Consider the following 44,642-nt stretch of genomic DNA (forward strand, 5'->3'; position numbering starts at 1 on the left):
GCGCGCACGTCGAGGCGCGACGCGCTCGCGGTCGCGACCGGGGAGGCGACGACGAGGGCGACGAGCGCGGCCAGGGCGGCGATCCCGCGGCGGCGGTCGCGGCGGCGCGTGGAGCCGGCACGGCGGTCGCGGTGCCGGGTGCGGGCGGTGGAGGTGGCGCTCATGACAGAGTCACCACGAGGGAGCGGACCGCCGTCGCGGTCACGGGGGCGAACCCGCCGAGGCGCACCGTGGTCGCGCCGGCAGGGAGCGGACCGCTCGCGGACAGCAGCAGGGAGCCGGCGGCGTCGTGCCCGGTGACGGCGACGGTGCGGCCGGCGCAGGCGGTCGCGTCCACGTCGAGGACGTCGACGGCGGCGACGCGGTCGGTGTCGACACCGCCGACCTGCTCGAACGCCAGACGGGTCGTGACGTCGACGTCGCACGGGGCGCTCGCGACCGCGGCGCCCGAGGCGACCCGGTCGTGCGCGGCGACGTCGAGGCGCGCCGCCGACGCGGACGTCAGGCCGCCCACGAGGGCGAGCCCGAGGACGACGACACCCGTGCGGGTGGCGCGGGTGCGCAGGTCAGCGGTCCGAGGCAACGGGCACCTCCTGGGCGGGCTGGTCGGCGCCCTCCGGGACGGTGCGGTCACGCGCGGGCCACAGCAGCCAGCCCGCGACGACCAGCGCGAGCGCGATCCACGTCGTGGGTGCTGCGAGCACCGGCGTCACGGCGCCGAGTCCCGCCACGTGCCAGCGGACGACGCCCGCGACGTCGTCGGCCGTCGGGTGCCAGACGTCGTCCCAGCCGTTGTTGTCGCCGCGCGTCGTCCAGCCGGTCGCGGCGTCGCCCCCGACGACCCGGTGGACGACGTAGCCGTCGACGCCGTCGGGGCGGTAGACGATCACGTCGCCCACCTCCACGGCGCCGGCGCGCGCGACGACCAGGTCACCCGAGGCGAACGTGGGGTCCATCGACTCGCCGGCGACGACGACGAGCGTGGTCCCGCCGCCCCATGCCGTGGGCCACAGGAGGACGGCGACGGCGAGGACGAGGGCGGCGGGCACCCACGCCACGACCCGCCGCCAGGGCGCGCGGGTCCGCGTGGTCGCGGTCCTGGCGGCCGCGGGCGGCGTGGTCGGGGTCATGGGCTTCCTCCTCGGCGACGGGTGGTCAGGCGTTCTTCACCAGGACGACGGACACGGTGTCGAGCTCGTCGTGGCTGGTGAGCCCGCCCGCGATGGGCTGCGGGGCGGCGGGGTCGAACGCGATGCCGACGGTGTCGGACGCGCCGACGTAGACGGTGCCGCTCCAGTCGCCGAGGTCGACGCCGGGGGGCACGTCGGACAGGGCGATCGTGAGGACGACCGGCACGGCACCGGAGGCGTCCGGCGGCGTGGTGCCGTCACGCTCGGTGCTCAGGGTCGCGACGGCACCCGTCAGCCCGTCGACGTCGGTTGCGACGCCGGACGCGACGCGGTCCTCGGCACCGACGACGAGCTGCGAGGCGGACGCCGTGGCCAGGCCGGCGATGCCGATCCCGACGAGGGCGACCGCGGCGATCCGCTTGCGGTTGTCCTTCTTCTGGTTCGTCTGCGTGGTCATGGTGCACCTCCTGGTCCGCGTTTCGTCCCGGTCGGTCCGAGCCGTTGTTGCGAACCGTTCTTGTTGACGCATCCAGGGTGCGGGTCCATGCGAACGCATCGATAGGACGCTGGTCCCAGCGAATTGGACAAGCGTCCAGACAAACCCACGGCGACCAGCGATGACGCCGCACGGTGTGGATCGCGCCACAATGTCCCGCGTGAGCACCCCCGCCGACACCCCCCGCTGGAACCGCTACGTCGCGATCGGCGACTCGTTCACCGAAGGGCTCTGGGACTCCCCCGACGGCCCCGACTCGCCGACGCGCGGCTGGGCGGACGTCCTGGCCGCCCGCCTCTCGCAGCGTCGCACCGCCGCAGGCGAGACCCCGCTCGAGTACGCCAACCTGGCGATCCGCGGCCGGCTGCTGCGGCCGATCCTCGTCGAGCAGGTGCCCGCGGCCCTCGCGATGAAGCCCGACCTGGTCAGCCTGGTGGGTGGCGGGAACGACATCCTGCGCCCCGCCGCGGACGTCGACCGGCTGGCCCGGCTGCTCGAGCAGGCCGTCGTGCGGCTGCGCGAGGCCGGCGTCGACGTGCTGCTCGGCACGGGTGTCGACGCCTCCGACAGCCCACTCGTGCGGGCGACCCGCACGCGCGTCGGCATCTACAACGCGCACATCTGGTCGATCGCCCGCCGGCACGACGCGCACGTCGTCGACCTGTGGGGCATGCGCAGCCTGCGCGACTGGCGGATGTGGGCCGACGACCGGATCCACCTGACGTCCGACGGGCACGCGCGCGTCGCGCAGGCCGCGCTCGTCGGCCTCGGGCTCGAGCCCGACGAGCCGCGCTGGGACGACCCGCTCGCGCCGCTGCCCCCCACGCCCCGGCTCGAGCAGCTCCGCGGCGACGCGCAGTGGCTCCGCGAGCACGTCTACCCGTGGGCGACGCGTCGCCTGCGCGGGCGCTCCTCGGGCGACACGCGCGTGCCGAAGCGCCCGGTCCTCACGCCGCTCGACTAGCGGGTCACCGGCGCGTCCCCGTCAGCGGTCGACGACGCAGGTGGAGAACGAGAAGCTCTGCGTCCCGACGATGTTCGACGCCGTCCGCGAGGTGGTCTGGAAGACGTAGGGACCGCTGAGCGACGGCACGACCGTCCGGTCCAGGCGCCACTCGTCGCCGCCGTACCGCCAGGCGTCGGGCGACCCGCCCGCCGACCGGAGCCGCGCCACGGCCGCGGTCATGTCGACCGGCGTCTGCCACGCCACGTAGAACGGCGACGTGCCGTTGCCGGTGACGGTCGTGACCACGCACGCCTCACGGTCGGTCCACGTGCCCTGCGCGGACGACACCGTGTAGGCGGACGGGGTCACGACGGCGCCGGGCAGCGAGTAGTTGCACACGGTGACCGTGCGCACCTGGCCGGCGACGACCGTGTCGTACGGCTGCCAGACGTCGGTGCGCCCGGAGATCTTGATCAGCCCCGCCGCGCTGGGGGCGCCGAGCTGGTACTTCCACGACTCGTCGCCCTGCAGCGAGTACCCCGTGCGCGCGCCGTTGAACGGCGCCTGCGCGGTGTCGATCCAGGCGGACCAGACGATCGGCGTCGTGGACCGCGTCGTGACGCGGATCGTGAAGCACGCCTGCTGCCCGCTCGTCGCGTTGGTGAGGTCCCACGTCACGGTGGTGTCGAACGCCGAGCCGTCGGGTCCCGGGTACACGGGACCGGCGGCGGCGGGCGGGACCCAGGTGGCGGCCACGGGCCAGCCGTCGCCCGCGACGAGGACGCGCGCGGTCGTCGTGGTCGGGGCGGTGAACGGGGTGCTCGTCGTGGCGGTGAACGCACCGCCCGCGAGGTGGCCCGTGGAGTCGAGCAGCACGGTCCCGGCGCTCGTGGCGAGCAGGACGCGCCCGGTGGCGCACGTCCCGCCGAGCCCGGTGACGGTGACCTGCGTGTACTGCCCGCCGACCGCGGAGCCGCTCGGGGTCACGGTCGCGGGGCCGGTGGCGCAGCGCTGCACGGCCGCGGCGTAGGGCTGCGCGGGCTTCGCGAGGGTCAGGCGGGCCGCGCTCGCCTCACCGAGCCCGAGGACGGCGACGACGAGCACGAGCACCGTGACGACCAGCCCGGCGGTGCGCGGGCGCAGCAGGGTCCGGTGCACGGCGTCAGCCGCCGGCGGGGGTGAGCGCGGGGCGCCGGGTGCCGTCGTCGTCGACGGCCGGCGTCCCGGTGGGGAGGTCGTCGGCGGCCGGGTCCGGACCGCTGGCAGGTGCGGGGGTCGGGTCGGCGTCGTCGGTGTCGTCCTCGTCGCGCGACGACGGCCAGACGAGCAGGGCGCCCGCGATGAGCAGGCACGACCCGAACACCCACGGCGACGCGACGAGCCGGCCGACGAGCCCGACCTTCGCGACGTGGAGCTGCGCGACGCCGAGGACCTGGTCGTTCGTGGGGGCGAACGGGTCGGTCCAGTCGTTGTTGTCGCCCTGGACGACCCAGCCGTTCGTGCCGTCGCCCCCGATGAGGCGGTGGATGATCCGCCCGCCGTCGAGCTCGTCGGGGCGGTAGACCACGACGTCGCCGACCTGCGGCTCGCCGCAGCGCGAGACCACGAGGTCGCCCGTCTCGTACGTCGGCTCCATCGAGTGCCCGGAGACGATCGTCAGCGTCGTGCAGCCGCCCAGGTTCGTCGGCCACAGCAGCCACGCGGCGACCGCGGCCGCGGAGTAGAGCAGGACCGACGCGACGGCACGCAGCACCCGGTGCGCGAGGTGCGCACCGGGTGCCGTCGTGACGTCGCTGGTCATCGGTCTCAGCCGTCGATGCTGACCGCGAACGAGGAGATCGTGTTGTAGTCGACGCCGGCCGGGAGTGCGAAGGCGACGAGCGTGGCCGTGGTGTGCGGCGCGGTGAGCGTCTTGGGGGTGAGCTCCGTGTACGAGCCCGACGCGGTCTTCCACGCGACGCGGATCGTCTTGCCCTGGCAGTCGGCGTCGATGTTGCTGAACTGCACCTCGGACGGCGCGTAGCCGGTGGTGCCGAGTGTCGGCGTCTTGTACTTGGCGGTGACGGCGCCCGTCGCGGCCTTCTGGCAGGTCGCGTCGACGCTCACGGTGCCCGTCGCGGCGGTGCCGTTCGAGGTGAGGTTGAGCTGCGACGCGGACGCGAGGGACAGGCCGGCGACGCCGAGGACGGCCAGGCCGACGGCCAGGCCCTTGCGGGTCGAGAACTTCGCCATGGTGACTCCTGGATCGTGACGACGCGGGTCGGCGTGTCGTCGATCCGCACGGCCTCCGGTTGCGGAGCGCCGTCGCAGACGCTACGAACCTCCGATCGACCGCGGTCGGGCCGGCCTGGGTGCCAGCACCTGGGCCGCCGGGAACGTCGTTTTCTTTCACCCGGAGCGGATCCGGCCGATCCTGGACGACCGTCCATGAAGCGGACAGGGCCGGTGTGACCTGCGCCTACGGCCGAACGGGTGACGCCTTGTGGCCGCCGGTGCCGAGCGGGATGCGCGCGACGAGCCGTGCGCCGCGACCGGCCCCCGGCTCGAGCGCGACGGAGCCGCCGACGAACGTCAGGCGCTGGCGCATCCGGGCAGTCCCCGACGCGACGCCCGCGGTCCCCTCGTCGTAGAGCGCGCCGTCGTTCTCGACCGCGACGACGAGCACGCCGTCCTGCACGTCGACCGACGCCGTGATCGACGTCGCCGGCCCGTGCTTGAGCGAGTTCGTCACGCCCTCCTCGACGACCCGCACCGCGAGGAGCCGCTCGGGCACCGTGAGCCGCGGGTGCGCCGGGTCGTCGTAGGCGCGCACGGCGTCGGTCACGTCGAGGCGGGTCGCGATGCTGGCGGGGAGCCGCCCGAGCAGCGCGCGCACCGCGGGCACGAGGCCGAGCTCGAGCCGGTCCGGGTACAGCAGCCGGCTCATCTCGCGCACGTCGGCCGCGCGGGCCTGCTCGAGCTCGCCCCGGATCCAGTGCAGGTCGTCGAGGTCGCCCGGGTCGAGCGGGCCCTGCTCAGCGTGCGCCGCGATCTGGTCGAGCCGCGCCTCGACGAGCACGAGCTTGTTCTGCAGCGTGCCGTGCAGCCCTTCCGCGACCTCCCGCCGGACGCGGATCTCCTCCTGCTCGAGCGCCCGGACGGCGTTCTCGACGAGGACCGCCTCACGCTCGGCACCGCGGATCTGCGCACGCAGGCGGCGCCTCGCGACGAGCCCCCACATGCCGATCGCGCCCGAGATCACCCCGATGACCAGCCCCGAGAACAGCTCGGCCTCGACCACCTCGCGCGTCGGGTCCTCGTAGACGCCCAGCAGCTGCTGCGCGCCGATGCGCAGGACCGCGCACGCGGTCGCGGCGAACAGCAGCGAGACGGCCATGTGCCAGATGCGCGTCGCCCGGTGCGCGTTGACGACGGCGAGGACCGCGACGAGGCCGACGACGGCGGCGAAGTTGGCGCCGAGCCGGCTCCAGACGCTGACCGACTGCCAGTCCTCGACGACGCGGCTGTAGATGTACGTCGTCTGGAGGGCCGCGCCGACCGCGTAGCCGGTCGCGACGATGCCGCTCGCCCGCAGCAGCCCGACGCGGTCGCTGCGCAGGTCGCGGGCGCGGCGGGCGACGAGGGCGGCCGACTCGTCGTCGGCGGACGTGCTGCGGGTGGTGGGCATCGTTCGTCCCTGCGGGCCGTGCGGGTGCACCGGACGGGTGCTCGTGCGCGTGGCGTCGGTCACGTCAGACGCTCCGGGTGACTGACGCGTGGCGCGGCGACGACGATACTTGCCCCGATGAACGCTGCCGCGAACGGCCCGGTGCGCGTCGCCGTGGTCGAGGACCAACCACTCTTCCGCTCCATGCTCGAGCGGATGCTCGACGACACCGACGGCCTGCAGGTCGTGGTGGCCACGGGCACGGTGACCGAGGCGACACGCCTGCTCCCGCCCGGCGCGGTGGACGTCGTCGTGCTCGACGTGGACCTGCCGGACGGCAACGGGATCGCCCTGGGTGTCACCCTGCGGCGCCGTCAGCCCGCGCTCGGGGTGCTCCTGCTGTCGGCGCACGACGCGATGGACCTGCTGCTCGACCTGCCGCCCGACGTCGCCGCCGGCTGGGGCTACCTGTCGAAGACGTCGTCGACGAGCGAGGAGGTGCTCGTCTCGGCGGTGCGCGCGGCGGCGGTCGGCGAGACGGTGCTCGACCCGGCGCTGCTCGCCCGGATGGCGCCGCGCGCGGGGTCGGCGGTGTCGCGCCTGACGGACCGCCAGTACGAGGTGCTGCGGCTGCTCGCCGAGGGCCTGTCGAACGCGGGCATCGGCGCGCGACTGGGGATCACGGAGAAGTCGGTGCAGAACCACGTCAACGCGCTGTACGCGACGCTCGGCATCGACACCGACCCGAGTCGGAACCCGCGGGTGAGCGCGGCGCTGCGCCTGCTCGCGGAGACGGGTCCCGTCTAGCCCGTCCGGTCCGTCTGCCCTGGTCTGTGGCATTCTTCCGCGATCGCTTGACCGGTACAGTCCCATGGATCTACTGTACCGGTATACCGATCTGTAGCGGTACAGATCGGAAGGGAGAAGGACCCGTGCTCGACCAGTCGATCGGCCTGCTGCTCGCCCGTGACGCGTCCGTCCTCGAGTCGCACAGCGCCCGCCCCTGGGCCCCCGTGGCCGAGGAGCGTCCCGCCCGCGAGCCGCAGCCGCACCGTCCGCGCGTCCCGCGCACCCGTCGCGCCCTCGCCCGGGGCCTGCACCGCGTCGCCGACGCCGTGCAGCCGGCCTGCACCTTCGAAGCCGGCCACCCCGCGCGATGACCGCGACACCCGCCCCGCTCGCGGCCCCCGGGACCAGCCCGGACGCGACATCCCTCGGGCGGCGCTCCCCGGTGCCCGGCGGCACGACCTACCCTGTCCCGCATGCCGCGGAACAGGGTGGCGTCGTGCCCCGGGTGACCCTCCAGACCATCGCCGACAAGGTCGGCGTCAGCCGCATGACCGTGTCCAACGCGTTCTCGCGCCCCGACCAGCTCTCCGCCGACCTCCGGCGGACCATCCTCGACGCCGCCGCCGAGCTCGGGTACGTCGGCCCCGACCCGTCCGCGCGCGCGCTCGCGCGCGGCACCACCGGCGCGATCGGCCTGCTGCTCACCGCCTGGGTCGGCGAGGCGCTCCGCGACCCCATCGCCGCGTCGTTCTTCGGCGCGATCGCCGAGGAGCTCCAGCCCACCGGCTACGCCGTCGCGCTCCTCCCCGGCGAGAAGGCCGCGCGCGACATCCCCCTCGACGGCGCGCTCGTCTACGCGTGCGGCGGCGACTCCGCCGCGCTCGACTGGCTCGTGCGGCGCAAGCTCCCGCTCGTCTTCGTCGACCTCGACCCCATCCCGGGCCACCCGTCGATCGTGCTCGACGACCACGCCGGCAGCCGGCAGGCCGCCGAGCACGTCCTCGCGCTCGGGCACCGGCGCATCGCGTTCTTCACCATGGGCGGCCGCGAGCGCCACGGCCACCTCGCCGACGGCCGCACCGCGGGCCACGACTACGTCTCCCGCGCCCGCGTCGCCGGAGCGGTCGAGGCGCTCGACGCCGCCGGCGTCGTGCCCACCGCGTTCGAGATCGTCGACAACGTCGACCCCTACGCGCACGAGGGCGCCCGCGCGCTCCTCACCGGCCCCGACCGCCCGACCGCGGTCCTCTGCTTCTCCGACCTCATGGCCACCGCCGTCCTTGACGTCGCCGCCGAGCTCGGCCTGCGCGTCCCCGAGGACCTGTCCGTCGTCGGCTGGGACGACAGCCCGCTCGCGGCCCGCGTCCGGCCCGCGCTCACCACGCTCCGGCAGGACCTCGACGCCAAGGGCCGCGCCGCCGCGCGCACCCTGCTCGCCGCGATCGAGCGGTCCCGTGCGGGCGCACCCGTCGACGCCGTCCGCACCGAGCTGCCCGTCGAGCTCGTGGTGCGCGAGAGCACCGGCCCGGCCCCGACGGACTGACGCCGCCGGCGCCCCCCGGCCGCCGCCGGCCGCGCGGTCAGCGGCGGCCCGTCACTGCTCCCGGTCGCCGATGTGCCCCGGCGCCGTCACCGAGAGCACGCGCTGCACGAACGAGCAGTACTCCTCCATGTAGTGCCCCAGGAACTGCTCGAGCGACGAGTCCGCGACCGACCCGTCGTCGCCGAACGTCTGGTCCGTGACCTGGATGTACACCTCGGGCGAGTTCAGCTGCGGCGCGTTGAGGAAGCTCAGGACGCTGCGCATCGACGACTGCATGACGGCCGTCCCGACCGCACCGATCGACGCCCCGACGATGCCCGTCGGCTTGCGCGCGAACGAGTTGGTCCCCCACGGCCGCGACCCCCAGTCGATCGCGTTCTTCAGCGCACCGGGGATGCTGCGGTTGTACTCGGGCGACACGAACAGGATCCCGTCCGACGCCTCGATCGCCTCCTTGAGCGCGCGCGCCGGCGCCGGGTAGTCCGCGTCGTGGTCGGGGCTGTAGAGCGGGAGGTCGCCGATCGGGATCTCGGTGAACGCGAGCTCGTCGGGCGCGAGCGCGATCAGCGCCTGCGCGAGCCGGCGGTTGATCGAGCTGCTCGACAGGCTGCCGACGAAGTAGCCGATGCGGTAGGTCACGAGGGTCTCCTCTCCGCCGACCGGAACCGCGGGTGCAGGCCGGCGCTCGGTGCGGACCCATTCGATTCTCATGCGGTCCGCCCCAACCCGCGCGGCAGCGGAGTGGTGGCACCGGGGCACGCCCGTCACAGGCGGTCGCCCGGACAAGACGCGAGCGTTGTCGGCACGGGCAATCGCGGGCGTCGCGGTCATGCTGCTCCTCGCGGGCATCGCCACGGCCTCGTTTCCCCGCCGTGCCATCCCAGCTCCTGATGCGCTCGCCGGACGCGCTCGTCGGGCCGAGCCGCCGTCGCCTCCCGACGACTCGTGCACTTGCTGAGCGCGCCGAATCAGAACCCTCGTAACCGCACAGCCGCAGACGCGCATGCACCGTCGAGCGGCCGGTGGATCGGTCGCCATGCGCTGGAGGCACGGTCGGACGGGATGTCTCATCGCCATCGAGCAGCACCGGACTCCGCCGCGCACGCAGGCCATTGTCTCGACGGCGCGTGGAGAGACCCGCGCGCAGTCGCGCTGTACAACGTGAACCGGCCCGGCACGTCGCGCCGAAGCCGAACAGCACTGCCGCCGTGCATTCCACGTCGAAGGACATGTCGCGCAGCATCTGCCGATTCCGACAACATCAACGCGCCAGGCGGCGAGTATTCCCCGGTGAGCCGACAACGTCGGCCCACCGGAGAATCATGCTGGCCTAGATCGCGCTCGAAAGAAATGACAAGACCTGCACGCCTGAGCCGTCGATCGTCGATATCGGCCCAGTCATTCTCTCAGGCCGTGATGGTCTTCGTGCTCCCGCAGCTCCGGTAGCCGGTCTGCGTGTTGACGTTGCAGACGTACCAGGAGATGACCTTCCCGGGAGAAACCACGATGCTAGGCGTGTAAACCACCTGACCACCTGCGCCCTTACCGTTGGAGAAGGATCCCCACGGGGTAGAGCCGATCTTGTAGTACAGGATGGGCCCCCGGCCGTCTGCGTGGCTGTCCTGCAGTGTGAAGGTGGCCGCCGACGTGACCTCGACGCTGCCCCAGGCCGAGCCGTCGCCGCTATACGCGGTTCCACCGTAGTAGGCGGACGCCGCGCTCGGGTAGAGAATGGCACCCACCACTGCGGCAGCAGCGATTGCAACACTGATGCGCTTGCGCATAAATTCCCCCATCATTGCTGAGCGATCCGGGCGAACGAGAGCGTAGCAGTCAGCACTGTGGTCATGTGCGTGTTTGACATCGCAATCTTCTGGCGGCGCCGACAGAGCCGCACGACCTTTGGCGCCCCACCTGCAGCCCATGCCGGTGGGGTGGGAGGAGAAGTCGTTCCGTCCGACTCGCGCGCAGTGCACCGGCGATCTACGAGCGCCTGCTGCTGTCGCCTGCTGCCCCCGGCAAGGGCGCAGCCCTCCGCTCGCGTCCTACCTAGGCTTGGACGTCGGAGCGGGTCATGAAACACATTGAGCCCCCTGTCGGATTCGAACCGACGACCCCCTGTTTACAAGACAGGTGCTCTGGCCAGCTGAGCTAAGGAGGCGGGCGGGGACCAGGGTACCGGTGCCCCCGCGTGTCCCGGCGCCGGTCCGCGGCGCACGCTGCCACACGAGCCGACGGGCGGACCGGGACCCGCGCGAGGTCCGGCACGCCCGTCGGCGGTGCAGCGGTGTAGTGCGGGCGTCAGCCCTTGGCGGCGGCGGCCTGCTCCACGGCGGCGCGCAGGGCGCCCGGCTGCTGCCAGTTGCCCTCCCACTTCACGCCGTCGATGAGGATGTACGGCGTGCCGAGGTCGGGGAACTGCTGCTGGGCGGACGCGTAGGCGGCCTTGATCCAGGGCGCGAACGTGCGCCACTCGCCGTCCTTCGTCGTGGTCTCGCCGTCGGCCTCGACCTCGTAGGTGCCGGTCACCGTCGACGTGAACTTCCCGGTCACGTCCTCCGGCACGCCGACGCCCTGCGCGATCTCGGCGAGCTCGGCGTCCGACAGGCCCGAGCTGCCCTCGGCGGGCTGGGTGTCCTCGGCGTACAGCGCGGACATGAAGTCGACCAGGTGCTCGGGCGACTCGTCGGCGACGACGGCGTACGCGTTCGCGGCGCGCGTCGAGTAGAAGGTGCCCTGCGAGAAGTGGTCGAGGAACGCGAGCGGGTGGAACGCGACGGTCACGCCGTCCGTCTCGGTGAGGGCCTTCACGTCCTCGCCGTTGGTCTGCTCGAACTGGCCGCAGACGGGGCACATGAAGTCGAAGTAGATCGACAGCACGGTGTCGTCGTCGCCCTGCTCGCCGACACCGGCGGGGCTCACGGGGATGCCGCCCTCGTCGTTCGCGGGTGCGGGCGCCTCGACGTCCGCGAGCGCGGGCGCGACGACGTCGTCCCCGCCGCCGCCGAACGCGACGCTGCCGTAGGCCTCGGCGCGCTCCTTCGACTGGTTGACGATGAAGAACACGACGGCACCGAGCGCGAGCACGGCGAGCACGAGGCCGCCGATCGCGAGCATGCGGTTCCGCTTGGCCTTGCGCTCCTGCTCGGCGCGCATCTGGGCGGCCTTGGCGCGCGCCTCGTCGCGTCGGACCGCCTTGGTGGGGCGGGGTTCGTTCGTGGGCATGGGTACTCCTGGTCCGGGAAGAAGAGGGTCGTGCGGGTCGGTCAGACGGCGACGGAGACCGGTGGTCCGCGGACCGGGAGGACGGCGACGAGCAGGCGGTCCCGCAGGACCGGCGCGGCGCGGTCGACGGGTGCCGCGACGCCGACGGGCAGCTGGACGGCCGCGTCGTCGAGACGGACGACCCAGCGCCGCAGGAGGCGGGTGACCCCACGGGCGGCACGGGTGACCACGACGGACGCGCCGAGGCCGCCCGCCGCGAGCGCGAGGTGCGCGAGGACGACGGGCACGGCGACGCTGAGCAGCAGCACGGCGCCGCCGGCGGCGGGACCGAACGCGTAGGTGCCGTCGGGGCAGTCGGACGCGTCGCTCAGGAGCAGGAGCCGCACGCCCCACGGGCCGACGCCGACGGCCGACACGCACTGGTGCAGCAGCACCCGGCCGGACAGGGCGATCGCGAGCCCGAGCAGGGCGGCGAGCCCGGCGACGGCGACGAGCGCGCGCGAGTCCGCGAGCGGGGCTCGTCGTGCGCGCATGCGGGACAGCGTAGGGCCACGACCTGTGCGGCAGGGCCGGGCTGGAACGGTTCGCACGTGCCGCGCGGCGCTCGCCGCGGCGTCAAGACGTCCGGGGGCGTCGCGCGCCGGTCACGGCATCGTCGGCGTGGGGAGCGGCCACCAGGTGATCGGGCGGCCGTCGAGCAGGAGGGCGACCAGCACGGCCGCCGCGGCGAGCAGCACGACGACGGCCACGAGCCCCCCGAGCCGGCCGGGGGCGACGACCGCGAGCGTCCGGCGCGCGCCCACGCGCGTCATGCTCGACAGCGGCCCCCACCACACGACGAGGACGGCCAGCAGGACCAGCGCGCCGACGACGAGCGAGGCCGTGAGCCCCTGCACGGGCAGCCCGGACGGGGAGCCGTCGATCGTCCAGCGTCCCGAGTCGAGCAACCACCAGAGCACCCCCACGACGACGACCGCGACGCTCGCGCCGACGACGAGCGACGGCACGAGCCCGGCGGTCGCGCGCAGCAGGTGCCACGGTCCGGCGGCGACGGTCACGGGGACGTCGGAGCGGCGGACGCCGGACCGCTCGCGGCGGGCGTGCATCGACTCGACGGCGGTGCCGAAGGTGCGGACGACGAGCACGAGGACACCGACGACGACGAGGGTGACGACGGGGAACAGGGTGCCGGCGGCGGCCACGAGCAGCCCGGCGGCGAGCAGCGTGCCCCAGCGCCGTTCGGTGGGCGGGCGCACGTACCCCGACCCCTCGGGACCGGGCTCCTCGGACGCGTCGAGGTCGTCCTGGATCCACTCGACGCCCTCGGGGTCCTCCTCGTCGGACCAGCCGTCCTCGTCCTCCGACCAGCCGTCCCACCCGTCGTCGTCCCCGGCCACGTCGTCGGTGCCGGGCTCGAACGTCCGCGTCTTCCCGTCGTTGGCGACGAGCGTCGCCGTGCCCGCGGCAGCGGCACCGCCGGGCCGGGCGGCCGCGCCCGCGAGCAGCGCGGTGCCGGTCGCGTCGGCCGGGTCCAGCCGCGCCGTGTCCGTGGCGTCGCCCGGGCCGACGTGCGTCGTGTCGGTGAGGTCCTGCGCGTGCACGAGGGTCGTCGCGGTCGCGTCCTCGGTGACGACGTCCCCGTCGGTCGCGGCGACGGTCAGCGCGGCGACGACGTCCTCGGGGTCGGTGCGGGCGTCGGGGTCGGCGACGAGCGCCCCGCGCAGCGCGGTCGCGGTGAGCGTGCCGAGGCCGTCGAGGTCGGCGGTGCCGGACCGGGCGCGCGACAGCACGGCCTCGAGCGGGCGGGTCCCGAACGGTGCGCGCCCGGTCGCGGCGAACGCGAGGACGGCAGCCCAGCCCCAGTAGTCGCTCGCCGCGGTGGGCTCGTCGCCGTCGAGCAGCTCGGGCGCGAGGTAGCCGGGCGTGCCGATGACGAGGCCGTCCGACGTCAGCGGCGCGTCGTCGGCCGCCTGCGCGATGCCGAAGTCGATGAGCACCGGACCGTCGTCGGTCACGAGCACGTTCGCGGGCTTGAGGTCGCGGTGGACGACGCCGGCGCCGTGCACGGCCGCGAGCGCGGACCGCAGCCCCTCGGCGAGGTCGAGCAGGTCCTGCGCGTCGAGCGGGCCGCGCTCGCGCACGTGCTCCTCGAGGGTGTCGCCGTCGACGAGCTCGGTCACGAGGAACGCCTCGGTCGAGTCGGCCTCGGCGTCGAGGATCGCGGCGACGCCCGGGTGCCGGAGCTTCTGGAGCGCGCGGACCTCACGGCGCAGCCGGTCGCGGGCGACGGCGTCGGAGCCGAGCTGCGGGTGCAGCAGCTTGAGCGCGACGGCCGTGCCGCCGCCGTCGACCGCCCGGTACACGGTTCCCATGCCGCCCGAACCGAGCGGCGCGACGATGCGGTACCCCCCGATGTCCGACCCCGGCGTCAGACCGATCCGCTCCATGCCCCGCAACCTAGCCCGCGGTGCGGACGGGCGTCCCCCAACGCGCGGGTGACGTGTGACGCGCGTCGCGTCCTGCCGTGACCAGGGGCGCTCACCTGGCCCGACGGCTAGGGTCGACGCAGACCCGAGGAGTTGATCTCGTTGCCTTCCGACGTGCCTGACGCCGGCTACGACCTGCTCGTCGTCGCGAACCGTCTCCCCGTGGACGTCGCGCTGGGGGACGATGGCGAGCCCACCTGGACCCGCTCCCCCGGCGGTCTCGTGACCGCCCTGGCTCCCGTGATGGCGGGGGCCGACGGCGCGTGGATCGGGTGGGGCGGCTCACCCGACCTCGACCTCGAGCCCTTCGAGGTCGACGGCACGCAGCTCGTCCCCGTGACCCTCAGCCAGACCGACGTCGAGCGGTACTACGAGGGGTTCGCCAACGACACCCTGTGGCCGCTCTACCACGACGTCATCGCCCCGCCCGCGTTCCACCGGCAGTGGTGGGACGCCTACCAGCGCGTGAACAAGCGGTTCGCCGAGGCCGCCGCGAAGGCCGCGTCGAAGGGCGCGACGGTGTGGGTGCACGACTACCAGCTGCAGCTCGTGCCGCAGATGCTGCGCGTGCTGCGCCCCGACCTGCGCATCGGCTACTTCCACCACATCCCGTTCCCGCCGCTCGAGATCTTCGCGCAGCTCCCGTGGCGGCGGCAGGTCGTCGAGGGCCTGCTCGGCGCGGACCTGGTCGGCTTCCAGCGCGCGGGCGACGCCGCGAACTTCGTGCGGATCGTGCGGCGCCTCACGGACCTCACGACGCGAGGCCAGGTCGTCACGCTCATGAAGCACGGCCGCGTGGACCGGCACGTGCGCGCCGCCGCGTTCCCGATCTCGATCGACTCGCACGCGTTCGACGACCTGGCCCGCAGCCACGACGTGCAGATGCGCGCCAAGCAGATCCGGCACGAGCTCGGCGACCCCGAGGTGCTGCTGCTGGGCGTCGACCGGCTCGACTACACCAAGGGCATCCGGCACCGCATCAAGGCGTACGGCGAGCTCCTCGAGGACGGCCGCCTGTCACCGAGCACGACGACGCTCGTGCAGGTCGCGAGCCCGAGCCGCGAGAACGTGGGCGCCTACCAGCAGCTCCGCGACGAGGTCGAGCTGCTGGTCGGGCGTATCAACGGCGACTTCGGCCAGGTCGGGCACGCGCCCGTGCAGTACCTGCACCAGTCGTTCCCGATGGAGGAGATGGCGGCGCTCTACCTCGCGGCCGACGTCATGCTCGTCACCGCGCTGCGCGACGGCATGAACCTCGTCGCCAAGGAGTACGTCGCGGCCCGCTCCGACGACCGGGGCGCGCTCGTCCTCTCGGAGTTCACGGGAGCCGCCGACGAGCTGCAGGGCGCGGTCCTGGTGAACCCGCACGACATCGACGGCATGAAGGACGCGATCACGTACGCCGTGCACATGGACCAGCGGGAGGCGCGCAAGCGCATGCGCCGCCTGCGTCGCCGCGTGCTCGGCCACGACGTGACCGCCTGGTCGAAGGAGTTCCTCGCGGTGCTGACGGCGATCCCCGCCCGGACGGACCATGTCTGACGGCCCCGCGGACGCCGCGGCCCTGCGCGACCTGCTCGCGGGTCTCGCCGCCGATCCCGCGTCGCGCCCGCTGCTCGTCGCGCTCGACTTCGACGGCACCCTCGCACCCCTGCAGGACGACCCCCAGACGTCGCGGATCCTGCCCGACGGCGTCGAGGCGCTCACGCGGCTGGCCGCCGCCGAGGGCGTCGCGCTCGCGCTCGTGTCCGGCCGCGCGATGAACGACCTGCACGCGCTCGCCGAGGTCCCACCCGGCACCTACCTGGTCGGCAGCCACGGCGCCGAACGGGCCAGGGTCACGCGGTACGGGCTCGACCGCGACGTCGTGCAGCTCACCGACGAGCAGGCGGACCGGCTCGCGGCGCTCGGCGCCGAGGCCGCGCAGGTCGCACGGGGACGCGACGGCGTCTGGGTCGAGACGAAGCCGACCGCGGTCGTCGTGCACACCCGGCTGGCCGAGCCCGACGTGGCCGAGCCCGCCGAGGCCGAGGCGATCGCGCTCGGCGAGCGGCTCGGGTCCGGGGTCCTGCACGGCAAGGACGTCGTCGAGATCTCCGTGCTGCGGGCCAGCAAGGGCGAGGCGCTGACCGCGCTGCGCGACGAGCTCGGTGCGCCGGTCGTGCTCTACGCGGGCGACGACGTGACCGACGAGCACGCGTTCGCGGCGCTCGGTGAGCGCGACGTCACGGTGAAGGTCGGGCCGGGCGACACGTCCGCGCGGTTCCGCGTGGACGACCCGCACGCCGCGGTCGACGCGCTCGCCGACCTCGCGGCGCGGCTGCACGTCTGACCCGACCGCACCCCGCTGCCCCGCGGAACGACTGACCCGACCGCACCTCGCTGCCTCGCCGAACGTCGGAGCCGACCGCACCTCGCGGCCCGGCCGCGCGCCGCCGGCGACCTCACCCGCTCCCCGCCCGCGCCCGCGCGGACCCCGGGTTACCGTGACGAGATGTCCGGCCGGATGCAGGACGTGCACCTCGTCGAGGCCGACGAGCACGACGACCGCACGGTCGCCCCCTCGGGCCGTGCGCGACCCGGCCGCGACCGGCGAGGCCCGGGCGCAGGAGGCCCGACGGGTGCACCGGACGGCGCCGACGCGCCCTCCGCGGCGGCGGACGACCGCCACGACACCGACGGTTCCGACGCCTCCCCGGTGCACAGGTGGGTGCGCACGCACCTGCGCCTGCTCGTCCCCGCGGTGCTCGCGGTCGCCGCGCTGCTCGTGGGAGCCCAGCTGCTCCTCGACGCGCGCGAGCGGGCCCGGGTCGCGGCCCTCGCCGACGTCCGCGGCGTGCTGCGCCCGGTCGACCCGGGGCTCGGGGTCCGCTGGGCGTCGGGCGCCGAGGACGCGCGCGTGGTCGAGTCGGGCGTCCTCGTCGACGGGCTCGTCGTCGGCGCCGCACCGCTGCCGGCCGCGCAGGTCCAGGTGCGCGCGCTCGACGAGCTCACGGGCGCGCTGCGGTGGACGCGCGAGCTCGACCTGCCGACGCCCGTCATGACGCCCGACGCCGCCTCGCCCGCGACGTGGACGGTCTGCACGACGGCGGGCGCGCCGAGCACGTCGACGAACAGCCCGGACGACGCCCGGCCCGTCGTCGCCTGCCTCGCGCAGCAGCCCGGTTCGGACATCGGCCCGCCGCCGGAGGTGTCGCTGTGGTTCCTCGACGCGCGCGACGGCACGCTGCTGTCGACGCAGCGGCTCCCGGGCGACGCGGCGTTCACCGTCCTCGACGGCCGGCTCCTCACGGCCGTCCGCGAGGAGGACGAGGACGGCGGCGGCGACCGCTCGACCCGCTGGCGCGTCACGGCGACCGACCCGGCCACGCAGGAGGCGCTGTGGACGTGGACGACGCCGCCGATCGACGCGCCACGGGTCACGCAGCAGCCGACCGACGTGTGGTCGTCGTCGTTCGCGTCGCTCGACGCGCGCGCCGACCACGTGCTGCTCGCGGTGGGCTCGTCGTCGTGGCTGCTCGACACGGACGGGTCGATGCTGCGCCGCGACGGCCTGGAGCCCGGCTGGTGGCCGGAGCTCGCCCGCGGCGGCGCGGTCGTGCACTCGACGTGGTCGCGGGACGGCCGCCCGCAGTCGCGTCTGCTGCGGCCCGACGGGTCGCGCACGACGGTCGACGCGACACCGCTGTGGCTCACGGTCGACGACGGCTCGGTCCCGGGCTCGGTGCTGTTCGCGACGCGTGACGTCGGGCCGTCGGGCGTGGTCGCGTCGGTGTCGGCGCGCGACGCGTCGACGGGTGACCTGCGGTGGCGCGTGACGGGCGTCGAGGCGACGTCGGCGGTCCTGCTCGACGACCGGCTCTACGTCGTCGGGGCCGACGGGCTCGCAGCGATCGACGCGACGACGGGGGCGGTCCGGTGGACGACGCCGCTCGGCCGCACGGTCGACGAGCTCTCGACGGACGGCCGCTGGCTGCTGCTGCGCGGGCCCGGTCCCGTGGTCGAGGCGTACGCGACCGCGGACGGCGGGCGCGCGTGGCGGGCGGACCTCACGGGTGAGGCCCTCGAGCCGGGGACGAACCTGCGGGTCGGGTGGCAGGTGCCGCGGATGTACGCGCTGCGCACCGACGGGTCGGTCGCGGTGCTCGGCTGACCGGTGGTGCGTGGGGTCCTCGCGCCCGTCGCGCGCAGCGTCGCAGGCCCGCGAGGTGGTTGCCCGGGCCGACGAGACGTGCGTCACGCGTGTGGCATGATGACCTCGGACCGAGGACGGGCCTTTCGCCCCCCTCGGTCCGTGTCAGCGAAGACACTCTGACACCCTCCACAACGGATCGTCCGGCACGTACCTGCCGGTGAAGGGAACGGATCAGACATGGCTACGGTCACGTTCGACAAGGCCACCCGGGTCTACCCGGGCACGGAGCGCCCCGCGGTCGACTCGCTCGACCTGCACATCGAGGACGGCGAGTTCCTCGTCCTCGTCGGCCCCTCCGGCTGCGGCAAGTCCACCTCGCTCCGCATGCTCGCGGGTCTCGAGGACGTCAACGCGGGTCGCATCCTCATCGGCGACCGCGACGTCACGGACGTCCAGCCGAAGGACCGGGACATCGCGATGGTGTTCCAGAACTACGCGCTGTACCCGCACATGACGGTCGCCGACAACATGGGCTTCGCGCTCAAGATCGCCGGCACGCCGAAGGCGGAGATCCGCCAGCGCGTCGAGGAGGCCGCCAAGATCCTCGACCTCTCCCAGTACCTCGACCGCAAGCCGAAGGCCCTCTCGGGTGGCCAGCGTCAGCGTGTCGCCATGGGCCGCGCCATCGTGCGTCAGCCCCAGGTGTTCCTCATGGACGAGCCGCTGTCGAACCTCGACGCCAAGCTCCGCGTCCAGACCCGTACGCAGATCGCGTCGCTGCAGCGTCGTCTCGGTGTCACCACCGTGTACGTCACGCACGACCAGACCGAGGCCCTGACGATGGGTGACCGCATCGCGGTCCTCAAGGACGGCCTCCTGCAGCAGGTCGGCACGCCGCGCGACATGTACGACACCCCGGCCAACGTCTTCGTCGCCGGCTTCATCGGCTCGCCGGCCATGAACATCGCCACGGTCCCGGTGCTCGAGGGCGCCGCCCAGCTCGGCCGTGCGCGCGTCTCGCTGCCGCGCGACGTCCTCGCCAAGTTCACCGAGGCCGACCGCAACCACATCACGCTCGGCTTCCGTCCCGAGGCGCTCGAGGTCGTCCCGCAGGGCACCCCCGACGCGATCCCGGTCATCGTGAACATCGTCGAGGAGCTCGGCTCGGACGCGTTCCTCTACGCGTCGCTGACGAACGAGTTCGGTGGCGCCGAGGCCGTGCACTCCGGTGCCGGCGACGCGCAGATCATCGTCCGCATCGACCCGCGCGGCGTCCCCGCCAAGGGCGAGACGGTCTGGGTCCGCATCCGCGAGGGCCAGCAGCACCTGTTCCACGCGGGCACCGGCGAGCGCATCACGGTCTGATCGCTCCCTGCAGCACCGCCGACGGGCGGGTCCGGCTCCGGCCGGGCCCGCCCGTCGGGCGTTCCCCGGGTGCTCCCGCTCGTCGCCGGCATGCGCGGCTCGCGCCCACTCGTCACGTTGTGCGGGACGCCCACACGTCCTCCCCGACTTCCGTGCCCGCCCGCAGGGTCGGTCGTCGGACCACTCTGAGAGGATCGGGTCATGAGCCCGACGCCGCAGCGCCTGCAGATCACCGCGGCCAACCCGGACCCCGCGCTCCTCGACCTGCCGTGGCAGGTGCCGCTGGAGGACTGGCCGGCCGAGACCCTGGCTGCGCTCCCCCGCGGCATCTCCCGCCACATCGTGCGGTTCGTGCGGCTGTCGGGCCGGGTCATCGCGGTCAAGGAGATCGGCGAGACCGTCGCGTACCGCGAGTACGAGCTGCTGCGCCAGCTCGACCGCATCGATGTCCCGAGCGTCGTGCCCGTGGGCGTCATCACCGGCCGGCGCGACCCCGACGGCGAGCCGCTCGAGGCCGTGCTCATCACCGAGCACCTGCAGTTCTCGCTGCCGTACCGCGCGCTGTTCAGCCAGTCGCTGCGCCCCGACACGGCCACCCGCCTCATCGACGCGCTCGCGGTGCTGCTCGTCCGCCTGCACCTCGCGGGCTTCTACTGGGGCGACGTGTCGCTGTCGAACACCCTGTTCCGCCGCGACGCCGAGACGTTCGCCGCGTACCTCGTCGACGCCGAGACGGGCGACCTGCACGACACGCTGACGACCGGCCAGCGCGAGTACGACCTCGAGGTCGCGCGCGTGAACATCATCGGCGAGCTCATGGACCTCCAGGCGGGCGAGTTCCTCGAGGAGGACGTCGACGCCGTCGCGATCGGCAACGCGCTCGCCGAGCGGTACCGCGAGCTGTGGCGCGCCCTCACCGAGACCGAGTCGTTCGGCTACGGCGAGCGGTGGCGCGTGCAGGCGCGCATCGACCGCCTCAACGACCTCGGGTTCGACGTCGGCGAGCTCGACATCACGACCGACGTCGGCGGCACGACCGTGCAGATCCAGCCGAAGGTCGTCGACGCGGGCCACCACTCGCGCCGGCTCATGCGCCTGACCGGCCTCGACGTGCAGGAGAACCAGGCCCGCCGCCTGCTCAACGACCTCGACGAGTACCGGGCCGCGACCGACCGGCAGCGCGAGGACGAGGCGTTCGTCGCGCACGACTGGCTCACCGAGGTGTTCGAGCCCGCGGTGCGCGCGGTCCCGCGGGACCTCCGCCACAAGCTCGAGCCCGCGCAGGTGTTCCACGAGCTGCTCGACCACCGGTGGTACCTCTCGCAGCAGCAGGGCCGCGACGTGCCGATGCCGGAGGTCGTGAAGAGCTACGTGAAGAACATCCTGCCGACGCGCCCGGACGAGGACGCGATCCTGGGCGTGCAGTCGGGCGACATCCGCGACACCGACATGTTCCCGCAGGTCGAGGACGACCAGCTCCTCGGCTGACCGATGTTGTCACTACTGCAACGCCTACTGCAAAGAGCATGTGGCAGTAGCCGTTGCAGCTGCCGTTCGCGAGTATCAGGTCAGACGCCACGCCGCCCGTGGGTCCTTGGGTGACTGCCCCTCCCACTTGATCAGGCCAGCGTCCTGCAGTCGCTGAAGGTGGCGGGACGCCGTAGGGCGCGTGACACCTGCCGCGTCGGCCACCTGCCCTGTGCCGATTGGCCGCCCGACACGGCGCAGCACATCAAGCACCTTCAGAGCGCCCGCAGGGAGCGACTCACGCACCTCACGCGGGAGCGCATCCGAGAAGAACAACGTCAGTTGCACGGCTCCGGCCGTCTGCGTGTACACCGGATCGGTGAGACCCCGAGCGCGCATCTCATCGAAGATGCGTCGTATGCCCTCGCCCAGTTCCTGTGCGATGCCGAGGTCCGAGCACACGCGCGCAATTCGTGGATTGCGTGCGTAGCGGCTGATGTCGAGCGGTCGACTCGGGTCGACTAGTCCAGGGAATCGTCCAGGGCTAGCGATCTCCAACCGATCCGGGAAGATCTCCACCCGCACGTGATCGCCCGCCATGCTGTAGGAGCGATGAAGCACGGCATTGACGAGGCCTTCGAGCCACGCATCTCGAGGGATCACCGGAATGCGTTCGAACCGTCCGCTTGCCCCTAACGCACGACGATCGGGCAGGAACCACTCGATGACGTTTGCGGCCTCGGTGATCTGCTGCGGGATCGAACCTTCGCAACGAACGTCCGCGGCATCCTCGAGTGTGAGCCCAGCGCCCGTCCCGCGCTCCACGTCGCGGTACCGCAGGATGCGGACATGAGCATTCGGAAATGCGTCCTGCGGTCGCTCTCCGAACAACAGGTAAGCAGCAACCGTCAAACGCCCCTGACGTGTGAGGAGTCCGCGTGCGCGAAGCATCGACTCTGGTGACGACGAACCAATCGCCAGCTGATAGGCCGAGACCTGACTCGCGTCGAGGTCCTCGACCCCGAGGTCGACCGTTGTCCCGTCGAAGGGCGCTCCGCCGCGGTCGTACTCCAGTTCCTGACGCTGAGCGAAGCCAAGCTTCCGAGACTCGTCGCCTACGCGGAGATAACAGTCACCGCTCGTCGTTTCGTGCACTCTCTCACCGGGATCGACGCGCAAGAGGAGCACATGTGCCCCGTCGGAGGTCGTCAACACCTCAGCCCGTGTCCGTACGACGGGTTGTGTGAAGTCCTGGGCGACCTCGCGCAGGTCGTTGAGGCGACCTTCGCCCACACCGTCGACCGCGCCGGAGTGGATCCCCACGACGATGCACCCACCCTCGGCGTTGGCGAACGCCACCAAAGGGACCGCGAGGTCCCGAGGCGCGATCCGACCAGACTTCCGCTCGAACCACTGCCCTTCGGGCAGGTCTGCGAGCGCCTGCCGTCAAGCCCGTGGGTACGGGTTACGACGCGCGGCGGCGGGCGACCTCGTAGAGCGCGATCCCCGCGGCGACTCCCGCGTTGAGCGACTCGACGGCCGACGCGATCGGGATGGACGCGATCGCGTCGCACTGCTCGCGCACGAGCCGGGACAGGCCCTTGCCCTCGGAGCCGACGACGAGCACGAGCGGGTCCTCGGCGAACGCGACGTCGCCGATCGCGACGTCGCCGCCGCCGTCGAGCCCGACGACGAACACGCCCGCCTCGCGGTACGCCTGCAGGGTCCGGACCAGGTTCTTCACGCGCGCGACGGGCACGCGCGCCGCGGCACCGGCGGACACCTTCCACGCCGAGGCCGTGACACCCGCGGCGCGACGCTCGGGCACGAGCACGCCGTGCGCACCGAACGCGCCCGCGGACCGGAGCACGGCGCCGAGGTTGCGCGGGTCGGTCACGCCGTCGAGCGCGACGACGAGCGCAGGCTGCTCGGACGCCTCGGCGGCGTCGAGCAGGTCCTCGTCGTCGGCGTACGCGTACGGCGGCACCTGGATCGCGACGCCCTGGTGCACGGACCCGTCGGTGAGCCGGTCGAGCTCGGTGCGGCTGACCTCGAGCAGCGGGTAGCCGGACTCGGCGGCGGTCGAGACGATCTCGCGCGTGCGGTCGTCGGCCTCGAGCCGTGCCGCGAGGTACACGGTCGACACCGGGATGCCGGCCCGCAGCGCCTCGACGACGGAGTTCCGCCCGGAGACGATCTCGTGCGTCGACGACGTCCGGCCGCCGCGGCCCCCGCCCGCGCTGCGCGACGCGGACGCCGAGCGCTGACCCGAGCGGCCCTGGCCCGCGACCGTGCGCTTCTCCGCGGCGACCTTCTTCTTGTACGCCGCGTGGTACGGGCGGTCCTCCGCCTTGGGCGTCGGCCCCTTGCCCTCGAGCGACTTGCGGCCGTGCCCGCCGGTGCCGACGGACGCGCCCTTCTTGGACCCCGGCTTGCGGGTGGCGCCTCGGCGCTGGGAGTTGCCGGCCATGGGTGCTGTCTCCTACGTCTGGTGGTGCGAACGTCTGGTGCGGGTCGGGCCCGCGCGGTTCCGGTCGGGCGGCGGCGGCCGCAGCGGGGTGGCGGTCAGCCCTCGGGTCGCAGGGACCAGCGGGCCCCCGTCGGCGAGTCCTCGACGACGACCCCGGCGGCCGCGAGGCGGTCGCGGATCGCGTCGGCGGTCGCGAAGTCGCGGTCGGCGCGCGCCTGGGCGCGGGCCTCGAGCTGCCCGGCGACGACCGCGTCGAGGGCGCGTGCGTACCGCTCGTCGCCGCCCCGCCCAGCCCACTGCGGGCTGCCCGGGTCGAGGCCCAGGACGTCGAGCATCGCGCGCAGCGCGACCATCTCGGTCCGGGCCACGACCAGGTCGCCCGACGCGAGCGCGCCGTTGCCGAGCCGCAGGTGCTCGTGCACGACCGCGAGCGCGGCGGGCACGTTGAGGTCGTCGTCCATCGCGGCGACGAACGCGTCGGGCAGGTCGGCCTTGGCGACCTCGTCGAGGTCGGCGGCGCCGACCTTCTCGGCCGCGCGCTCGACGAACCCGGCGAGCCGGTCCCACGTCGCCTCGGCCTCGCGCAGCGAGTCGTCGGTCCACTCGAGCATCGACCGGTACTGCACGGCCGTGAGCGCGTACCGGAGCACCGCGGCACGCACGCCCTGGAGCACGACGTCGACGAGCAGCCCGTTGCCGAGCGACTTGCTCATCTTCGCGCCGCCCTGCGTGACCCAGCCGTTGTGCAGCCAGTACTGCGCGAACCCGTACCCGGCGGCGCGCGACTGCGCCTGCTCGTTCTCGTGGTGCGGGAACCGCAGGTCGAGCCCGCCGCCGTGGATGTCGAACGCGTCGCCGAGGTACCGCCGCGCCATCGCGGAGCACTCGAGGTGCCAGCCCGGTCGCGCACGGCCCCACGGGGTGTCCCACGACGCGCTCGTGGGCTCGCCCGGCTTCGGCGACTTCCAGAGCGCGAAGTCCCGCGCGTCGCGCTTGCTGATGCCCGACGCGTCGTCGGGGGCGGGGACCATGTCGTCGACCCGCTGGTTGGTGAGAGCGCCGTACTCCGGGTACGAGCGGACGTCGAACCACACGTCGCCCGGGCCGGTCGTGTACGCGTGGCCTGCGTCGACGAGCCGGTCGACGAGCTCGACCATGGCAGGGACGTGCCCGGTGGCGCGCGGCTCGTACGTCGGCGGCAGGACACCGAGCGCGTCGTACGCGGCCGTGAACGCGCGCTCGTTCGTCGCCGCCCACGCCCACCACGGCTCGCCCGCGTCGGCGGCCTTGGCGAGGATCTTGTCGTCGATGTCGGTGACGTTGCGGACCAGCGTGACGCGGTGGCCCGTGCGGCGCAGCCAGCGCACCAGCACGTCGAACGCGACGCCGGACCGGACGTGGCCGATGTGCGGGGGCGCCTGGACGGTCGCGCCGCACAGGTAGATGCCGACCTCGCCCGCGGTGAGCGGGACGAAGTCGCGCACCGTGCGGGTCGCGGTGTCGAACAGGCGCAGGGTCACGCCCGTCATCGTACGGGGACGGAGGGGAGGCGCGGAGTGACGTGGAAGGTGACGACCGCAGGTCGTCGCCTGGAACAGCACGCAGCGACTCCCCGACCGACGAGCACCGGCTGCTCACGCGGGGTCGGTCCCCGCAGGCCCGCTCGGCCGGGGCGCCCGACGTGGCCGCTCGACGGGACGCCGCACCACCGTCCGGGCGGACCGGACGTCGCGGCCGCGCTCAGCCGAAGGTGCGCCCCTCGCCCCGGTACGTCGGCACGGTCGCCTCGACGGACGTGCCGCGCACGAGGTGCACGTCGGAGAACCGCTCCATGACCTCGCCGGCCTTGGCGTGCCGGAACCACACGCGGTCCCCGACGCGCAGGTCGGCGCCCGACGACAGCCGCAGCGGCGTCTGCACCTCGCCCGCACCCTCACGGCTGGTGAGCGCGAGCCCGCCCGGCCACACGGGACGCGGCAGACGCGTCTTCACGGCCGGGCCGGACGCGACGTACCCGCCACCGAACACGGTCGCCCAGCCGGGCCCGGGGACGCGGACGACGTCGAGGCCGAAGAACGCGGCGGGACGCGGCTCGAACGCGCGGTACCGGTCGAAGAGCGTCGGCACGAACAGGCCCGAGCCGGCGGTGACCTCGGTGACGGTGGCGTCGGAGACGCTCGTCTCGACCGACCCGGACCCGCCCGAGTTCACGAGGTCGAGCGAGTGCCCCACGGCGTCCTGCACGGCCTCGACGACGGCGGCACGGCGGACCGCGAGGTCGGCGACGGACAGCCGCTTCACGGCCCGGACGGCGGGGCTGGTGTCGGGCAGGCCTGCGACCTGCGCCTCGTAGAACATGACGCCGCGCACGACGAGCGGCCCGCGGGCCTCGACGGCGGCGGCGAGCACGGCGGCGTCGGCGGCGGAGTGCACCGGGGAGCGGCGGACGCCGAGGTGCGCGCGCAGCGGGCCGAGCCGCACGCGGAGCGACGCGTCGACGTCGAGGCACACGCGCAGCGTCGTCCCGTGCGCGCGGGCCGCGGCCGCGGCGAGGTCCGCCTGCGCGACGTCGTCGACCATGAGCGTGACGGCCGCCGCGGCGCGCGGGTCGGCGGCGAGCTCGTCCAGCGCACCCGTGTCGACGCTCGGGTAGCCGAGCAGCACGTCGTCGACGCCCTCGCGCGCCAGCCACACCGCCTCACGCACCGAGTACGCCATGACACCCGCGAACCCGGGCCGGGCAAGGACGTCGTGCAGGACGTGGCGCACGCGGACGGACTTCGACGCGACGCGGACCGGCGTCCCGCCCGCCCGGTGGACCAGGTCGGTCGCGTTGGCGTCGAGCGCGTCGAGGTCGACCACCGCGAGCGGTGCCGGGAGGCCGCGCGTCGCCTCGTCGAGCCGCACCCCGAGCGTGCCCGTCGCCGGCGCCGACGCGTCGGCGGTGCGGACGGTCGCGGTGGTGGAGGGGGACGTGGGCGGGACGGTGCCGCGGGCGGTGCCGGTCACCGGGACGCCTCGTCCGTGGGCACGACGCCGCCCGAGGCCGTGACCGGGCCGACCGACGTGGCCGAGTCGCCTGCGTGGGCTCCCGTGTCGACGCCGCTCGCGCCGACGCCGCCCGCGCTGTCGCCGCCGTCGTCCGCGCTGCGCCGTCCGAACCGCGGCGCGACCACCGCGACGGCGACGACGAGCAGCACGGGCACGACGAACCCGGCGCGCAGCGTCGACCCGGAGCCGATCGCGCCGACGAGCACCCCGCCGAGGACCGCGCCGACGTAGTTGAAGATGTTGAGCCGCGCGACGACGGCGTCGGCGTGCCCGGGCGCGAGCGCGCCGGCGGCCGAGAAGCACAGCGGCGCGACGACGCCGAGGCCGGCGCCGGTGACGGCGAACCCGAGCAGCGCGACGGGGGTGCCCGGCGCGACGACGACGAGCACGAGCCCGGTCGCACCGACGACGGCCGCGACGCGGACGACCGCGGCGCGCCCGTGCCGGCGGACCAGCGGGTCGCCCGCGACGCGCGAGACGAGCGTCGTCGCGAGGTACGCGGCGTACCCGAGCGGGGCGATCCGTGCCGTCGCGTCGAGGACGTCGCCCAGGTAGATGGTCGACCAGGTCGAGACGGCGGTGTCGGCGACGTAGTACGCGACGACGCCGAGCCCGAGGAGCAGGACGGGACCCCACGGGACGCGTCCGGCGACGTCCGTCGACGCGTCGGACGCAGGCTCGCCCGACCGGTCACGACGCCACCCGGCGGCGGCGACGAGGACGGCCGCGAGCGAGGCGACGAGGATGCCCGACCACAGCACGTACGCGACGGGCTCGAGGGGCGTCCGCCCGGCGGTCACGGACACGAGCACGGCGCCGGCGATCCCGCCGACGGACCACGCGGCGTAGAAGCCCGTGAGCAGCGACCGCCCGTAGACGCGCTGGACGGAGACGGCCTGCATGTTGGTGCCGGCGTCGACGAGCCCGAGCCCGAGCCCGTAGACGGCGAACCCGAGGGCCAGCACCGCGAACGTCGGCGCGGCCGACACGACGGCGACGGCGGCGACGAGCACGCACAGGCCGGACGCGAGCGCCCCGCGGCTGCCCGCACGCCCGCGTGCGACCCGGTCGGCGACGAGCGTGCCCACGGCGGCGAGCGCGCACACGCCGAGCACGACGAGGGTGATCTGCCCGTCGTCGACGCCGTACCGGTCCTTGAACTGCTCGAGGCTGGTGAGCAGGAGCGCGTAGACGAACCCCTGGGTGGCGAACCCGCCGGACGTCGCGACCCGGGCGCGCCGGGCCGCCGTCGTGACCGTGCTGCTGCTCCCCCTGGCCTCGGCGCTCACGCGGTCGTCTGCTGGTCCGCGCGCGCGGACGCGCCGGGCGGCAGGCCGTGGTCGAGCGCCTCCGGGGCGAGCTCGACGGGCACGGCCATGGTCGCGAGGTACTGCCCGAAGCCCTGCAGACCGCGCCGCGCGGCCTCCGAGTCCCCGTCGACGAGCCACGCGAGCGAGAACCCGTCGACGACGGCGACGACGGCCCGCGCGACGTGCGCACGCGGCACGGTCCAGCCGACGTGCGCGGCCTTCTCGACGAGCTCGAGCACCTGCTCGGCCGCCGACCACTGGCCGCGGTACTGCTCGATCGCGACCTGGTTGAGCTCGGCGTGGCGCAGCGACGACGTCGTGAGCTCGTACGAGAGCAGCTGCGGGCCGCGCGCGGACGCGATGGTGTCCCACAGCGCGTCGAGGACGGCACCCACGATGACCGCGACGTCCGCACCCTCGGGCAGGTCGTCGAGGCTGCGGGCGAGGTTCTGCGCGGTGATGGCGTGCGCCATGGACCGCAGCAGCTCGTCCTTGTCCTGGAAGCAGTAGTGCACGACGCCGAGCGAGACGCCTGCCTCGGCGGCGATGGCGCGCACGGTCGCGGCGTCGATGCCGTCGCGGCTGGCGACGGTCAGCGCAGCCTCGATCAGCTGCTCGCGCCTCTCGGCGACGGGCAAGCGGTTCATCCGGGTCCCCTCCCTCGATGCGACGTGCCCTCACCGGCCCGACCGCCGGTTGCGTCGAGGGTCCCGTCGCGTCTCCCCACGCCATATCTCAATGTCAGTCGTGACGATAGTCAAGGTATGTACGCACTTGACTTGGACAACCGACCAGGAGGACCGTTGTCCACGATGGGCAAGACGTCGGCCGCCACGCCCTGGCAGAACTGGGCCCGCACCGCGCACGCGACGCCGCGCAGCGTGGCGCACCCCCGTGACCTGGGCGAACTCGTCGCGACGGTCCGCGCCGCGGCGCACACCGGCCTGCGCGTGCGCGCGGTCGGCGGCGGCCACTCCTTCACCCCCGCCGCGGTCACGGACGGCGTGCAGGTTCACCTGGACGCGATCGACGCGCTCGAGCGTGTCGCCCCGCAGCCCGACGGCACGACCCACGTGACGGTCGGCGCCGGGATCCGGCTGCGCGCGCTCAACACGCTCCTCGCGCAGCACGGCCTCGCGATGCGCAACCTCGGCGACATCGACAAGCAGTCGATCGCCGGCGCCGTCTCGACCGGCACGCACGGCACGGGCTCACGGCTCGGCGGCCTCGCGACGCAGGTCGTCGGCGCACGCCTGGTCCTCGCCGACGGCGACGTGGTCGAGGTGTCCCCCACGCGTCACCCCGAGCTGTTCGAGCTCGCCCGCCTCGGGCTCGGCAGCGTCGGCGTGCTGGCGGCCGTGACGCTCGAGGTCGTGCCCGCGTTCCGCCTCGAGGCGCGCGAGGAGCCGTGGCCGCTCGACCGCGTGCTCGACGAGCTCGAGGGTCCCGACGGCCTCGTCGACGGCAACGACCACTTCGAGTTCTACTGGTTCCCGCACACGCGGCGCGCCCTCACCAAGCGCAACAACCGGGTTCCCGACGACGTCGTCCGGCCGCTGAGCCCCGTGCGCTCGTGGATCGACGACGAGCTGCTCTCCAACGCGATGTTCGCGCTGACCAACCGCATCGCGACGCTCGTGCCGCCCGCGACCGTCGGCATCAACCAGCTCAGCAGCCGCGCGCTGTCCGCCCGCCGCTACACCGCCCCGTCGGCCGAGGTGTTCGTCTCGCCGCGCCGCGTGCGCTTCCGGGAGATGGAGTACGCCGTCCCGCGCGAGAGCGTCGCCGACGTGCTCGCCGAGGTCGACGCGTGGATCGAGGCGTCGGGCGAGCGCCTCCCCTTCCCGGTCGAGGTGCGGTTCGCCGCCGCCGACGACCTGTGGCTGTCGACCGCGCACGGCCGCCCGACGGCCTACGTCGCGGTCCACCAGAACGCCCACCTGCCCTACACGCGCTACTTCACGGCGGTCGAGCGGATCGCCGCGCAGGTCGGTGGCCGCCCGCACTGGGGCAAGCTGCACTGGCTCGACTCCGAGGCGCTCGCACGCGTCTACCCGCGGCTGTGCGACGCCCAGCGGGTGCGTGCGGAGGCCGACCCGGGCGGCACGTTCAGCAACGCGTACCTCGACCAGGTGCTCGGTCCCGTGCCCCACGACGAGCGGGCACCGCGCGCGGCCTGAGCGACCCGCGCTGGACGTCCGACCAGGTCGGGACGGGTCAGGTCACCCGCGCGGGTGATGGTGTGCATGCGGACGCATCAACCCTGGCGGCGAACGGGTGACCGGTGCAGGCTGTGCCGGGTGAGTGTCACGAGCAGGGCTGTCGTCGCGACCGCGTTCGGTGGGCCGGAGGTGCTCCGCACCGTCGAGACGGCACCGACGGACCCCGGACCGGGCAACGTGCTCCTCGAGGTGAGGGCCGCCGCGGTCAACCCGATCGACTGGAAGATGTACGCCGCCGGGCCCGGCAACGACCCCTCCAGGCTGCCGATCCGGCTCGGCCTCGAGGTCGCGGGCGTCGTCACCGCCGTCGGACCGTCGGTGCGCTGGCTCACCCCGGGTGACGAGGTGATCGCCTGGCGCGTCACCGGCGGGTACGCGTCGCACCTCGAGGTGTCCGAGCAGGTCACGTGCCGCCGGCCGCAGACGCTCGACTGGGCCGCCGCGTCGGGGCTGCTGCTCGCCGGGACGACCGCGGTGCACACCCTCTCCGCGACCGGCACGCACGACGGCGACGTCGTCCTCGTGCACGGCGGCTCGGGCGGCGTCGGCCGCATGGCGGTGCAGCTCGCGGGCCTGCGCGGCGCCCGGGTCGTCGCGACCGGGTCGCCCGCGACGCACGACGACCTGCGGGAGCTCGGCGCGGTCCCCGTCGCGCACGGTCCCGGGCTGCTGGACCGCGTCCGCGAGATCGAGCGGACGACGGGCCCGGTGACCGTCGCGATCGACACCGTCGGGTCGGACGAGGCGCTCGACGTGTCCGTCGCCGTCGTGGCCGACCGCCACCGCGTCGCGACCATCGCCGGCTTCGGCCGCGCGGCCGAGCTCGGCATCACCGCGCTCGGCGGCGGGCCGGGTGCCGACCCCGGCACCGCGGTCCGGGAGGCGGCCCGCGCGCAGCTCGCGGAGCTCGCCGCGGACGGGTCGCTCGACGTGCGGGTCGCGCGCACCTTCCCGCTCGACGACGCCGCCGAGGCGCACCGTGAGAGCCGCGACGGTCACGCCCGCGGCAAGCTGGTCCTGATCCCCTGACCGGGCGTGCACGGCGTGCCTGCGCCCGCATGCCGCGCGAGGCGACGTCGGCGGTGCCGCTAGAACGTCACAGGCGGCGGGGCGTCCTGACCGAGCGTGCGACGGTGCTCGTCGTCCAGGCCGGCGAGGCCCTGCTCGGTCGCCTCGAGCACCTCGGCGGGCACGCGCACGCGCAGCCGGACGCGGTTGCCCGGTTGACGCAGCGGGAGGGACGACGACCCGGAGCGGGCAGCCGAGAGCGCTCCCACGCCTTCTGGCGCAGGCCCCTGCTCCTCGGACCACTCCGTCACGAACCGGGACGCTATCCCACGACAGGGCGGCCACGCGAGCCCCCGTGCGTGTGGTTCGTGGCGCCGCCGCTCACGACGCGGTGGGGCCGCCGATGCGGTCCGCGAGCGCGCGCAGCTCGTCCAGGACGCGCCGCACGACGACCCGCTCGGCGCGGTCGGCACGGAGCAGCGCGTCGATGCGCCGGCCCGCCCGGACGTCCGCGAGAGGCACCAGGCGCACGCGCGGGTCGTCGCCAAACGTGTATCGCGGCAGCAGCGCGACGCCGTGACCTGCGGCGACGAACGACGCGGCCACGTGGAAGTCGTTGATGCGGTGCACGACGCGCGGCACGTCGCCCGACCTGCGCGCGACGGCGGCGAGCACCGTCGCGACGGGGAAGCCCTCCCGGACGGCCACCCAGTCGACGCCCGCGAGCTCCCCGGGCGGCACGGACCGGCGCCGGGCGAACGGGTGGTCGGGCGGGACCGCGACGTCGAGCGGCTCGCGCAGCAGCGGCACGACCTCGACGCCGGGCGCCGACCACGAGCGGCCGTCGTCCGGGCGGTGCGCGACGACCACGTCGACCTGGTCGGTGAGCGCGACGAAGTCGTCCTGCGCCACGTCCTCGTCCGAGCACTCCACGACGACGCCCTCGAGGTCCGCGACCCGGCTCAGCAGGCCGGGCAGGAGGAGCTGCGCGCCGCTCTGGAACGCGCTCACGCGCACGACGCCCGCCGGACGCGCGAGGTAGGCGTCGACGGCGCCGCGGGCGCGTGCGAGGGCGACAGCGACGTCGACGGCGGCGTCGGCGAGCGCGACTCCCGCCGCCGTGAGCCGCAGCCCCCGGCCGACGCGTTCGGTCAACGGGACGCCGACCTCGCGCTGCAGGCCGGCGACATGCTGCGAGACCGCCGACGGCGTCAGGTGCAGCGTCGCGGCAGCCGCGGTCACGCCGCCCTGGACGTGCACGGCGCGGAGGATCTCGAGCGAGCGGGCGTCCACGCCGCCGACCCTACGCCTGACTGTTCAGTGGGACTGCATCGTCGCGTCGTGACAACTCGATGGTGCTGAAGTGTGCCAGCGGGTCATGCTGCGTGACATGCCCGCCCGCGACCGCGCCCTCGCCGTCCTCGTCGCCGTGCTGTGGGGGCTGAACTTCACGGCCATCCACCTCCAGCTCGAGCAGTTCCCGCCGTTCCTCCTCGTCGCGCTCCGGTTCGCGCTCATCGCGGTCCCGACGGTGGTGCTCGTCAAGCGCCCGGCCGCCCCCTGGCGCTGGGTGCTGCTGTACGGCCTCGGGTTCGGGGTGCTGCAGTTCCTGTTCCTCTACCTGGCCATGGACTCGGGCATGCCGACCGGGCTCGCGTCGCTCGTGCTCCAGTCGTCCGCGCCGTTCACCGTCGTGCTCGCGGCCGCGCTGCTGCGCGAGCGGATCAGCGCACGACAGGGCCTGGGCGTCGCGGTCGCGGTCGTCGGCCTCGGCGGCATCGCGCTGCACCGCGCGGGCCTCGACGGCGGTGCGACCCTCCTCCCCGTCGTGCTCACGCTGTGCGGCGGGCTCGGCTGGGCCGTCGGCAACCTCGGCAACCGGCTCGCCATGCGCGCCGCCCCCGGGGAACCGCTGCGGCTGCTCCTGTGGATGTCGGTCGTCCCGCCCGTGCCGATGCTCGCCGCCTCGCTCGTCGTCGAGGGCCCGGAGCGGATCGCCGCGTCGTTCGAGGGCCTGGCCACGACGCAGGGGCTGCTCGCGATCGGCGGTCTGCTCTACACCGTGCTGATCGGCACGCTGCTCGGGTCGGGGCTGTGGACCGCGCTCATGGGCCGGCACCCGTCGAGCACCGTCGCACCGTTCTCGATGCTCGTGCCGGTCGCCGGCATCGCGGCGTCGTGGCTGCTGCTGCGCGAGCCGACCCCGCTCGTCGAGATCGCGTGGGGTGCCGTCGTGGTCGGCGGCGTGCTGCTCGGCAGCACCCGCGCGGTCCCGTCGTGGTGGCCCGGCGTGTCCCGTCAGCCGCGGGCGGGTCAGCCGGCGACGGACGAGCCCGTCGCGGGGCAGCCGGCGACCGGTGCGCTGGTGGCACGTCAGCCGGAGACGGGTGCGCGCGTGGCGGGTCAGCCCGCGACGGGGACGACGAGCGCGGTCGCGACCGCCGCGACGCCCTCGCCACGACCCGTCAGCCCGAGCCCGTCGGTCGTCGTGGCCGAGACGGTCACGGGCGCTCCCGCGGCCGACGACAGCGCCGCCTCCGCCTCCGCGCGCCGCTGACCGAGCCGCGGGCGGTTGCCGATCACCTGCACGGCGACGTTGCCGACCTCGAAGCCGGCGGCCCGCACGCGGCGGGCGGCCTCCGCGAGGAGCGTCGTGCCCGCGGCGCCCTTCCACTGCGGCTCCGACGTGCCGAAGTTCGACCCGAGGTCGCCCAGGCCCGACGCCGAGAGCAGCGCGTCCGCGGCGGCGTGCGCGGCGACGTCGGCGTCGGAGTGGCCCGCGAGCGGCCGCTCTCCCGGCCAGGCCAGCCCGGCGAGGTGCAGGACCGCGTCGGGCGCGGGGTCGGGGTCGTAGGCGTGCACGTCGACGCCGATCCCGGTCCGGGGCAGCAGCGGGGTCACAGGGCCTCCTCGGCTGCGGACGTGGCGGAGGTCGAGACCGCGGCGGCGTCGGCGCGCGGCGGGACGGCGTCCGGCGAGCCGGCCGCGTCAGCCGGGTCGGACGCGACGGACAGGTCGGCAGGGGCCGCGCCGCCCGCCCGAGCCGCGGACAGGACCAGCTCGGCGACCGCGAGGTCGCGCGCGGTGGTCACCTTGGCGGCGTCCTCGTGCCCCTCGACGACCCAGACGGGACCGCCCGCGAGCTCGACGAGGCCCGCGTCGTCGGACGCGGCGAGCGCCTCGTCGTGCGCGACGTGCGACCCGTGCGCGTGCGCGGCGACGAGCACGTCGAACCGGAACCCCTGCGGCGTCTGGACGGCGCGCAGGTCGCCTCGGGGGACGGTCCGCACGACGGGCAGGGCCACGGGCACGACGGCAGGCGCCGCACGGCGTGCGGCGCCAGGAGCCGTCGCCGGCGACCCGTCCGCGACCGGGGCACCGGGGGCACCGCGACCGGGCGCGGCCTGCCCCACCTGCTTGACGGTGTCGGTCACGGGCACGCCGGGGACCACCGCGTCGTGCCCGGCGCGCACGGCCTCGACGACGCGCGCCACGAGGGCGGGCGGCACGAGCGGGCGGGCGGCGTCGTGGACGAGCACGACGTCGACGCCGTCGCGGGACGCGAGGACGTCGAGCGCGGCGGCGACCGACGACTGCCGCGTCGGCCCCCCACGCACGACGACCACGTCGCCACCGAGCCCCTCGAGGAGGGAGCGGACGGTGTCGACGTGGTCGGCGGGTGCGGTGACCACGAGGGTCACGACGTGCTCACCGGCGGCCGTGCGGGCCGCCAGAAGCCGTCGTGCGGCGTGCACGACGAGCGGTTCGCCACCGAGCGGCACGAGGGCCTTCGGCAACGTGTGGCCGAGGCGCGAACCGCTGCCGGCGGCCGTGAGGACGGCGGCGACGCTCACCGGGACGCGGGGGCGGGGTGAGCGAGGCCGACGTGCTGGACGGGGGTCAGGACGCGAGGACCTCGTCGAGGATGGCCTCGGCCTTCTCCTCCTCGGTGTGCTCGGCGAGCGCGAGCTCCGAGACGAGGATCTGACGGGCCTTGGCGAGCATGCGCTTCTCGCCCGCGGACAGGCCGCGGTCGGCGTCACGACGCGACAGGTCACGGACGACCTCGGCCACCTTGATGACGTCGCCCGAGGCGAGCTTCTCGAGGTTGGCCTTGTAGCGGCGCGACCAGTTGGTCGGCTCCTCCGTGTACGGGGCGCGGAGCACCTCGAACACGCGGTCGAGGCCTTCCTGGCCCACGACGTCACGCACACCCACGAGGTCGACGTTCTCCGCCGGCACCTCGATGGTCAGGTCCCCCTGGGCGACCTTGAGCTTGAGGTAGATCTTGTCCTCTCCGCGGATGGTCCTGGTCTTGATCTCTTCGATCAACGCTGCACCGTGGTGCGGGTAGACAACGGTCTCCCCAACAGTGAAAGTCATCTGCAGGCGTCCCCTTTCGCAGACGTGTATCTTATCACGCCCGATTTGACTCCCCGACGGCGTGAGACCTGCATCACTGCAGGTCAGCGCGGTGCTCGTCGGCAGCACCGCACACCGGCGCCCTCGACGCGCGGGACGTCGGACCCACGACCTGGGCGAACGCCCGGGTAGGTTCCTCCCGGGCAGGTCGCGCGCGTGCGCCGCGCCCGGTCGCGGCCCGCGGGCGGCTAGGCTGACCGTGCGGTCGTCCTCGACGCTCGCCGGCAACCCGCCGGCGCAGCCGTGCGACGGCCGTCGACCTGACCGGATCCCCGCACTGGGGCACCCGACGCCCCGAGGAGTCATCGTGACCTCGCCCCGCCTCCGCACCCCCCGGCTCCTCGCGATCGCCGGCGCCACCGCCGCCGCGCTCGCGCTCGCGGGCTGCTCGGCCACCAACCCGATCACGACGCAGGACGAGTACGCGGCGTCCGACGGCGTCCGCGTGACCGTCGGCGAGATCCGTGGCGACAACCTCATGGTGCTGTCGGACGGCGACGGCGCCCCGGGCGTCCTGCACGGCGGCCTCGTCAACGACGGCTCCGAGGACGAGCGCGTGACGTTCACGTTCGAGGGCTCCGAGCCCACGACGGTCGACGTGCCCGCAGGCGCCACGGTGCTGCTCGACGGCACGGACGGGGACGACCGCGCCGACGTGCGCCTCGCCGCGGTCGAGACGATCCCGGGCGGGCTCGTCTCGCTGACGCTGGGCACGGACACGTGGGGCGCGTCGACGTTCGACGTCCCGGTCCTCGACGGCACGCTGCCGGAGTACGCGGGTCTCGTCCCGACGCCGACCCCCACGCCCACCCCGACGCCGACTCCGACGGCCACCGAGACCGCGTCCGCGGAGCCCACGCCGACCCCGACGGCGACCGCCGAGGGCTGACGCAGCGGGCGGCGCGCTCGGCACCCGCACCCCGCACCGCCCGTGCACCACGCACCGCCTGCGCACCACGCACGACGAAGGCCCGACCGGATCACCCGGTCGGGCCTTCGCGCGTCCCGGGTCGTGCCCGGCCGGGACGGGTCAGCCGAAGCGGCCCGAGATGTAGTCCTCGGTGGACTGCTCGCGCGGCGAGGAGAAGATCGTCGACGTCTCGTCGATCTCGACCAGGCGGCCGGGCTGGCCGGTGCCGGCGAGGTTGAAGAACGCGGTGCGGTCGGACACGCGCGCGGCCTGCTGCATGTTGTGCGTGACGATGACGATCGTGTAGCTCGCCTTGAGCTCGGCGATGAGGTCCTCGATCGCGAGCGTGGAGATCGGGTCGAGCGCGGAGCACGGCTCGTCCATGAGCAGCACCTGCGGCTTGACGGCGATGGCGCGCGCGATGCACAGACGCTGCTGCTGACCGCCGGACAGGCCCGAGCCGGGGCGGTCGAGGCGGTCCTTGACCTCGTTCCAGAGGTTCGCGCCGCGCAGGGACGCCTCGACGAGGTCCTGCGCGTCGCCCTTCGAGATGCGGCGGTTGTTGAGCCGCACGCCCGCGAGCACGTTCTCGGCGATGGACATCGTCGGGAAAGGGTTGGGGCGCTGGAACACCATGCCGACCTGGCGGCGGACCGCGACGGGGTCGATGTCGTTGCCGTAGAGGTCGACGCCGTCCATCGCGACGGTGCCCTCGACGCGCGCGCCCGGGATGACCTCGTGCATGCGGTTGAGCGTCCGCAGGAACGTCGACTTGCCGCAGCCCGACGGGCCGATGAAGGCCGTGACCGAGCGGGGCTCGACGGCCATCTCGATGTCGGCGACGGCGCGGAAGTCGCCGTAGAAGATGTTGAGGTCCTTGACGTCGATGCGCTGAGACATGCGGGGTCCTTAGCCGAGGTTCTTGGGAGCGAAGAAGCGGGTGATGAGGCGCGCGACCAGGTTGAGCAGCATGACGATGAGGATCAGCGTCAGCGCGGCGGCCCAGGCCCGGTCGTAGTTGATGGTCGCGACGCAGTCGACGGCGTCCGGCGCGCACGGCACGAGGCCCTGCTGGTACTGCCGGTACACGTAGACGGGCAGCGTCATCATGCGGCCCTCGAAGAGGTTGAAGTTGATCGAGTCGATGACGCCGACCGTGACGAGCAGCGGGGCGGTCTCGCCGATGACGCGCGCGATCGCGATCATCACGCCCGTGCCGATGCCCGCGACGGCGGTGCGCAGCACGACCTTGACGATCGTGAGCCACCGCGGCACGCCGAGCGCGAGCGCCGCCTCGCGCAGCTCGTTGGGCACGAGCCGCAGCATCTCCTCGCAGGACCGCACGACGACCGGGATCATCAGCACGGACAGCGCGACCGACCCGACGATGCCCATCCGGACGCCCGGGCCGAGGATCACGGCGAACAGCGCGTACGCGAACAGGCCCGCGACGATCGACGGGATGCCCGTCATGACGTCGACGAAGAACGTCACCGACCGGGCGAGCGCGCCGCGGCCGTACTCGACGAGGTAGATCGCGGTGAGCAGGCCGATCGGCACCGAGATGAGCGTCGCGAAGAGCGTGATCTCGACCGTGCCGACGATCGCGTGGTAGATGCCGCCGGCGTCCATGCCGCCGAAGACTCCGCGCATGGAGTGCGTGAGGAAGTACGCGTCGAACCGCTCGATCCCGTGCGCGAGCACGGTCCACGTGACGGAGACCAGCGGGAGCATCGCGACGACGAACGCGCCGACGACGAGGCCCGTCATGAGCCGGTCGCGGCGGCGGCGGCCCTTGTCGACGGCGGACAGCACCCGACGCAGGTCGGCGTCGCCCGCGGGGGCGACGGGAGCGGTGGCGGCGGTCATCAGTTGGCTCCCGAGAAGTCCTTGCGGCGCGCGACGATCGCGCGGGCGGCCATGTTGACGAGCAGCGTGATGACGAACAGCGCGAGGCCCGTCGCGATGAGCGCGGAGACGCCCAGCGGGTTGGCCTCGGGGAACTGCGCCGCGATGTTCGCGGCGATCGTCTGCTGCTGACCGGCGACGAGCAGCTTGAACGAGTAGAGGAACCCGGGCGACAGGATCATCAGGACGGCCATCGTCTCGCCGAGCGCGCGCCCGAGGCCGAGCATCGCGGCGGAGATGATGCCCGAGCGCGCGAACGGCAGCACCGCGGTGCGGATCATCTCCCAGCGGGTCGCGCCGAGCGCGAGCGCCGCCTCCTCGTGGAGGCGCGGCGTCTGCAGGAACACCTCGCGGCTGACGGCGGTGATGATCGGCAGCAGCATGACGGCCAGCACCAGGCCGACCGTGAGGATGACGCGCGCGGTGGGCGACACGTCGCCGCCGAACAGCGGGATCCAGCCGAGGTACCGGTTGAGCCACGCCCAGACCGGCTGGACCAGCGGCGCGAGCACCAGGGCGCCCCACAGGCCGTAGACGACCGACGGGATCGCGGCCAGCAGGTCGACCAGGTAGCCGAGGCCTGACGCGAGCCGGCGCGGCGCGTAGTGCGAGATGAACAGCGCGATGCCGAGCGCGATGGGCGTCGCGATGAGCAGCGCGAGGGCGGCGGCGAGGACCGTGCCGAACACGAGCGGGCCGACGAACGCGGCCAGCGAGTCCGCGCCGCGCAGCCACGTGATCTTCTCGGTCAGCTCGGCGGCCGGCGTCGTGAGCGCGGGCCACGCGCGCAGCACGAGGAAGACCGCGACCGCGGCGAGGACGACCAGGATGAGGGCACCCGCACCGGTCGCGGCCCAGCGGAACACACGGCTCGCGCCCCGGTCCCGCACGCGGCCGGAGCGGCGCAGGGCCGGAGCGGGGCGCGACGGCGGCCCGTCGCTGCGTCGGCCCGCCGTCGGGGGGCTCGTCGTACTGGTCACGGTTCTCCTGATCTGAGAGAGGGGGCGGGCGCAGGCGCCCCACGTGCGAGGAGCCGGTGACCGACCCGCATCCCCCCGGTGCGGGTCGGTCACCGGCGTGCCGTCACGCGGCGGCGATCGCCTCGACGGCAGCCTGCGCGTCGGCCGCGAGCGCGTCCGACAGGGGCGCGGAGCCCGCGGCCTGCGCGGCCGCCTCCTGCCCCTCGGTGCTCACGACGTAGCCGAGGAAGCCCTTGACCAGGTCGGCCGTCTCGGCGTCCTCGTACTGGAGGCACGCGACCGCGTACGAGACGAGGAACAGCGGGTAGGCACCCGACTCCGTGGTCTCACGGTCGATGTCGATGACGATGTCGTGCTCCGCACGGCCCTCGGCCCGCGGCGACGCGTCGAGCGCGACCGCGACGGCGTCCGCCGACGGGGCCACCCACTCCTCGCCGACCTTGATCGACGCCTTGCCGAGCGAGCCCGCGGCCGACTCGTCGGCGTAGGTGATCGTGCCGTTGCCGCCCTGGACCGTCTGGATCACGCCGGACGTGCCCTGCGCGGACTCGCCGCCCTCGATCGGCCAGTTGCCGTCGGCCTCGTGGGCCCACACGCCGCCCGACGCCTTGCCGAGCCAGTCGGTGAAGTTCTTCGTCGTGCCCGACTCGTCGAGGCGGTGCACGGGCGTGATCGCGACCGCGGGGAGCGTCGCGTCCGGGTTCTCGGCCTTGATCTCGGCCGCGTCCCAGCTCGTGATGGTGCCCTCGAAGATGCCCGCGATGGTGGTCGCCGAGAGGTTGAGCTCGGTGATGCCCTCGAGGTTGAAGACGACGGCGATGGGGCTGACGTACACGGGGATGTCGATCGCCTCGGCCGAGCAGGTCTCCTGCGCGGTGGCGAGCTCCTCCTCGTTCAGCGCCGAGTCGGTGCCGGCGAACTGCACGGCGCCCTCGAGGAACTGGGTGCGACCGCCGCCCGAGCCGACCGGGTCGTAGTTGACGGTGACGTCGGGATTGCCGCTCTGGAAGCCGGCGCGCCACGCGTCCATGGCCTTCTCCTGCGACGAGGCACCCGCGCCGTTGAGCTCACCGCTGAGGGTGCTGACGCTCTCGTCGGATCCGGAGGTCGCGTCGCCGGAGCCGGTCGGGTCGTCCGATCCGCACGCCGCGAGCGCGAGGGCGAGAGCGCCGGTGAGGGCGACCGCCCCGGCGCGGCGGTGGAGGGAGAGCTTCACTGTGGTCCGTCCTTTCGTGCCGGCACCGGGGTGTGCGCGGCGAGGCCGACGGTAGGAAGCCCACGTGACGCGCCGGACGGCGGTGGGTGAACCACGGGTGAACGGTGGCCGACGAAGTGCGCGGCGGCCTTGATCGTCAGGCCGTCCCGGACGTATCGGACGCCCGCGTGCCGCCGAACCTGCGACGACGCGACGAGACCGCGACATGGATGTCGCGGTCTCGGGCGGAGGTCACGGTCTCGGGCGACGGGACGGCCGGGCTAAGCCTCTTCGAGCTTGTACCCGAGGCCGCGCACCGTGAGCAGGAGGGTCGGGTTGGCCGGGTCCTCCTCGATCTTGGCGCGCACGCGCTTGACGTGGACGTCGAGCGTCTTGGTGTCGCCGACGTAGTCCGAGCCCCAGATGCGGTCGATGAGCTGCCCGCGCGTGAGGACGCGGCCCGCGTTGCGCAGCAGCATCTCGAGCAGCTCGAACTCCTTGAGGGGGAACGGCACGACCTCGCCGCGCACCTTCACGGTGTGCCGGTCGACGTCGAGCTCGACCGGGCCGCTGACCAGCAGCTCCTCCTCGACGACCGGGCCCGCGGGTGCCGCGGTCGCACCGGCGGTGACGGCGGCCTCCCGGCGACGCAGCACCGCGCGCATGCGCGCGAGCAGCTCGCGCGACGAGTACGGCTTGGTGACGTAGTCGTCGGCACCGAGCTCCAGGCCGACGACCTTGTCGATCTCGTCGTCCTTCGCGGTGAGCATGATGACGGGCACGTCGCTCGTGAGCCGCAGGCGGCGGCACACCTCGGTGCCGGGCAGCCCGGGCAGCATGAGGTCGAGCAGGACGAGGTCGGCGCCGTGCTCCTCGAACCGCTCGAGCGCCTCGGGACCGGTCGCGGCGGTGACCACGTCGTAGCCCTCGCGCTCGAGCTGGTACGTCAACGGCTCGCGGTACGACTCCTCGTCCTCGACGAGCAGGATGCGGGTCATGAGGCGTTCCGCCGCACGGTGTCTCCCTGGGGGATGGTCGTGGACGTCAGGTCGACGACGTCCGAGCTGGTGAGGTCCGCGCGCGGCAGGCGGATCGTGAACGTCGACCCCCGCCCGGGCTGCGACCAGACGGCCACGTCACCGCCGTGGTCCGCGGCGACGTGCTTGACGATCGAGAGGCCGAGGCCCGTGCCGCCGGTGTCGCGCGAGCGCGCGGGGTCGACGCGGTAGAACCGCTCGAACACCCGCTCCTGCTCGGCGGCCGGGATGCCGATGCCCTCGTCGACGACCGCGATCTCGACCAGGCCGTCGACCTCGCGCACGCCGACGCCGACGTGCGCGGCCTCGCCCGAGTACGCGACGGCGTTGTCCACGAGGTTGCGGACCGCCGTGACGAGCAGGTCGTGCTGGCCGAGGACGCGCGTGCCGTGCACGCCGCCGATGTCGAGCCGGACCTTCTTGGCGTCGGCGCGCGTGCGGGCACGGTCGACGGCCTCGGCGAGCACCGCGTCGACGTCGACGACCGCGACCTGGCCGACCGCGCCGGCGACCTGCAGGCGGGACAGCTCGATGATCTCGTGCACGAGCGCGGACAGCCGGGCCGCCTCCGCCTGCATGCGGTCGGTGAAGCGGCGCACCGCGTCGGGGTCGTCCGCCGCGTCGTGCACGGTCTCCGCGAGGAGCTGCAGCGCACCGACCGGCGTCTTGAGCTCGTGCGAGACGTTGACGACGAAGTCGCGGCGCATCGCCTCGATCCGGCGGGCCTGCGTGAGGTCCTCCGCGAGGACGAGCACGTGGCGGGGCGTCACCTGCGCGACGCGCACCTGCACCATGAGGATGCCGGAGCCGACCGGCCCGCGCGGGACCTCGAGCTCCTCGTCGAGGATGACGCCGTCGCGCCGCACCGCGGCGATCATCTCCCGGATGGACGCGGGCACGATCCGGCCGTCGCGGACCAGGCCGAGCGCGTGCGCGGGCGCGCTGGCCCGCACGACCGTGTCCTCCTCGTCGAGCACGATCGCCGCCGAGCGCAGGACCGCGAGCGCCCGCACCAGCCCCTCGTCGAGCTCGGGCTCCGGCAGCGCCACCGGGACCTTCTGGGCGCGCTCGCTCACGCGGAACGCCAGGGTGGCCCCGATGCCGGTCAGCAGTCCGAGGCCGCCGGCGAGGAGCAGCGCAAGGCCGTCGAACCCGTCCACGCCTCCAGCGTAGGCCGCCGACGGGAGAGCACCGACGACGCCGCACGACTGCGCCGGGACCGTCGCCCAGCGTTCACCGAGCCGTCCGCGACCGTTCACCGCGCCGCGGACGGCGGGCCCCCGTGTCGACCCGGCCCGTCAGCCGAACGTCTCGAGCAGCGTCGAGCGCTCGCCCTCGGTGAGGTTCGTCGCGACGAGCGTCGAGTGCAGCCCGTGGAACCGCTCGCCGAGCCGGTCGAGGTCGCCGTCGGTCGTCACCGCGCACAGCAGCGACGTGCCGGGCGTGACCTGCTCGCGGATGGTCTGGAGCTGCGCCTCGTCGATCCCGACCGCGGCGACCGCCTTGGAGATCGAGCCGATCGCCGCGCCCGCGGCCGCACCGAGGAGCGGGACGAAGAAGATGCCGCCGAACAGCAGGCCCCAGAACGCGCCCCAGCCCGCGCCGCGCTTCTTGTCGTCGTTGCTGTGGTGCACGTCCGGGCGGGCCGCGTCAGCGGGCCACTCCACGAGCGCGTGGTCGACGATCGTCACGAGCCCGTCCTTCGCGGCCTCCTTGAGCGCGGTCTCCGCGCGCCGGGCACCGTCGGGGCTGTCGAACTTCCACGCGGTGAACGTCGTCATCGTGCGCCTTCCCTTCGTCCGTCCGGACCGTCAGGAGACGGCCCGCTCGACCTCCTCGCCGTGGACGATCAGCGCCCACAGCACCACGACGTCCAGCACGATCACCGCGAGCGACCACCATGGCGTGATCGGCAGGGACACGAACTGCGCGACCAGGTTGAGCACGACGAGCACGCTCGCGGTCCAGCGGGCCCACGCGGCGCCGGTGAAGAGCACGAGCCCGAGCGCGACCATCGCGGCGCCGAGGATCAGGTGCACCCAGCCCCACGTGGAGACGTCGACGATCGTCACGCCCTGGCCGGACCACGCGAGCACCTTGTCCTCCGAGAAGACCGCGATCAGCCCGGACACGACGTTGAACAGCCCCACGGTGAGGAGGCAGAACGCGCCGAACCAGACCCAGCCGACCCAGCCCGTCACCGTGCGTGCCATCGCGTGCCCCTCTCGTCGACCGCCGTCGGCCCTGGTCCGGGCCGCTCGCCGACACTGTCGCGCGGCGCGCGCGGGCGGTGCCTCACCCGCGCCGGGTGACTGCCGGACGGGCGCCGCCGCGCATATCACCCGACGGGCGTGAGGCACGCGGTACCCCTGCTCGGGACCCTGGTCCGGTCGGTCCGACGAGGGAGCTGCCGTGCTCTACCACATCCGCGTGGACGGGTCGCCGGGGGGCGCCGACCTGGAGCAGCTGCTGCGCGAGCACGCCGACGTGGTGGCCACCGCGACCCCCGACGGGACCGTGCTCTCGTGCCGTCTGCCCGACACCGCGGCGCTCACCGGCGTCGTCGCGCTGCTGCACGACCTGGGGCTCGTGCTGGTCGAGGCGCACGCCGTCCCGGACCCCGCCGAGGACTGAGGGCGCGGACCGCGTCGAGAGGAGGGCGCAGGCCCCGTCTAGAGGAGGCCGCGCTCCGCGGCGACGCGGATCGCGTCGCGACGGCCGGCGACGCCGAGCTTGCGGTAGATCGAGCGCTGGTGCGTCTTGACGGTGTTCGTCGAGACGAACAGGACCGCGGCGATCTCGGTCGTCGTCATGGTCGACCGCAGCCGTACGAGCACCTGGTGCTCACGCTCGGTGAGCTCGAGGTTGCCCCACCCGCCGCGCTGCGCTCGCCGGGGCGCG

The 44,642-nt window shown here is 74.0% G+C and carries 45 protein-coding genes, 1 tRNA gene and 1 pseudogene; 14 read left to right on the forward strand and 33 right to left on the reverse strand.

Annotated features, from left to right (window positions below):
* Window positions 1-160: 160 nt before the first annotated feature.
* Genes CTKZ_RS03460 through CTKZ_RS03470 form a run of 3 tightly spaced genes read right to left on the reverse strand, consistent with a single transcriptional unit; the run spans window position 161 to window position 1,587 of the window.
* Window positions 161-583 carry a hypothetical protein gene (locus tag CTKZ_RS03460; protein ID WP_124341628.1) on the reverse strand — a complete coding sequence of 141 codons (423 nt, stop codon included), beginning with the start codon at window positions 581-583 and terminating at the stop codon, window positions 161-163.
* Entirely contained in the window at window positions 567-1,130 is a 564-nt protein-coding gene (locus tag CTKZ_RS03465) for a signal peptidase I (protein WP_124341629.1), read from the reverse strand. Before CTKZ_RS03465 ends, CTKZ_RS03460 begins: the two co-directional genes overlap by 17 nt.
* Window positions 1,131-1,155: 25 nt before the next feature.
* Window positions 1,156-1,587 (reverse strand): hypothetical protein, encoded by a 432-nt coding sequence (locus CTKZ_RS03470; RefSeq protein WP_124341630.1) that lies wholly within the window; start codon window positions 1,585-1,587, stop codon window positions 1,156-1,158.
* A gap of 190 nt (window positions 1,588-1,777) precedes the next feature.
* Here CTKZ_RS03470 and CTKZ_RS03475 point away from each other — a divergent pair, with 190 nt between their 5' ends.
* The gene (locus CTKZ_RS03475; protein ID WP_124341667.1) at window positions 1,778-2,590 is read left to right on the forward strand and encodes an SGNH/GDSL hydrolase family protein; all 813 of its coding nucleotides are present in this window, start codon (window positions 1,778-1,780) and stop codon (window positions 2,588-2,590) included.
* 21 nt (window positions 2,591-2,611) lie between these two features.
* Here the strand turns inward: CTKZ_RS03475 and CTKZ_RS03480 are convergent, their stop codons facing one another.
* From CTKZ_RS03480 to CTKZ_RS03495, 4 genes are all read right to left on the reverse strand, one after another.
* Entirely contained in the window at window positions 2,612-3,730 is a 1,119-nt protein-coding gene (locus tag CTKZ_RS03480) for a hypothetical protein (RefSeq protein WP_124341631.1), read from the reverse strand.
* Window positions 3,731-3,734: 4 nt separating this feature from the next.
* Window positions 3,735-4,373, reverse strand: a complete 639-nt coding sequence (locus CTKZ_RS03485) for a signal peptidase I (protein WP_124341632.1) — start codon at window positions 4,371-4,373, stop codon at window positions 3,735-3,737.
* 5 nt (window positions 4,374-4,378) lie between these two features.
* Complete coding sequence (locus CTKZ_RS03490) at window positions 4,379-4,804, reverse strand: hypothetical protein (RefSeq protein WP_124341633.1); 426 nt, start codon at window positions 4,802-4,804, stop codon at window positions 4,379-4,381.
* Between the two features lie 226 nt (window positions 4,805-5,030).
* Window positions 5,031-6,239: a sensor histidine kinase gene (locus CTKZ_RS03495; RefSeq protein ID WP_124341634.1), complete on the reverse strand. Its 1,209-nt coding sequence runs from the start codon at window positions 6,237-6,239 to the stop codon at window positions 5,031-5,033.
* A gap of 117 nt (window positions 6,240-6,356) precedes the next feature.
* Here CTKZ_RS03495 and CTKZ_RS03500 point away from each other — a divergent pair, with 117 nt between their 5' ends.
* The 3 genes from CTKZ_RS03500 to CTKZ_RS03510 all read left to right on the forward strand — a co-directional run bounded on the left by CTKZ_RS03500 (window position 6,357) and on the right by CTKZ_RS03510 (window position 8,550).
* Complete coding sequence (locus tag CTKZ_RS03500; RefSeq protein ID WP_124341635.1) at window positions 6,357-7,025, forward strand: response regulator transcription factor; 669 nt, start codon at window positions 6,357-6,359, stop codon at window positions 7,023-7,025.
* Window positions 7,026-7,150: 125 nt separating this feature from the next.
* Window positions 7,151-7,378 carry a hypothetical protein gene (locus tag CTKZ_RS03505; RefSeq protein WP_124341636.1) on the forward strand — a complete coding sequence of 76 codons (228 nt, stop codon included), beginning with the start codon at window positions 7,151-7,153 and terminating at the stop codon, window positions 7,376-7,378.
* Between the two features lie 125 nt (window positions 7,379-7,503).
* Window positions 7,504-8,550, forward strand: a complete 1,047-nt coding sequence (locus CTKZ_RS03510) for a LacI family DNA-binding transcriptional regulator (RefSeq protein WP_235843267.1) — start codon at window positions 7,504-7,506, stop codon at window positions 8,548-8,550.
* Window positions 8,551-8,601: 51 nt separating this feature from the next.
* Here CTKZ_RS03510 and CTKZ_RS03515 read toward each other — a convergent pair whose 3' ends face one another.
* The 6 genes from CTKZ_RS03515 to CTKZ_RS03535 all read right to left on the reverse strand — a co-directional run bounded on the left by CTKZ_RS03515 (window position 8,602) and on the right by CTKZ_RS03535 (window position 14,222).
* Window positions 8,602-9,189 (reverse strand): NADPH-dependent FMN reductase, encoded by a 588-nt coding sequence (locus CTKZ_RS03515; protein ID WP_235843285.1) that lies wholly within the window; start codon window positions 9,187-9,189, stop codon window positions 8,602-8,604.
* 767 nt (window positions 9,190-9,956) lie between these two features.
* A complete protein-coding gene (locus CTKZ_RS03520) occupies window positions 9,957-10,334 on the reverse strand; it encodes a hypothetical protein (protein ID WP_124341639.1) in 378 nt (125 codons plus the stop codon).
* A gap of 303 nt (window positions 10,335-10,637) precedes the next feature.
* Window positions 10,638-10,711, reverse strand: a tRNA-Thr gene (locus CTKZ_RS03525).
* Between the two features lie 140 nt (window positions 10,712-10,851).
* Complete coding sequence (locus CTKZ_RS03530; protein WP_124341640.1) at window positions 10,852-11,775, reverse strand: DsbA family protein; 924 nt, start codon at window positions 11,773-11,775, stop codon at window positions 10,852-10,854.
* Between the two features lie 41 nt (window positions 11,776-11,816).
* Window positions 11,817-12,308, reverse strand: a complete 492-nt coding sequence (locus CTKZ_RS21955) for a hypothetical protein (protein ID WP_200829627.1) — start codon at window positions 12,306-12,308, stop codon at window positions 11,817-11,819.
* A 111-nt stretch (window positions 12,309-12,419) separates the two neighbouring features.
* Window positions 12,420-14,222, reverse strand: a complete 1,803-nt coding sequence (locus CTKZ_RS03535; RefSeq protein ID WP_124341641.1) for a serine/threonine-protein kinase — start codon at window positions 14,220-14,222, stop codon at window positions 12,420-12,422.
* Window positions 14,223-14,375: 153 nt separating this feature from the next.
* On the opposite strand from CTKZ_RS03535, the gene CTKZ_RS03540 reads away from it, so the two are divergent.
* From CTKZ_RS03540 to CTKZ_RS03560, 5 genes are all read left to right on the forward strand, one after another.
* Window positions 14,376-15,803 (forward strand): alpha,alpha-trehalose-phosphate synthase (UDP-forming), encoded by a 1,428-nt coding sequence (locus tag CTKZ_RS03540; protein WP_124341642.1) that lies wholly within the window; start codon window positions 14,376-14,378, stop codon window positions 15,801-15,803.
* Window positions 15,796-16,593 carry a trehalose-phosphatase gene (otsB, locus tag CTKZ_RS03545; protein WP_124341643.1) on the forward strand — a complete coding sequence of 266 codons (798 nt, stop codon included), beginning with the start codon at window positions 15,796-15,798 and terminating at the stop codon, window positions 16,591-16,593. The genes CTKZ_RS03540 and otsB overlap by 8 nt, the downstream gene beginning before the upstream one ends.
* A gap of 162 nt (window positions 16,594-16,755) precedes the next feature.
* A complete protein-coding gene (locus CTKZ_RS03550; protein WP_124341644.1) occupies window positions 16,756-18,414 on the forward strand; it encodes an outer membrane protein assembly factor BamB family protein in 1,659 nt (552 codons plus the stop codon).
* A gap of 219 nt (window positions 18,415-18,633) precedes the next feature.
* Window positions 18,634-19,761, forward strand: coding sequence for an ABC transporter ATP-binding protein (locus CTKZ_RS03555; protein WP_124341645.1), 1,128 nt, complete (start codon window positions 18,634-18,636; stop codon window positions 19,759-19,761).
* A gap of 201 nt (window positions 19,762-19,962) precedes the next feature.
* Window positions 19,963-21,249 (forward strand): DUF4032 domain-containing protein, encoded by a 1,287-nt coding sequence (locus CTKZ_RS03560; protein WP_124341646.1) that lies wholly within the window; start codon window positions 19,963-19,965, stop codon window positions 21,247-21,249.
* A 75-nt stretch (window positions 21,250-21,324) separates the two neighbouring features.
* Here the strand turns inward: CTKZ_RS03560 and CTKZ_RS03565 are convergent, their stop codons facing one another.
* The 6 genes from CTKZ_RS03565 to CTKZ_RS03590 form a co-directional block, all read right to left on the reverse strand.
* Entirely contained in the window at window positions 21,325-22,656 is a 1,332-nt protein-coding gene (locus tag CTKZ_RS03565; protein ID WP_124341647.1) for an ATP-binding protein, read from the reverse strand.
* 37 nt (window positions 22,657-22,693) lie between these two features.
* Window positions 22,694-23,698, reverse strand: coding sequence for a 23S rRNA (guanosine(2251)-2'-O)-methyltransferase RlmB (rlmB, locus tag CTKZ_RS03570; RefSeq protein WP_124341648.1), 1,005 nt, complete (start codon window positions 23,696-23,698; stop codon window positions 22,694-22,696).
* Between the two features lie 95 nt (window positions 23,699-23,793).
* Entirely contained in the window at window positions 23,794-25,218 is a 1,425-nt protein-coding gene (gene cysS, locus CTKZ_RS03575) for a cysteine--tRNA ligase (protein WP_124341649.1), read from the reverse strand.
* Between the two features lie 220 nt (window positions 25,219-25,438).
* The gene (locus CTKZ_RS03580; protein WP_371852316.1) at window positions 25,439-26,707 is read right to left on the reverse strand and encodes an alanine racemase; all 1,269 of its coding nucleotides are present in this window, start codon (window positions 26,705-26,707) and stop codon (window positions 25,439-25,441) included.
* Window positions 26,704-28,038, reverse strand: a complete 1,335-nt coding sequence (locus CTKZ_RS03585) for an MFS transporter (RefSeq protein WP_124341650.1) — start codon at window positions 28,036-28,038, stop codon at window positions 26,704-26,706. Before CTKZ_RS03585 ends, CTKZ_RS03580 begins: the two co-directional genes overlap by 4 nt.
* A complete protein-coding gene (locus CTKZ_RS03590) occupies window positions 28,035-28,706 on the reverse strand; it encodes a TetR/AcrR family transcriptional regulator (protein WP_124341651.1) in 672 nt (223 codons plus the stop codon). The genes CTKZ_RS03585 and CTKZ_RS03590 overlap by 4 nt, the downstream gene beginning before the upstream one ends.
* A gap of 165 nt (window positions 28,707-28,871) precedes the next feature.
* Here CTKZ_RS03590 and CTKZ_RS03595 point away from each other — a divergent pair, with 165 nt between their 5' ends.
* Window positions 28,872-30,239, forward strand: a complete 1,368-nt coding sequence (locus tag CTKZ_RS03595) for a D-arabinono-1,4-lactone oxidase (protein ID WP_124341669.1) — start codon at window positions 28,872-28,874, stop codon at window positions 30,237-30,239.
* A gap of 120 nt (window positions 30,240-30,359) precedes the next feature.
* Complete coding sequence (locus CTKZ_RS03600; RefSeq protein ID WP_124341652.1) at window positions 30,360-31,310, forward strand: quinone oxidoreductase family protein; 951 nt, start codon at window positions 30,360-30,362, stop codon at window positions 31,308-31,310.
* Window positions 31,311-31,369: 59 nt separating this feature from the next.
* Here the strand turns inward: CTKZ_RS03600 and CTKZ_RS03605 are convergent, their stop codons facing one another.
* Together CTKZ_RS03605 and CTKZ_RS03610 are read right to left on the reverse strand one after the other, a co-directional pair.
* Window positions 31,370-31,600 carry a hypothetical protein gene (locus CTKZ_RS03605; RefSeq protein WP_124341653.1) on the reverse strand — a complete coding sequence of 77 codons (231 nt, stop codon included), beginning with the start codon at window positions 31,598-31,600 and terminating at the stop codon, window positions 31,370-31,372.
* A gap of 70 nt (window positions 31,601-31,670) precedes the next feature.
* On the reverse strand, window positions 31,671-32,582 hold the full coding sequence (locus tag CTKZ_RS03610; RefSeq protein WP_124341654.1) for a LysR family transcriptional regulator: 912 nt from the start codon (window positions 32,580-32,582) through the stop codon (window positions 31,671-31,673).
* A gap of 97 nt (window positions 32,583-32,679) precedes the next feature.
* On the opposite strand from CTKZ_RS03610, the pseudogene CTKZ_RS03615 reads away from it, so the two are divergent.
* Window positions 32,680-33,483, forward strand: a pseudogene (locus tag CTKZ_RS03615) (EamA family transporter); the annotation flags it as partial.
* 209 nt (window positions 33,484-33,692) lie between these two features.
* On the opposite strand, the gene ispF reads toward CTKZ_RS03615, so the two are convergent.
* Genes ispF through CTKZ_RS03630 form a run of 3 tightly spaced genes read right to left on the reverse strand, consistent with a single transcriptional unit; the run spans window position 33,693 to window position 35,672 of the window.
* The gene (gene ispF / locus CTKZ_RS03620) at window positions 33,693-34,190 is read right to left on the reverse strand and encodes a 2-C-methyl-D-erythritol 2,4-cyclodiphosphate synthase (RefSeq protein WP_124341655.1); all 498 of its coding nucleotides are present in this window, start codon (window positions 34,188-34,190) and stop codon (window positions 33,693-33,695) included.
* Window positions 34,187-35,143, reverse strand: coding sequence for an IspD/TarI family cytidylyltransferase (locus CTKZ_RS03625; RefSeq protein ID WP_124341656.1), 957 nt, complete (start codon window positions 35,141-35,143; stop codon window positions 34,187-34,189). The genes ispF and CTKZ_RS03625 overlap by 4 nt, the downstream gene beginning before the upstream one ends.
* 46 nt (window positions 35,144-35,189) lie before the next feature.
* The gene (locus CTKZ_RS03630; protein WP_013769765.1) at window positions 35,190-35,672 is read right to left on the reverse strand and encodes a CarD family transcriptional regulator; all 483 of its coding nucleotides are present in this window, start codon (window positions 35,670-35,672) and stop codon (window positions 35,190-35,192) included.
* Window positions 35,673-36,018: 346 nt separating this feature from the next.
* Between CTKZ_RS03630 and CTKZ_RS03635 the strand changes: the two genes are divergently transcribed.
* On the forward strand, window positions 36,019-36,600 hold the full coding sequence (locus tag CTKZ_RS03635; protein WP_124341657.1) for a hypothetical protein: 582 nt from the start codon (window positions 36,019-36,021) through the stop codon (window positions 36,598-36,600).
* A gap of 141 nt (window positions 36,601-36,741) precedes the next feature.
* On the opposite strand, the gene pstB is transcribed toward CTKZ_RS03635, so the two are convergent.
* The 8 genes from pstB to CTKZ_RS03675 form a co-directional block, all read right to left on the reverse strand.
* Complete coding sequence (gene pstB / locus CTKZ_RS03640; RefSeq protein WP_124341658.1) at window positions 36,742-37,521, reverse strand: phosphate ABC transporter ATP-binding protein PstB; 780 nt, start codon at window positions 37,519-37,521, stop codon at window positions 36,742-36,744.
* Window positions 37,522-37,530: 9 nt separating this feature from the next.
* On the reverse strand, window positions 37,531-38,490 hold the full coding sequence (gene pstA, locus CTKZ_RS03645) for a phosphate ABC transporter permease PstA (RefSeq protein ID WP_124341659.1): 960 nt from the start codon (window positions 38,488-38,490) through the stop codon (window positions 37,531-37,533).
* A complete protein-coding gene (gene pstC, locus CTKZ_RS03650; RefSeq protein WP_124341660.1) occupies window positions 38,490-39,509 on the reverse strand; it encodes a phosphate ABC transporter permease subunit PstC in 1,020 nt (339 codons plus the stop codon). Before pstC ends, pstA begins: the two co-directional genes overlap by 1 nt.
* Window positions 39,510-39,612: 103 nt before the next feature.
* The gene (locus tag CTKZ_RS03655; protein ID WP_124341661.1) at window positions 39,613-40,725 is read right to left on the reverse strand and encodes a phosphate ABC transporter substrate-binding protein PstS; all 1,113 of its coding nucleotides are present in this window, start codon (window positions 40,723-40,725) and stop codon (window positions 39,613-39,615) included.
* 260 nt (window positions 40,726-40,985) lie between these two features.
* Window positions 40,986-41,702 carry a response regulator gene (locus CTKZ_RS03660; RefSeq protein WP_124341662.1) on the reverse strand — a complete coding sequence of 239 codons (717 nt, stop codon included), beginning with the start codon at window positions 41,700-41,702 and terminating at the stop codon, window positions 40,986-40,988.
* On the reverse strand, window positions 41,699-42,901 hold the full coding sequence (locus CTKZ_RS03665; RefSeq protein WP_124341663.1) for a sensor histidine kinase: 1,203 nt from the start codon (window positions 42,899-42,901) through the stop codon (window positions 41,699-41,701). Before CTKZ_RS03665 ends, CTKZ_RS03660 begins: the two co-directional genes overlap by 4 nt.
* Window positions 42,902-43,039: 138 nt before the next feature.
* The gene (locus tag CTKZ_RS03670; protein WP_124341664.1) at window positions 43,040-43,522 is read right to left on the reverse strand and encodes a DUF1269 domain-containing protein; all 483 of its coding nucleotides are present in this window, start codon (window positions 43,520-43,522) and stop codon (window positions 43,040-43,042) included.
* 30 nt (window positions 43,523-43,552) lie between these two features.
* Window positions 43,553-43,954, reverse strand: coding sequence for a DUF7144 family membrane protein (locus tag CTKZ_RS03675; protein WP_124341665.1), 402 nt, complete (start codon window positions 43,952-43,954; stop codon window positions 43,553-43,555).
* A gap of 199 nt (window positions 43,955-44,153) precedes the next feature.
* Between CTKZ_RS03675 and CTKZ_RS03680 the strand changes: the two genes are divergently transcribed.
* Complete coding sequence (locus CTKZ_RS03680) at window positions 44,154-44,375, forward strand: DUF8691 family protein (RefSeq protein WP_124341666.1); 222 nt, start codon at window positions 44,154-44,156, stop codon at window positions 44,373-44,375.
* 38 nt (window positions 44,376-44,413) lie between these two features.
* Here the strand turns inward: CTKZ_RS03680 and CTKZ_RS03685 are convergent.
* Window positions 44,414-44,642: response regulator transcription factor (locus CTKZ_RS03685; protein WP_148090453.1), on the reverse strand; the 229-nt coding region annotated here is incomplete at its 5' end.

Source organism: Cellulomonas algicola (genome assembly GCF_003851725.1).
Lineage (GTDB): Bacteria > Actinomycetota > Actinomycetes > Actinomycetales > Cellulomonadaceae > Cellulomonas > Cellulomonas algicola.

Excerpts from the sequence above, each read along its gene's own strand:
- CTKZ_RS03590 (WP_124341651.1), bottom strand. The coding sequence starts at position 28,706 with ATGAACCGCTTGCCCGTCGCCGAGAGGCGCGAGCAGCTGATCGAGGCT.
- CTKZ_RS03470 (WP_124341630.1), bottom strand. The coding sequence starts at position 1,587 with ATGACCACGCAGACGAACCAGAAGAAGGACAACCGCAAGCGGATCGCC.
- CTKZ_RS03500 (WP_124341635.1), top strand. The coding sequence starts at position 6,357 with ATGAACGCTGCCGCGAACGGCCCGGTGCGCGTCGCCGTGGTCGAGGAC.
- CTKZ_RS03475 (WP_124341667.1), top strand. The coding sequence starts at position 1,778 with ATGTCCCGCGTGAGCACCCCCGCCGACACCCCCCGCTGGAACCGCTAC.
- CTKZ_RS03670 (WP_124341664.1), bottom strand. The coding sequence starts at position 43,522 with ATGACGACGTTCACCGCGTGGAAGTTCGACAGCCCCGACGGTGCCCGG.
- CTKZ_RS03675 (WP_124341665.1), bottom strand. The coding sequence starts at position 43,954 with ATGGCACGCACGGTGACGGGCTGGGTCGGCTGGGTCTGGTTCGGCGCG.
- CTKZ_RS03535 (WP_124341641.1), bottom strand. The coding sequence starts at position 14,222 with ATGGAGCGGATCGGTCTGACGCCGGGGTCGGACATCGGGGGGTACCGC.
- pstB (WP_124341658.1), bottom strand. The coding sequence starts at position 37,521 with ATGTCTCAGCGCATCGACGTCAAGGACCTCAACATCTTCTACGGCGAC.
- otsB (WP_124341643.1), top strand. The coding sequence starts at position 15,796 with ATGTCTGACGGCCCCGCGGACGCCGCGGCCCTGCGCGACCTGCTCGCG.
- CTKZ_RS03485 (WP_124341632.1), bottom strand. The coding sequence starts at position 4,373 with ATGACCAGCGACGTCACGACGGCACCCGGTGCGCACCTCGCGCACCGG.
- CTKZ_RS03530 (WP_124341640.1), bottom strand. The coding sequence starts at position 11,775 with ATGCCCACGAACGAACCCCGCCCCACCAAGGCGGTCCGACGCGACGAG.
- CTKZ_RS03520 (WP_124341639.1), bottom strand. The coding sequence starts at position 10,334 with ATGCGCAAGCGCATCAGTGTTGCAATCGCTGCTGCCGCAGTGGTGGGT.
- CTKZ_RS03660 (WP_124341662.1), bottom strand. The coding sequence starts at position 41,702 with ATGACCCGCATCCTGCTCGTCGAGGACGAGGAGTCGTACCGCGAGCCG.
- CTKZ_RS03465 (WP_124341629.1), bottom strand. The coding sequence starts at position 1,130 with ATGACCCCGACCACGCCGCCCGCGGCCGCCAGGACCGCGACCACGCGG.
- rlmB (WP_124341648.1), bottom strand. The coding sequence starts at position 23,698 with ATGGCCGGCAACTCCCAGCGCCGAGGCGCCACCCGCAAGCCGGGGTCC.
- CTKZ_RS03490 (WP_124341633.1), bottom strand. The coding sequence starts at position 4,804 with ATGGCGAAGTTCTCGACCCGCAAGGGCCTGGCCGTCGGCCTGGCCGTC.
- CTKZ_RS03560 (WP_124341646.1), top strand. The coding sequence starts at position 19,963 with ATGAGCCCGACGCCGCAGCGCCTGCAGATCACCGCGGCCAACCCGGAC.
- CTKZ_RS03550 (WP_124341644.1), top strand. The coding sequence starts at position 16,756 with ATGTCCGGCCGGATGCAGGACGTGCACCTCGTCGAGGCCGACGAGCAC.
- pstA (WP_124341659.1), bottom strand. The coding sequence starts at position 38,490 with ATGACCGCCGCCACCGCTCCCGTCGCCCCCGCGGGCGACGCCGACCTG.
- CTKZ_RS03595 (WP_124341669.1), top strand. The coding sequence starts at position 28,872 with ATGGGCAAGACGTCGGCCGCCACGCCCTGGCAGAACTGGGCCCGCACC.
- CTKZ_RS03630 (WP_013769765.1), bottom strand. The coding sequence starts at position 35,672 with ATGACTTTCACTGTTGGGGAGACCGTTGTCTACCCGCACCACGGTGCA.
- CTKZ_RS21955 (WP_200829627.1), bottom strand. The coding sequence starts at position 12,308 with ATGCGCGCACGACGAGCCCCGCTCGCGGACTCGCGCGCGCTCGTCGCC.
- CTKZ_RS03495 (WP_124341634.1), bottom strand. The coding sequence starts at position 6,239 with ATGCCCACCACCCGCAGCACGTCCGCCGACGACGAGTCGGCCGCCCTC.
- CTKZ_RS03555 (WP_124341645.1), top strand. The coding sequence starts at position 18,634 with ATGGCTACGGTCACGTTCGACAAGGCCACCCGGGTCTACCCGGGCACG.